Origin of the sequence: Mangrovibacillus sp. Mu-81 (genome assembly GCF_036867415.1) — a bacterium.
Lineage (GTDB): Bacteria > Bacillota > Bacilli > Bacillales > Bacillaceae_B > Rossellomorea.
The window spans coordinates 1-46656 of the sequence record NZ_JBAJHU010000020.1 but is presented as its reverse complement, the minus strand read 5'-3'; the positions used below and the strand labels follow the sequence as shown (position 1 = coordinate 46656).

Annotated in this window: 49 protein-coding genes and 1 riboswitch; of the genes, 35 read left to right on the top strand and 14 right to left on the bottom strand. The window is 42.4% G+C overall.

Going from position 1 to position 46656, the window contains the following annotated elements:
* The first annotated feature begins 672 nt into the window (after positions 1-672).
* Positions 673-1287 carry an NAD(P)H:quinone oxidoreductase gene (wrbA, locus tag V6B33_RS21600; protein ID WP_334219719.1) on the top strand — a complete coding sequence of 205 codons (615 nt, stop codon included), beginning with the start codon at positions 673-675 and terminating at the stop codon, positions 1285-1287.
* Positions 1288-1389: 102 nt separating this feature from the next.
* On the opposite strand, the gene V6B33_RS21595 is transcribed toward wrbA, so the two are convergent.
* On the bottom strand, positions 1390-2280 hold the full coding sequence (locus V6B33_RS21595) for an RluA family pseudouridine synthase (RefSeq protein ID WP_334219718.1): 891 nt from the start codon (positions 2278-2280) through the stop codon (positions 1390-1392).
* 177 nt (positions 2281-2457) lie between these two features.
* Here V6B33_RS21595 and V6B33_RS21590 point away from each other — a divergent pair, with 177 nt between their 5' ends.
* Entirely contained in the window at positions 2458-2853 is a 396-nt protein-coding gene (locus V6B33_RS21590) for a YhcU family protein (protein ID WP_334219717.1), read from the top strand.
* Between the two features lie 251 nt (positions 2854-3104).
* Here the strand turns inward: V6B33_RS21590 and V6B33_RS21585 are convergent, their stop codons facing one another.
* Together V6B33_RS21585 and V6B33_RS21580 are read right to left on the bottom strand one after the other, a co-directional pair.
* Complete coding sequence (locus tag V6B33_RS21585) at positions 3105-3572, bottom strand: thioredoxin family protein (RefSeq protein ID WP_334219716.1); 468 nt, start codon at positions 3570-3572, stop codon at positions 3105-3107.
* A gap of 1 nt (position 3573) precedes the next feature.
* Positions 3574-3999: a disulfide oxidoreductase gene (locus V6B33_RS21580; RefSeq protein ID WP_334219715.1), complete on the bottom strand. Its 426-nt coding sequence runs from the start codon at positions 3997-3999 to the stop codon at positions 3574-3576.
* Positions 4000-4312: 313 nt separating this feature from the next.
* Here V6B33_RS21580 and V6B33_RS21575 point away from each other — a divergent pair, with 313 nt between their 5' ends.
* The 6 genes from V6B33_RS21575 to V6B33_RS21550 all read left to right on the top strand — a co-directional run bounded on the left by V6B33_RS21575 (position 4313) and on the right by V6B33_RS21550 (position 11193).
* Positions 4313-5854 carry a GNAT family N-acetyltransferase gene (locus V6B33_RS21575; RefSeq protein WP_334219714.1) on the top strand — a complete coding sequence of 514 codons (1542 nt, stop codon included), beginning with the start codon at positions 4313-4315 and terminating at the stop codon, positions 5852-5854.
* A gap of 235 nt (positions 5855-6089) precedes the next feature.
* Positions 6090-7823 carry a phospho-sugar mutase gene (locus V6B33_RS21570; protein WP_334219713.1) on the top strand — a complete coding sequence of 578 codons (1734 nt, stop codon included), beginning with the start codon at positions 6090-6092 and terminating at the stop codon, positions 7821-7823.
* Between the two features lie 144 nt (positions 7824-7967).
* Positions 7968-8690, top strand: a complete 723-nt coding sequence (locus V6B33_RS21565) for an SDR family oxidoreductase (RefSeq protein WP_334219712.1) — start codon at positions 7968-7970, stop codon at positions 8688-8690.
* Between the two features lie 177 nt (positions 8691-8867).
* On the top strand, positions 8868-9983 hold the full coding sequence (locus V6B33_RS21560; RefSeq protein WP_442915576.1) for a GAF domain-containing sensor histidine kinase: 1116 nt from the start codon (positions 8868-8870) through the stop codon (positions 9981-9983).
* Positions 9984-9993: 10 nt separating this feature from the next.
* The gene (locus V6B33_RS21555; protein WP_334219710.1) at positions 9994-10629 is read left to right on the top strand and encodes a response regulator transcription factor; all 636 of its coding nucleotides are present in this window, start codon (positions 9994-9996) and stop codon (positions 10627-10629) included.
* 21 nt (positions 10630-10650) lie between these two features.
* On the top strand, positions 10651-11193 hold the full coding sequence (locus V6B33_RS21550) for an NADPH-dependent FMN reductase (RefSeq protein ID WP_334219709.1): 543 nt from the start codon (positions 10651-10653) through the stop codon (positions 11191-11193).
* 142 nt (positions 11194-11335) lie between these two features.
* On the opposite strand, the gene V6B33_RS21545 is transcribed toward V6B33_RS21550, so the two are convergent.
* On the bottom strand, positions 11336-11590 hold the full coding sequence (locus V6B33_RS21545; RefSeq protein ID WP_172253710.1) for a YhdB family protein: 255 nt from the start codon (positions 11588-11590) through the stop codon (positions 11336-11338).
* 169 nt (positions 11591-11759) lie between these two features.
* On the opposite strand from V6B33_RS21545, the gene V6B33_RS21540 reads away from it, so the two are divergent.
* From V6B33_RS21540 to V6B33_RS21530, 3 genes are all read left to right on the top strand, one after another.
* The gene (locus tag V6B33_RS21540; RefSeq protein WP_334219708.1) at positions 11760-12071 is read left to right on the top strand and encodes a DUF3889 domain-containing protein; all 312 of its coding nucleotides are present in this window, start codon (positions 11760-11762) and stop codon (positions 12069-12071) included.
* A 190-nt stretch (positions 12072-12261) separates the two neighbouring features.
* A complete protein-coding gene (locus tag V6B33_RS21535) occupies positions 12262-13443 on the top strand; it encodes an MFS transporter (RefSeq protein ID WP_334219707.1) in 1182 nt (393 codons plus the stop codon).
* Between the two features lie 140 nt (positions 13444-13583).
* Positions 13584-14996, top strand: coding sequence for a SpoVR family protein (locus tag V6B33_RS21530; protein WP_334219706.1), 1413 nt, complete (start codon positions 13584-13586; stop codon positions 14994-14996).
* On the opposite strand, the gene V6B33_RS21525 is transcribed toward V6B33_RS21530, so the two are convergent.
* On the bottom strand, positions 14991-15257 hold the full coding sequence (locus tag V6B33_RS21525; RefSeq protein ID WP_334219705.1) for a hypothetical protein: 267 nt from the start codon (positions 15255-15257) through the stop codon (positions 14991-14993). The genes V6B33_RS21530 and V6B33_RS21525 overlap by 6 nt on opposite strands.
* Positions 15258-15538: 281 nt before the next feature.
* On the opposite strand from V6B33_RS21525, the gene V6B33_RS21520 reads away from it, so the two are divergent.
* On the top strand, positions 15539-15883 hold the full coding sequence (locus tag V6B33_RS21520; protein ID WP_334219704.1) for a hypothetical protein: 345 nt from the start codon (positions 15539-15541) through the stop codon (positions 15881-15883).
* 44 nt (positions 15884-15927) lie between these two features.
* Here the strand turns inward: V6B33_RS21520 and V6B33_RS21515 are convergent, their stop codons facing one another.
* The gene (locus tag V6B33_RS21515; RefSeq protein WP_334219703.1) at positions 15928-16563 is read right to left on the bottom strand and encodes a YczE/YyaS/YitT family protein; all 636 of its coding nucleotides are present in this window, start codon (positions 16561-16563) and stop codon (positions 15928-15930) included.
* 260 nt (positions 16564-16823) lie between these two features.
* On the opposite strand from V6B33_RS21515, the gene V6B33_RS21510 reads away from it, so the two are divergent.
* The 3 genes from V6B33_RS21510 (at position 16824) to V6B33_RS21500 (ending at position 19444) form a co-directional block, all read left to right on the top strand.
* Positions 16824-18428: an SLC13 family permease gene (locus tag V6B33_RS21510; protein ID WP_442915577.1), complete on the top strand. Its 1605-nt coding sequence runs from the start codon at positions 16824-16826 to the stop codon at positions 18426-18428.
* Between the two features lie 316 nt (positions 18429-18744).
* Complete coding sequence (locus V6B33_RS21505; RefSeq protein WP_334219702.1) at positions 18745-19074, top strand: hypothetical protein; 330 nt, start codon at positions 18745-18747, stop codon at positions 19072-19074.
* A gap of 181 nt (positions 19075-19255) precedes the next feature.
* On the top strand, positions 19256-19444 hold the full coding sequence (locus tag V6B33_RS21500) for a Fur-regulated basic protein FbpA (protein ID WP_334219701.1): 189 nt from the start codon (positions 19256-19258) through the stop codon (positions 19442-19444).
* 59 nt (positions 19445-19503) lie between these two features.
* On the opposite strand, the gene V6B33_RS21495 is transcribed toward V6B33_RS21500, so the two are convergent.
* A complete protein-coding gene (locus V6B33_RS21495) occupies positions 19504-20406 on the bottom strand; it encodes an aldo/keto reductase (protein WP_334219700.1) in 903 nt (300 codons plus the stop codon).
* Between the two features lie 88 nt (positions 20407-20494).
* Between V6B33_RS21495 and V6B33_RS21490 the strand changes: the two genes are divergently transcribed.
* From V6B33_RS21490 to splB, 7 genes are all read left to right on the top strand, one after another.
* Positions 20495-21394: a phosphotransferase enzyme family protein gene (locus V6B33_RS21490; protein WP_334219699.1), complete on the top strand. Its 900-nt coding sequence runs from the start codon at positions 20495-20497 to the stop codon at positions 21392-21394.
* A gap of 81 nt (positions 21395-21475) precedes the next feature.
* Positions 21476-21586: riboswitch (TPP riboswitch) on the top strand.
* A 117-nt stretch (positions 21587-21703) separates the two neighbouring features.
* Positions 21704-22684 carry an ABC transporter substrate-binding protein gene (locus V6B33_RS21485; RefSeq protein ID WP_334219698.1) on the top strand — a complete coding sequence of 327 codons (981 nt, stop codon included), beginning with the start codon at positions 21704-21706 and terminating at the stop codon, positions 22682-22684.
* An 11-nt stretch (positions 22685-22695) separates the two neighbouring features.
* Complete coding sequence (locus tag V6B33_RS21480) at positions 22696-22986, top strand: thiamine-binding protein (protein WP_334219697.1); 291 nt, start codon at positions 22696-22698, stop codon at positions 22984-22986.
* Positions 22983-23744, top strand: a complete 762-nt coding sequence (locus V6B33_RS21475; RefSeq protein ID WP_334219696.1) for an ABC transporter permease — start codon at positions 22983-22985, stop codon at positions 23742-23744. The genes V6B33_RS21480 and V6B33_RS21475 overlap by 4 nt, the downstream gene beginning before the upstream one ends.
* A 2-nt stretch (positions 23745-23746) precedes the next feature.
* Positions 23747-24484, top strand: a complete 738-nt coding sequence (locus tag V6B33_RS21470; protein WP_334219721.1) for an ABC transporter ATP-binding protein — start codon at positions 23747-23749, stop codon at positions 24482-24484.
* Positions 24485-24595: 111 nt separating this feature from the next.
* Complete coding sequence (locus V6B33_RS21465; protein ID WP_334219695.1) at positions 24596-24841, top strand: transcriptional regulator SplA domain-containing protein; 246 nt, start codon at positions 24596-24598, stop codon at positions 24839-24841.
* A gap of 11 nt (positions 24842-24852) precedes the next feature.
* Complete coding sequence (gene splB / locus V6B33_RS21460; protein WP_334219694.1) at positions 24853-25881, top strand: spore photoproduct lyase; 1029 nt, start codon at positions 24853-24855, stop codon at positions 25879-25881.
* A 54-nt stretch (positions 25882-25935) separates the two neighbouring features.
* Here the strand turns inward: splB and V6B33_RS21455 are convergent, their stop codons facing one another.
* Entirely contained in the window at positions 25936-26364 is a 429-nt protein-coding gene (locus tag V6B33_RS21455; RefSeq protein ID WP_334219693.1) for a phosphatase, read from the bottom strand.
* Between the two features lie 364 nt (positions 26365-26728).
* Between V6B33_RS21455 and V6B33_RS21450 the strand changes: the two genes are divergently transcribed.
* Both V6B33_RS21450 and V6B33_RS21445 read left to right on the top strand, forming a co-directional pair.
* Positions 26729-27973, top strand: coding sequence for a dicarboxylate/amino acid:cation symporter (locus tag V6B33_RS21450; protein WP_334219692.1), 1245 nt, complete (start codon positions 26729-26731; stop codon positions 27971-27973).
* Positions 27974-28145: 172 nt separating this feature from the next.
* On the top strand, positions 28146-28616 hold the full coding sequence (locus V6B33_RS21445) for a helix-turn-helix transcriptional regulator (RefSeq protein WP_334219691.1): 471 nt from the start codon (positions 28146-28148) through the stop codon (positions 28614-28616).
* Positions 28617-28690: 74 nt separating this feature from the next.
* On the opposite strand, the gene V6B33_RS21440 is transcribed toward V6B33_RS21445, so the two are convergent.
* A complete protein-coding gene (locus tag V6B33_RS21440) occupies positions 28691-29221 on the bottom strand; it encodes a universal stress protein (protein ID WP_334219690.1) in 531 nt (176 codons plus the stop codon).
* A gap of 722 nt (positions 29222-29943) precedes the next feature.
* On the opposite strand from V6B33_RS21440, the gene V6B33_RS21435 reads away from it, so the two are divergent.
* The 3 genes from V6B33_RS21435 to V6B33_RS21425 all read left to right on the top strand — a co-directional run bounded on the left by V6B33_RS21435 (position 29944) and on the right by V6B33_RS21425 (position 35574).
* On the top strand, positions 29944-31212 hold the full coding sequence (locus V6B33_RS21435; RefSeq protein WP_334219689.1) for an MFS transporter: 1269 nt from the start codon (positions 29944-29946) through the stop codon (positions 31210-31212).
* A 592-nt stretch (positions 31213-31804) separates the two neighbouring features.
* Positions 31805-33562: an ABC transporter ATP-binding protein gene (locus V6B33_RS21430; RefSeq protein WP_334219688.1), complete on the top strand. Its 1758-nt coding sequence runs from the start codon at positions 31805-31807 to the stop codon at positions 33560-33562.
* Positions 33559-35574 carry an ABC transporter ATP-binding protein gene (locus V6B33_RS21425; RefSeq protein WP_334219687.1) on the top strand — a complete coding sequence of 672 codons (2016 nt, stop codon included), beginning with the start codon at positions 33559-33561 and terminating at the stop codon, positions 35572-35574. The genes V6B33_RS21430 and V6B33_RS21425 overlap by 4 nt, the downstream gene beginning before the upstream one ends.
* A 133-nt stretch (positions 35575-35707) precedes the next feature.
* Here V6B33_RS21425 and V6B33_RS21420 read toward each other — a convergent pair whose 3' ends face one another.
* Complete coding sequence (locus V6B33_RS21420) at positions 35708-36319, bottom strand: NAD(P)-dependent oxidoreductase (RefSeq protein ID WP_334219686.1); 612 nt, start codon at positions 36317-36319, stop codon at positions 35708-35710.
* A 212-nt stretch (positions 36320-36531) separates the two neighbouring features.
* Here V6B33_RS21420 and V6B33_RS21415 point away from each other — a divergent pair, with 212 nt between their 5' ends.
* The 6 genes from V6B33_RS21415 (at position 36532) to fumC (ending at position 42275) form a co-directional block, all read left to right on the top strand.
* Entirely contained in the window at positions 36532-37344 is an 813-nt protein-coding gene (locus V6B33_RS21415; protein ID WP_334219685.1) for an amino acid ABC transporter substrate-binding protein, read from the top strand.
* A complete protein-coding gene (locus tag V6B33_RS21410; protein ID WP_334219720.1) occupies positions 37328-38032 on the top strand; it encodes an amino acid ABC transporter permease in 705 nt (234 codons plus the stop codon). The genes V6B33_RS21415 and V6B33_RS21410 overlap by 17 nt, the downstream gene beginning before the upstream one ends.
* A gap of 23 nt (positions 38033-38055) precedes the next feature.
* Positions 38056-38790, top strand: coding sequence for an amino acid ABC transporter ATP-binding protein (locus V6B33_RS21405; protein WP_334219684.1), 735 nt, complete (start codon positions 38056-38058; stop codon positions 38788-38790).
* Positions 38791-38896: 106 nt separating this feature from the next.
* A complete protein-coding gene (locus V6B33_RS21400) occupies positions 38897-39790 on the top strand; it encodes a hypothetical protein (protein ID WP_334219683.1) in 894 nt (297 codons plus the stop codon).
* The gene (locus V6B33_RS21395; protein WP_334219682.1) at positions 39783-40799 is read left to right on the top strand and encodes an ABC transporter permease subunit; all 1017 of its coding nucleotides are present in this window, start codon (positions 39783-39785) and stop codon (positions 40797-40799) included. The genes V6B33_RS21400 and V6B33_RS21395 overlap by 8 nt, the downstream gene beginning before the upstream one ends.
* A gap of 90 nt (positions 40800-40889) precedes the next feature.
* Positions 40890-42275, top strand: coding sequence for a class II fumarate hydratase (gene fumC, locus V6B33_RS21390; RefSeq protein ID WP_334219681.1), 1386 nt, complete (start codon positions 40890-40892; stop codon positions 42273-42275).
* Between the two features lie 110 nt (positions 42276-42385).
* Here fumC and V6B33_RS21385 read toward each other — a convergent pair whose 3' ends face one another.
* A complete protein-coding gene (locus V6B33_RS21385; RefSeq protein WP_334219680.1) occupies positions 42386-42595 on the bottom strand; it encodes an alpha/beta-type small acid-soluble spore protein in 210 nt (69 codons plus the stop codon).
* A 251-nt stretch (positions 42596-42846) separates the two neighbouring features.
* Here V6B33_RS21385 and V6B33_RS21380 point away from each other — a divergent pair, with 251 nt between their 5' ends.
* Positions 42847-43125 (top strand): hypothetical protein, encoded by a 279-nt coding sequence (locus tag V6B33_RS21380; protein WP_334219679.1) that lies wholly within the window; start codon positions 42847-42849, stop codon positions 43123-43125.
* A gap of 58 nt (positions 43126-43183) precedes the next feature.
* Here V6B33_RS21380 and V6B33_RS21375 read toward each other — a convergent pair whose 3' ends face one another.
* Positions 43184-44281, bottom strand: a complete 1098-nt coding sequence (locus V6B33_RS21375) for an ABC transporter ATP-binding protein (RefSeq protein ID WP_334219678.1) — start codon at positions 44279-44281, stop codon at positions 43184-43186.
* Between the two features lie 100 nt (positions 44282-44381).
* Positions 44382-45296 (bottom strand): PucR family transcriptional regulator, encoded by a 915-nt coding sequence (locus V6B33_RS21370; protein WP_334219677.1) that lies wholly within the window; start codon positions 45294-45296, stop codon positions 44382-44384.
* A gap of 140 nt (positions 45297-45436) precedes the next feature.
* Here V6B33_RS21370 and V6B33_RS21365 point away from each other — a divergent pair, with 140 nt between their 5' ends.
* A complete protein-coding gene (locus V6B33_RS21365) occupies positions 45437-45697 on the top strand; it encodes a metal-sensitive transcriptional regulator (RefSeq protein WP_334219676.1) in 261 nt (86 codons plus the stop codon).
* A 91-nt stretch (positions 45698-45788) separates the two neighbouring features.
* On the opposite strand, the gene V6B33_RS21360 is transcribed toward V6B33_RS21365, so the two are convergent.
* Positions 45789-45983: a hypothetical protein gene (locus V6B33_RS21360; protein ID WP_334219675.1), complete on the bottom strand. Its 195-nt coding sequence runs from the start codon at positions 45981-45983 to the stop codon at positions 45789-45791.
* Positions 45984-46656 lie beyond the last annotated feature (673 nt).

Genomic DNA, 46656 nt, shown 5'->3' with positions numbered 1-46656 from the left:
CTTATGCTTGTCGCCTCTGAGCAAGCCGCCTCCGCTTTTCTAATTGTCCAGCTCCGGGGCTTAGAGGCACATGTCATAAGTCAACTCGTCCAAGAAGGCAAAGAACGCCTTCGTGGCCGATTCGCCTTATGCCACACGCCTCTGAGCAAACCCCTCCGCTTTTCTAACCCGCAGGAGCGAACGAGACGAGGAGGCTCACGGGTTACCCGCGGAAAGCGAAGTCTTGCACGGAATTCATTAGCGGTGTTTAGAGTCAACACTAAAATTCAGGTAGTTGTCTTTGGTTTTGTTCCAGCCTTATTTATCTGACTATTTTATCTTTACTGTTGACAGGTAAGAGGGATATGATATACAATTATCTCGAAATCAAAATAAATAGTTTCGAACCAAAATGTTTATTTTTTTAAGATAATATCTCAAATTCGAGATATTCAGTTAAAGAATAATCGGAATTGAAACGTTTTATTTGCGGTTTCATTGGGAAGACATAATAGAGGAAGTTTTTAGGTTATCAAGAACCAGACTACATGCCGAATTCTGTCAGCATCACGTCGTTATTCATCTTTACTTTCCTGTCAGGAAAGTAAAGGTTTATATTTGCTGTCATCCCGGCATAATGAATCATGTGCATTACCCATTACTATATGAGAATAAAAAAGGAGAGATTTAATCATGTCTAACGTAAAATTAGCAATTATGTATTACAGTTCAACAGGTACTAATTATCAAATGGCGAAGTGGGCAGAAGAAGCAGCGAAAGAAGCGGGAGCAGAAGTGAAATTGCTGCGTTTTGAAGAAACGGCTCCTGACGCAGCTATTGCTTCAAACCCAGCATGGGAAAAGCACTATAATGAAACAAAGGATATTGTTCCAGTCGCGACACTCGCCGATCTGGAATGGGCAGATGCTTACCTTTTCAATGTACCTACCCGTTTCGGTAATGTTCCATCACAGGTTAAATCCTTCCTGGATATCACAGGGGGACTTTGGTTCCAAGGTAAATTGGCAAACAAGGTCGTGAGTGCAACTTCATCCGCAAGCAACTCCCACGGAGGACAGGAACAAACGGTCCTTGCATTGTACACAACGATGATGCACTGGGGTGCAATCATCGCAGCACCGGGCTACACGGATCAATCTTCATTTGCTACAGGCGGAAATCCGTATGGCACAAGTGTTACCGTTGATCAGGAAGGCAATATGGTAGAAAGCGTAGAGCCTGCTGTAAAACATCAGACACGACGAACGATCCAAGTAGCGGAAGCGATCAAGAACGGATTGAAATAATAGATGAGGGAAAGAGGCAGCCGAATGGGCTGCTTCTTTTTGTGTGTGAAATGGACATCTTCAAAAAAAAAGCTGCCATAAAAGCAGCTTCTCAATTATGAATCAACTTTCCAGCACTATATCATCGAGACACTCAGCCTCACGCTCAATCATTTCCCCGGTCAATGGGTGAGGGAAGGAAATCCTCGCCGCATGCAGAGCCTGACGTTTAAATACTGGCTTGCCTCCGTATAACGTATCCCCGGCCAGCGGGTGGCCGATGTGACTCATATGGACGCGGATCTGGTGAGTTCTGCCAGTATCAAGAACCACTTCTGTAAGAGTCATATTTTCTCTGACTTCTAATACTCTATAATGAGTGACAGCTTCCTGACCGGACGTGGAAACCCGTCTTCTCGTATTGTGATGGCGGTCACGGCCGATTCGCTCAGAAATCGTCCCTTTCTTCTGTTTAAACTTTCCGTGAACCAATGCCAAGTATGTCCGTTTTACCTTACGTTCGATGAGCAGCCTGTCAAGAATGGCTTTGCTCAATGGGTGTTTGGCGAATACGACTGCTCCGGAAGTATCACGGTCTAGCCTGTGTATATGCATCACACGACAGTTTTCCCCCATTGTTTGAAAATGAAAAGCGATCAGGTTCGCAAGTGTACCCTCTTCACCAGGCTTATTGGGATGAGTATCTAATCCGGCAGGCTTATTGACGACAATCAGATGATCGTCTTCATACAATACATGTAGTTCGCCATATGAAGGAAGAACATCATAATCTGTTTCTTTAAATAGATCGATTTGCAGGAGATCGCCGGGGGATAATGGGTGATTCCACGGCAAGTAATCACCATTCACTTTGATTTCCTTGTTCACTCTCATCATATGGATGAGCTTTTTTGGGGCTTGCCAACGCAACTTAAGAATCTGTTCTATCGTTACATTTTTCCAATTTTCAGGTATCGACAGCTGAAAGAGTGAACCTTTTCTCATTGTTTTCATCAAAAAGCTCCTTTAAATGACAAATATCTTATATGTTGCCGGGTATTTACTACCATTTAAGCACCTGTTTTACCAAATTCATGGGTATAATTACCACACTTGAGGATACTTATCTATGTTATTCTAAGTGTATCTATTACAGAGAGATTACAACCATTACAAAGGTGGGTTATGAAGGTGAAGGTCTTACTAGCTGCAACACATGAGCAGGATAACAAAATCCAGGAATTAATCAGTCATATGTATTGTACTATTTTCCCTGATTATTTCACAGACGAAGAAATAGAGCAATTTGAAGATATGGAAATCTTACATACGTCGAACAGGAACTTTGAATATTGCGGTACTTTGAAGGAAGCATTCAAGGTGATATCGAGTCTGCAGACACTGATCTCGATTGTGGAATGCGGAGTGAGAGATGAGGTTTATGAGGATATGTTCTACCATAATGTACATATTCTTCAGGGGTTTGGGCTGTTTTTCCCCTTATCATTCGATCAATTCACAGATGAATCGGAATGCAAGCATTCGCTAAGTGTTTATTCAAAGGCTGCAAATCAGCTTTTAATTTAGTGATTGTTTAGAATAGTTGAAATTTACGTTTAATATTGATTCAGGGGGGAATATATCAAGTAATCAACTTTAATTTGAGGATACAGCGTATCTTCTCTTGAAATTCCTCCTCATTGATGGGACTGACTTTATCGTCGGTCCCAATTTTTTGGTTGGTTCCGCTATCACCTCTGCCTGATTCAGTACCATCCAAAGGTGAAAAAATGGCTCATCCTCGTTGTTATAAGCAGAGAGGATGGGCCATTTTAAAATTATTCCACGTTTTCTTCGAAAAAGCTTCTGAATTCTTCTTCTGGCTGGCTTCCGACGATCCGGTCGACTTCTTCACCGTTTTCAAAGTGAACGAGGGTAGGTGTTGCTTCGATTTGATAATCGGTCCATCCCTGTTCAAATTCCAGTACATTGTATTGAACCATATCCACTCCCATTTCGTCTGCAAGTGGGGCAAGCACAGGTGTTGTTTCTTTACAATGAGGACAAGTGGAACTGTAGAAATATACCGTTACATCCTCTTTGTCTTCAAGCTTTTTCTCCAGTTCATCAGGCAGGATGACATTCTGATAATTGGGGTCATCCAAAATATCCACTGTAGCAGGATGAAGTTCATCCTTTTTAAATTTATTTCCTTCTGCTTTTTGGCTGTTCTGCATGTTTGTCACTAAAGCAATGGCAGCAAACAGTCCAACGATAATGACTAAAAAGATAATGATTTTTTTCAAATTAATGGTCCCCCTTTAATTCTTTAAGTGTTAATAGACTTACGATAAAGATGATTGCAAATCCTGCAAGTGCCAAAAATGGAATCGTAATGAAACCCATCCAATTGATATATTCTCCTGTACACGGAACACGTCCGCATGACGGAGCACTTTCGGAAAGAAACGAGATCTTTTGAAGAGAATAATGATAGAGTGAGATTGCCAGTCCGATTCCAGAAAATATCAAAGAATAGAAGGAAATCTTAAAGTCTTTACGGGCGTAGGCAACTCCGAGCAAAATGACCAAAGGGTACATCAGAATCCTCTGATACCAGCATAATTCGCATGGCTCATATTTCATCACTTCCGAAAAAAACAAACTTCCTAGTGTGGCTGTAAGTGATGCTGCCCATGCAAGGAAGAGAAGGGAATCTGCTTTTTTATTCATTTGAAAGTCCTTTCTTTACATATTTTCTCTTACTATTATATAGGCAAATTGTTCAAATCCGCCAAGAATAGATGACCATTTTTCAACAATTTTATGTAGTCATCGTTAGCTTCTATTTCTATATATTAAGTATAATTATTGTTTTGGGCAAACGGTTTGCAGCAATTTGATTCAAAAATTCTTCTATAATGATATTTCCTTTTGGTAAAATGATAGGGACAGGCATTTCAAACTTCGCTTACATGCACTCATGAACTTCGTTTCGCACGAGCATGCTAAGGGTATTAACACCACTGTAAGGAGTGATACACGTATGGGAGAAAAACTGGATTTATCTCAATTTGAGAAAAAAATGATCATACGTCCAATGGAACATAGGGACATAAAAGATATAATCAATATGCAGGCTGTATGTTTTCCGGGAATGGACCCATGGAAGGTTCAGCATCTGGAAAGTCATTTGGAGGTTTTCCCTCAGGGTCAGCTTGTGGCGGAGCTTGATGGGGAAATCATCGCCTCTTGTTCAAGCCTGATCATTAATTTTGACGAGTACGATGATCGTCATACTTGGGATGATGTAACGGACAATGGATACATAACCAACCATAATCCCGATGGCTATAATCTGTATGGCATTGAGGTGATGGTCCACCCGGAATACCGCCGCATGAAGGTGGGACACAGATTGTATGAAGCAAGAAAAGATCTTGCACGGCAAATGAACCTGAAGAGTATCATTATCGGCGGCAGGATCCCGAATTATTATAAGCATTCCGAAGAAATGTCACCGCGTGAGTACGTCGATGCGGTTGGCCGCCACAAAATCTATGACCCTGTTTTGTCTTTTCAATTACTGAACGGATTTACATTGATGCGCATCAATCCGAATTATCTTCCGGATGACAAGCGGTCGCAAAAGTATGCAACATTGATGGAATGGAACAATGTTGACTACCGTCCGTCCAGCAAACGTCATTTCAAAACGAGTTATCCAGTGCGAATCTGCGTTGTTCAATATATGATGCGCAAAATCAACTCTTTTGAAGAATTTGCGAATCAGGTAGAATATTTTACCGATGTGGCATCAGATGCGAAATCTGACTTTGTTGTGTTCCCGGAAATTTTCACAACCCAGCTAATGTCATATCTGAACATCAAGTCACCGAGCCTTGCTGTGAGAAAGCTGACGGATTTCACAGAGGAATATATTGAACTCTTTACAGACTTGGCTGTTCGTTACAATGTCAATATTATTGGAGGATCCCACTTTGTAAAAGAAGAGGATGACGAAATTTATAATATTGCATACTTATTCCGCCGTGACGGCACCATCGAGAAGCAATACAAGATTCATATCACACCAAATGAACGCAAATGGTGGGGAATCAGTCCTGGAGATTCAGTCAGGGTATTTGATACCGACTGCGGGAAAATCGCCATTCAAATCTGTTATGATATAGAATTTCCTGAACTCGCCCGCATAGCAACGGACAAAGGAGCAAAGATCATCTTTACACCATTCTGTACGGAGGACCGCCAAGGCTATCTCCGCGTCCGCTACTGCGCGCAGGCCCGGGCAGTTGAAAATCAGATTTACACGGTCATTTCAGGCACCGTCGGGAATCTGCCGCAGACTGAAAACATGGATATCCAATATGCCCAATCAGGCATCTTTGCTCCATCCGACTTTGAATTCGCCCGCGATGGGATTGTCGGGGAAACCAATCCGAACATCGAAATGGTGATGATCGGAGATGTGGATTTAGAAGTGCTGCGGCGCCAGCGTCAGTCCGGCACGGTCCGACAGCTAAAAGACAGGCGTCATGACGTTTATGGAGTGAATTATAAAAAGTGAACCGTACAAAGACCCGGGTGAAGTGAATATTCCCCGGGTCTCTTTATTTACTTCACAACTTCTGAAGAGGATGTCAGCCGATGAAAATTGGAATATGATCATTGCACCTCCACACACAATATTATGCTAAAATAAGAACGGTTACATCCTGTCGGAATGTGGCGGAAGGTTTATAAAAGGAAAACCGCCATCTATGATAGAATTAATGATTATACAGCATTAGGAGGGGATCGTAATGAGTTGGAAAACAACTTGGAAAAAATGGAGTGACCATCTGCACATTGATGGAGAAATCAATGATTCTTTAGTATTGATGAAAGATGATGAAAAGTCACTCGAGGACGCTTTCTACAAAAATCTCGAATTCGGAACGGGCGGAATGAGAGGGGAAATCGGTCCTGGAACCAATCGCATGAACATTTACACGGTTCGCAAGGCATCCGAAGGACTTGCGCGATACATAGAAGATCAGGGAGATGAAGCCAAAAGGAGAGGCGTGGCGATTGCCTATGATTCCCGTCATAAATCTCCGGAATTTGCCATGGAAGCAGCAAAGACTCTTGCCACTCATGGCATTCAAACATACGTATTCGATGAACTGGCTCCTACGCCTGAACTGTCATTTGCACTGCGTTATTTAAACGCATTCTCTGGAATTGTAGTGACAGCAAGCCATAATCCTCCTGAGTATAACGGATACAAAGTATATGGTGAAGATGGGGCACAATTACCTCCTCAAATCGCAGATACCGTAATCAAAAAGGTAAATGAAGTGGAAAATGAGTTGGAAATCGAAGTGAAAACACGAGACGAGTTGAAATCCCAAGGGTTAATCAAAATGATCGGGGAAGAGATTCACCAATCCTATCTTGATCACTTGATTTCGATTTCCGAAACCCCTCAAATAAGCAATGAAGTGGATTTGAAGATCGTGTTCTCTCCACTGCATGGTACAGCTCTGAAGATGGCAGAAAGAGGATTGAACGCACTTGGTTACCGACATATTCATATAGTAAAAGAACAAGCACATCCAGACCCGGAGTTTTCAACTGTAAAATCTCCTAATCCAGAGGATAAAGAGGCTTTTGAACTTGCAATCAGGGATGGAAAAGAAATCAATGCAGATATCCTGATCGCGACCGATCCCGATGCCGACAGGCTGGGTGTGGCGGTGAAGGATGAAGATGGGGAATATACGCTTCTTACCGGAAACCAGACAGGTGCTGTCCTCATGAATTATATTCTTTCCCGCAAGCAGGAGAAAGACATGATTCCTGCAAACGGTCGTGTATTTAAAACGATTGTTACATCTGAACTAGGAAGAGAAGTGGCCGAGCATTATGGGGCGTCTGTGGAAGATGTCTTAACAGGGTTTAAATTCATAGGTGAAAAAATCAATAAGTATGAAGAGTCCGGGGAGTATACATTCCTGTTCGGATATGAAGAAAGTTACGGATATCTAATCGGGGACTTCGCACGTGACAAAGATGCCGTACAAGCTGTCTTAATGGCTGCGGAAGCGGCTGCATATTATAAGAAACAAGGCAAGACGCTGAAGGACGTACTCAATGAATTGTTCAACCGCCACGGCTACTATCAAGAAGGATTGAAGAGTCTTACACTTAAAGGAAAAGAAGGTGCCGAGCAGATTCAGGGAATCCTGAAAACGTTCCGTGAAGAACCTTTGAAGGAAGTGGCAGGGCTGAAAGTAGTATCGGCTGAAGATTATAAAACGAGTAAAAAAGTCGAACTGTCCTCAGGGGCAGAAACGCCGATTACCCTTCCTTCTTCAAATGTTCTAAAGTATTTCCTGGAAGACGGATCATGGGTTTGTCTCCGTCCATCAGGGACAGAGCCGAAAATCAAATTCTACTTCAGTGTCATCGGCAAGACACAAGAGGAAAGCAATAATAAATTAGCTTCTTTAACAGAAGATTTAATGAACAAAGTGCAAAGTACAATCCAATAATCTCAAGGTCTGTTCCCCCCTGCTTTAAAGCTGGGGTGTAACTGGCCGGATCCTCATTCCGGGTCAATGTTGAGTAAACAATGCTTAGGAATGAGATGATAAGAATAAATCATGGACATCCCAGAGAGAAAAGGAGATTGAAGTATGCTAAAAGATCAAGTTGCGATTATTACAGGTGCATCCAGGGGGATCGGCCGTGAAATTGCACAACAATTTTCAAAAGAAAGCACAAAGCTTTCATTGGTCGGAAGTTCCGAAGGTATACATAAAGCAGCCGAAGAGTTGAAGTCAAATGGGTTCGAACATGTGATTTCGATTCAAGCCGACGTGTCAAAAGAAGGGGACGTGCAAAATATTGTTGATGAAACGCTGTCTGCGTATGGCCAAATCGACATTCTCGTCAATAATGCAGGAGTCGGTTTCTTCAAACCGACGGAAGAAGTGACGGCCGATGAATGGAAGAAAATTTTCGATGTGAATGTGCAAGGTGTCTTCTTATGTTCTAAAGCTGTCCTTCCGCATATGAAAAAACAAAAATTCGGCACGATTATCACTATTTCTTCCGATGTGGCGAGGTATACGATACCAAACGGTTCGGCATATGTCGCGACTAAATATGCGGTCCAAGGCTTCTGCGGTTCACTTGCACAGGAAGTCAGGGAGTATGGAATAAGAGTCGGAACAATCAATCCAGGAATGGTGGATACTTACTTTGCAGAATCGGAGCAGGGACTTCCTGAGAAAGAGGACTGGCTGAAGGTAGGGGACATTGCCAAATCAGTCATTTACATGGCTTCTGCTCCAAAGCACATGATGATCGACGAAATCAAGATTCATCCATTTGCGCAGGACTATCCAATTGCTTAATTTCTACTGAGAGGGGGGGGGTGGGTCACGCCCCTCTCTTTTTTTTTATGAAATTGAAGAGCGGTTCCGAACGCATGTTTTCAATCGAAAGTTGTAGAAAAATTCCTTCTTTCTTAGAATATCGAAATCCATTCAAGGCTGTATAATAATAGTAAGAGTTAAGAAAGGGCGATGACAATGAGTGAGGAGGCACTTTCAAATATCGAGCTTTTGAAAGAGATTGCCGAATTCCTGAATAACGAAACGGAGCAATGTGATATGCTCCACGGTGCCCTGAAGAAATTGATCGATGGCACAAGCTTTTCGACAGGATGGATCTTTTTCATCGAAGAAAGCGGGAAGCATCAGCTTGCAGCTTATGAAGATCTGCCGGAATCCCTTCATTACAACGGCTGTGAATTAATGCATAACGGCGGCTGTTGGTGTGTTAATCGCTTCCGGAAAGGAAAGCTGACGAAAGCCTCGAATATCATCGAGTGTCAAAGAATTGAAAAGGCCATCGAGGAGAACAGGGGAAATACAAACCATATCACGCATCATGCAACGGTCCCATTGCAATCTGGTGAAGAAGCATATGGATTGTTGAATGTAGCGGCACCTCACAAAACCCATTTTACCAAAGACGAATTGGCTCTTCTTGAATCGGTTGCCTTTCAAATAGGCTCTGCGATAAAACGGATCACTCTGACAAAAAAAGAACAGGAAATCGCGCTGCTGGCAGAAAGAAACAGGCTAGCCAGAGATCTGCATGACTCGGTGAATCAGCTGTTATTCTCACTTACACTGACTGCAAGGGGCGGTGTAGAAATGACAAGTGATAAACAGGTGAAAGAGACATTTGCCACCGTTCAGACTCTTGCACAAGTAGCATTATCCGAGATGCGTGCCCTTATTTGGCAGCTGAGGCCGAATGGTCTTGAAAATGGCTTGGTGGAAGCGGTTAAAGGCTACTCTGATATGCTTGGGTTAAAGCTCGCAGCAACGGTCGAAGGCGTCATCTCTTTAAGTTCAAAAGTGGAAGAGGTTCTTTGGAGAATCAGTCAGGAAGCGTTAAATAATTGTAAAAAACATGCAGGGGTGCAAACGGTCAGCTATCTGTTAAAAGATGATGGCAGCAAGATCGCCCTTGTGATTGTAGATAAAGGATACGGTTTTCAATACGATGAAAGTCAGCCATTGCCATCCATCGGGATTGAAAGCATGAAGGAACGGGTGAAGAGCCTCGGAGGGACATTCCAGTTGGAAAGTGCATTGGAAAGAGGAACAACATTAACAGTAAAGATACCTTATTAGGAGGACCGGCATGAGTATTCGAATCTTGATTGCGGACGATCATCATGTAGTGAGACGGGGGCTTGTATTCTTTTTGAAAACACAAAAAGATATAGAAATCATTGGAGAAGCGAAAAATGGAGCAGAAGCAGTCCAGTTGACTGAAAAGTTACAGCCTGATCTGATTTTGATGGATCTCATGATGCCGATTATGGACGGAATTGAAGCAACGAGAGAAATCAAGAAGAAACACGGAGGCAGCGTCCAGATACTGATGCTGACGAGTTTTTCCGATCAAAGCCACGTCATTCCGGCAATCGAAGCAGGAGCGGCAGGCTATCAATTGAAGGATATCGAACCGGATGAATTGGTGAACAGCATCCGTAAACTCTTATCAGGAGAAAATTCACTTCATCCGAAAGCAACCAATCATCTACTGACAAGAATTACGAAACAAGACCCTCCACATAAAATCCATGCACTGACAAAAAGGGAAAAAGATGTTTTGGTCGAGCTGACAAAAGGTAAAAGTAATAAAGAAATTGCTTCAAGCCTGTATATAACGGAAAAAACGGTGAAAACCCATATCTCAAACATATTCTCAAAGCTTGAAGTATCCGATCGAACACAAGCGGCCCTGTATGCCGTGAAACATAATCTGGCTTAATAAGGAAGGACGTTATTTACAATGAACATCGTAATCATAAATGGCAGCCCGCGAAAACGGGGGCGCACCGGAATAGCAGCACGATTCATGTCAAGAACCTATGATGCCGATTTGATTGATCTGAGTGATGGGACCCTGCCTCTTTACACGGGGGAACAGGAACAGGCAGAGCTTCAATCCGTACAGTCCCTGAAACACAAAGTGAAAAATGCAGATGCGGTCATTTTAGCATCCCCTGAATATCACAGCGGTATGAGCGGAGCATTGAAGAATGCATTGGACTTTCTGAACAGCGAGCATTTTGCCCATAAACCAACAGCACTGCTTGCATGCGCAGGAGGAGGAAAAGGCGGCATCAACTGCCTGAACAATCTGCGTATCGTAGCAAGGGGAGTTTATGCAAATGTAATTCCTAAACAACTTGTTCTCGACCCCCATTGTTTTGATTACGACAATGACGGTTTGCTGGTAGAGCCTGCGAAGCTGGTTGACGATATGGTACAGGAATTGAACGTGTATGTGAAGGCAGCAGAGATCGTGAAAAAGGAAGCACCTGCCAAATAATTGATTGAAAACTGAAAATGGAAATCAGTGTTTTTTTGAGTCTTCATCCGTTTTTACATGAAAATCATACTGAGTGCAAATAATAAAAGCTGATTCACTAGTGTAAACTAGTGAATCAGCACGGTTAGGTGGAATTCTCTTCTTACATTTCTGCGAATGTTGCCTCCAGTGGCTGCTCAACACTAAAGGTATAATTTGCATGTTCTATATAGCGTAATAACGTGTAAAGGTTCCGTTCGATGACGGTGTAATCCTTCGAAAAGTGATAGGCGTGCAAGAATTGTTCAATTCTCTTTGAAAGAAGGTCATCTTTCGTCCTTACCATCAGAATGAGCAGGTTATCCCATTCCGATCGATGGGTGTAATACAAGGCCCGGTCATAATCGACTTTGTTCACTTTTTTATCCCTCCTTCTGAAGGGGGTAATCTTATTGTGTGAAGAACATCCTTATTATTTTCTCTCTAAAACTTGGCACTCCTGCTTGTATTGACTTTCCTTCTATTGGGTGAATATTTTTGTTGATTTACATCATCCTATCTAATGAGAAGATAGAAGAGGTGATAAGATGAGAAAGACGATTATGATGTTGGCAACTGTTTGTTTTCTTTTGTTCTCAAGCAATGCGCATGCACTGCAGCCATCTGATTATGAGAAATTCGGCCGCATAGCGGCGGCTGTCATGAAAGAAGATTATCCTGGTCAGCCATTAAAGGATTATCAGTATCAGGGACGTCAGAAACTGGATGAAAACAAGCTTGCGGATTCTTTTGAATTCACGGTTCAGGAAAACAATACAGAGAAAAAGGTGCTTGTAAAAGTGGTTCATGACCTTAACAATGAAAAGACATTGAATATTGCTGTGGAAGAGGTAAAATGAAGCAGCTGACGACTGGCCAGACATCGTATGATGAGAACTGAGCCGGTCGTTTTATTTTTCCCTTGCAGGTATTCAACGTCAGAATTGTTTGATAAAATAAGATCAATATGAAAAAGTGGAAGGGTGGCTCAGAACCAATGTGATGATGTCTTTTACCAGAATTAGAAACTGAATATTGGAGGTAAAAGACATGGCTTCAAAAGCATTTCGTCACCTTTGGATCGGGCAGGCACTGGCGAATATGGGGGATATTATGTATATTGTTGCATTGATCTCCCTGATTCATAAGGTATCTGGATCACCCGTGTATTTGACTGCCGTTCCTTTCGTGATAACATTTTCCAGGTTTATTAGCAGTGTCATCGCGCCGCTGCTGTTGAATCGTTCTCAAATGAAAAGCCTGATTGCTTATTCGCAGCTGGCGAAGACATTGTTGCTCATTCTTTTTTTGGTTATTGTTTTATTCTCAAGTGGGAATGTATGGATCTATTTAGGAATTGCAAGTATGATTTCCTTTTTGGATGGCTGGGCGCTGCCTGCCCGGAATGCATATGTCCCGTTCATCGTGAAACGGGAAGAATTAATGGGGGCAAACGGATTCTTATCAACCGTCGATCAAACCATTCAGTTCTCCAGCTGGGCTCTTGGGGGATTGCTGCTGGCAATATTAAATGAAAGCCTCTTATTCATTCTGGTCATTGTCCTGTTTCTCATCAGTACGCTTTATATGCTGAAGCTGCCGGTTATCCCAAGTACGACGCTTCATCAAAAGAGGCATTGGTGGAAACAATTTGGTGAAGGATGGTCGGAAGTGAGCAGGAATAAGCGCCTGAAAAGCATATTTTGCGTCTATGGTTTGGAGTCTGCGGCTGGAGCGGTCTGGATCGCTGCCGTCCTCTATCTATATGTGGATCTTGTCCTGAACCGCAGTGAGGCATGGTGGGGATTCATCAATAGCAGCTTTTTCATCGGTTTGGTGATTGCTTCATTCCTTGTATTCAAACGACATGGCCTTTTTTCGGGAAAAAGAAGCGGGTGGCTGCCGATATGCATGATTATGACATCGATTGTCACATTCCTGTTTGCATGGAATACAGCAGCGTTTACGGCATTGTTCCTTTCGGTGCTCTTCGGTGCATTTGATCAGATAAAAACCATTATGCTGCAAACCTATCTTCAGGAAAGTACGCCTCCAGATGAGATGGGGAAAGTATATGCGGCACAAGGAGCATTGACGACTCTGATCTTCGGGCTCTCTTCATTGGGAGTCGGGATTCTCCTCGAGTTCACCACTGTGCAGATTATTTTTTCCATTTCTGCTTTCTTGTTGTTGATGACACTCCTGCCTGTCCGATCGATAAAAAAAGCATAATATGAAATCGAATGCTGCATCCGCCTAGCAAACGGGTGCAGCATTTTTAGGAGCAGGACATTTTCAAACAGTCACCTTTTTTTCATGAATCAGTTGTTCACCTCATACATTGTGATAAGAGTATAAAGAGGGGGATGACCATGAACCAAGAGGAACAAAAACAATTGCAGAACGCGATTGGTGAAATTACTGAAATAGCTGCCGGATTCGGCCTCGACTTTTACCCGATGAGATATGAAATCTGTCCTGCTGACATTATTTATACATTTGGGGCATATGGGATGCCGACTCGTTTCTCACACTGGAGCTTCGGGAAACAGTTTCATAAAATGAAGCTTCAATATGATTTGGGGCTGAGTAAGATTTATGAACTTGTGATCAATTCGGATCCATGTTACGCGTTTTTATTGGATTCAAATGCACTGATACAAAATAAACTGATTGTGGCCCATGTATTGGCACATTGTGATTTCTTTAAAAATAATGTCCGATTCCAAAATACAAAGCGGGACATGGTGGAAAGCATGGCGGCGACAGCTGACCGTGTGAGAAAGTATGAAATTGAACATGGGAAGCAGGAAGTGGAAAACTTCCTTGATGCGGTACTTGCGATTGATGAACATATCGATCCTTCCTTAATGAGACCAAAACTGACATGGTCAATGAACGATGTTGAGTGGGTGGAGGAAGAAGTGAATCCGGTCACACCTTACGATGATCTATGGTCGCTTGATGAAAAAGCAAAAAAACGTACCACTAAGAAAGTGAAGAAGAAGTTCCCTCCTCAGCCTGAAAAAGATATCCTGCTTTTCATCGAACAATACAGCCGGGAACTTTCGGATTGGCAAAGGGACATCCTGACGATGATGAGGGAAGAAATGCTGTATTTCTGGCCGCAGCTTGAAACCAAGATTATGAATGAAGGATGGGCTTCTTATTGGCATCAGAGGATCATCCGCGAGATGGATTTGACCAGCGGGGAAGCGATTGAATTTGCAAAGCTGAATGCCGGGGTGGTACAGCCGTCACGAACGGGCATCAACCCGTATTATCTGGGTCTGAAGATCTTCGAAGATATAGAAGAAAGATACAACGCCCCGACTGAAGAGATGAAGAAGCGCGGGGTGAAACCAAATTCCGGCCGCGATAAAATGTTCGAGGTCCGCGAAATCGAATCAGACATCTCCTTTTTACGAAACTATTTGACGAAAGATCTTGTAATGAGAGAAGACATGTACCTGTTCCAAAAACAGGGAAAAGACTATAAGATCGTCGATAAAGAGTGGACCGCAGTACGTGACCAGCTCGTAAGCATGAGGGTCAACGGAGGGTTCCCGTATATCACTGTGAACGACGGTGACTATATGAAGAGCGGTGAACTTTATCTTAAGCACTGGTACGAAGATGTTGAACTCGATATTAAATACCTGGAGAAAGTGCTGCCATATGTACACAGGCTATGGGGCAGACCGGTTCATATTGAAACACATGTAGAGAATCGCGATATGCTCTTCACTTATGACGGCAGGAGTGTACAAAGAAAATATTTATAAGAAGGAAAGAGGCTGGGACCAAAGTGTTTTAGTCTGAATAAAACCTGAACTAATTTGAACTTTAAGTTCAAGTAAGTTCGGGTTTTTATTAGCTTTGTTCAAATGTCCATTTTGTATATAGCTTGTTCGAGCGGTTGATTGGAGTGCAAGACGAAGACTCCTATCAGAAAAGCGGTAGGGCTTTGCAAAGAGGCGTGTCCCATAAGGCGAATCAGCCACGAAGGCGTTCTTTGCCTTCTTGGCCGGTTTGACTTCTGTCATGTGCCTCTAAGCCCTGCAGCTGGACAATTACTCCTCGAATTTAAAGGAGGCTCACGGGCTACCCGCGGAAAGCGAAGTCTTGCACGGAAATCATTAGCGGTATTAAGTGGTCATCACTGAAATGTTCGCCTTTAGGCAGTTGTTTTTTTGTTTTGTCCCAGCCTCTTCTTTAAGGATGAAAAGACCGTAAGAAATGCCTATCGAGAAGAGTTCCGGTTCTAAATTTACCGGACAGGCTTATATATAGAAATAAACGTATACATTCATGAGGGGGAAGAGCAGTGGCAGATGTTGAAGTATTTATTGGGGACCTCACTGATGAGACATTTCATTATGAGGGAGGAGACTGGAATCATAATTATCCTAAAAGAATCAGTGGTTTTTTCCCTAAGGGTTATGATTTGTTCTTTTCGGTGCTGGACGATATTTATTATGACCGCATTGAAGGAAAGCAGACAGACTGGGGCTCGCATACGTGCCCGATGTACCCGCACGAAATCCTTGCCATGCTCGAGGATTATTATAAGCGGGATATGGAAGACCCCGAAGTTCAGGAACTGTTTCAGTTTGTGAAACAGTTGCGGCCATACCGGCAATACGGTCTTGTCGCATGTGAAATGAGTTAAAGCAATCACTCACCCTCCCGCAACGATTGGAAGAGGGTAAGTGATTAACCGACCTTCATCGGACGGTCTGGCTTTGAGAATCGTGTTTCCAGAGAAGATGTGAAGTAGAGAAATGACTTCTGGAAAATAGGACTCTGGATGAAGGTATAAATGAACGTGAAGATAAACACTGGACCACCGAGCAGGAGCCCGATCAACAGCACTATGCATTCACAGATAATTCTTACGTTACTGATGGAAATCCCCGTTCTGTCTGAAATGGTCAACATGAAACCGTCCCTTGGCCCGGTCCCAAGGTGGGCTGCAGAATATAATCCCCCTCCAATACCCATCAAGATGATCGCTGCAATCAGAAGGATTACGTCAACTGCTGCATTCGTTTGAGGAGGAAGCAGGTCAAAGTGGAGAAAGAAATCCACCAGTACACCGACCATGATCCCATTTACAATTGTTCCCAGGCGGACGTATTTCCCTTTCATCAGGAACGTGCATGCAATCATGGCAGTGCCGATGATGATATTCCATGTGCCGATCGTGAGCCCCCTTTTTTCAAAAAGGGCAATATTCAATACATCCCATGGGTGTATACCTAAATACTGCACTTTAATCGACAAGCTGATTCCATAGCTGAAAACGAGTAATCCAATAATAAAGTAGCCCAATTGCCAATATATTTTCATAGCTTCTCCTTTTCCTTGAAATCATGTTTCCTTTATAGAATATTTTATAATGAATTCAGTTATGAAGATACTATAAGATGATTTTGTCAGTGAAGTGAGCAAATAGTCATCAGGTAATGAAGAGGACTTGGGAGTTCTTGAGCAGGAAAAAAGAACGGATTTACCACTATTCAACTCGTTATATTCAAATGCGATTGACAGCGTTTTCAGTCGTGATAGAGTTTTAATAAGAATAAACGAGGGAGATGATCTGATTGGAGATTGTTAAACAGGCATGGGGCGCCATGTGGAAATGGCATCGTGATATAACAGATACTTTACAATTTTTCACCTCTGGCAGTGCTCCTGGTTCAACTGCTTTAAACAAGATTCAAAGAGATAAAACACCTGGAAAGAAAGGTTCGCCCGGTCGGAAGATTGGATTTTTCCTTGGACCACTCATATTCATCTTCATTCTGCTCTTCTTTTCACCGCAAGGGTTATCTCAAGAGGGGGTTGCTGTCCTGGCAGGAACTGTTTGGATAGCCATCTGGTGGATAACCGAAGCCATTCCGATCCCGGCGACGTCCTTATTGCCAGTCATCCTGTTTCCATTGTCAGGTGCCGTGGAATCTTCCGGTGTTACTTCTGCCTATGGAGACAGTACGATTTTTCTATTTATGGGAGGATTCATCATTGCGATTGCAATGGAAAAGTGGAATTTACATAAGCGCATAGCCATGAACATCATTTTGCTGATTGGAACAAGTACAGAACGAATTGTGCTCGGGTTTATGCTTGCGACCGGATTCTTGTCTATGTGGATCTCGAACACGGCAACAGCGATGATGATGCTTCCGATCGGCACGGCTGTCATTTATCAGGTGAATCAAAGTTTAGATCGAGAGGGGGCTGTGCGTACCGGGCATTTCAGTAAAGTCATTATGCTCGGGATTGCGTATAGTGCCTCGATCGGTGGTCTTGGGACACTGATCGGAACTCCGCCTAATACCATTTTTGCAGCTGTTGTGGAACAAATCTATGGAATTGATTTTTCATTTGCAAAATGGATGCTCTTTGGTGTGCCGATTGCCGTCATCCTTTTATTTACGACGTGGTGGTACTTAATAAAGGTTGCATTTCCATTAAAAATAAAGGAACTTCCTGGTGGAAGAGAAATCGTGGAGAAAGAGAGCCGCTCTCTCGGAAGGATTACATTTGAAGAGAAGCTTGTTCTTACTGTATTTATCACCACAGCATTCTGCTGGATTTCACGTTCATTCTTGCTTAATCAATGGCTTCCTTCTCTCGATGATACAATTATAGCCATTACAGGAGCTATTGTTTTATTTATCCTTCCCGGGAGAAGGGAAACCCGCCTTTTAAAGTGGGAAGATGCTGTCAAACTGCCTTGGGGGATACTGCTCTTGTTCGGAGGAGGGCTTGCAATTGCTAAAGGGTTCAAAGATACAGGGCTTGCAGAATGGATCGGTAAGCAGTTAACCGTTCTTGAAGGAGTGCCGTTCATCATTATTCTCGTCGCGGTAACGACCTTTGTGATCTTTTTGACGGAAATTACTTCGAATACGGCTACTGCTACCATGATGTTCCCGATAATGGCTGCTCTTGCAGCTGCATTGGGGGTACATCCTTACAGCCTGATGGTCGCTGCCGGGCTTGCCGCTTCATGTGCGTTCATGCTGCCAGTTGCCACTCCTCCAAATGCCGTCGTTTTCGGCTCAGGCTATATCAAAATGGGGGACATGATCAAGGCCGGCCTTTGGATTAATCTTATAAGTATCGTGCTCATCACCCTGCTGATCTATTTCTTCATGGGTCCCATCTGGGGAGTGGACGTCACATCATTTCCTGGTGACTTGAGATGATAGTTTATTAAGCACAGGGTCCAGATTTTCTGAACCCTGTGTTTTTTCACTTATTCCGCTGTAAATCCCCATCCAACGCACCTGGCTCACAAGTGACGACTTGATACTGAAATATGAAGTTCAAGCAAAAGAGAAAGATATTACTTGAAAATGAACCGTTTTGAGTATATCCTTTTAAAGTATCGACATTTCATATCCACTTCCAAATGATGTTAAAAAGGCGATACCATTTGAGTATATCGTTAATAATCAGCGTTCGCTCAATGATGACATCGATGGATGATAGAGCAAGTGATAGTCGGAAAGGAGAACGATTATGGCAGACGTTTTTAATCAGGAGTTTGTTGTAGCTATTATCATGGCCTTTTCTGCTTATATTATTTTAAGAGGAATAGCTATTTTCTTTGGCAAAGCAGGAAAGGGCTATCTGGAAAATATTGAAACACCAAAGAAACTGTATTTGCAATTGATCGGTGTTTATTATGTAGTTTCAGGTGTCTTGGGCTTGTTGATTCCAAGTCTTGAATGGAAAACGGAAGATATTTATTTTGCCATTGCTTACTTTGCAATCGGTTCAGTCGTTTTCTGGGTTGGTCTTGATTTCTTCATTAAGCGAGACAAGAAAAAGCAGCTTCAGCAGAATTAAAATGAATTGCCCAGGTGCGTCCACCTGGGCTTTTTTTGTATTGATAAGTGTTCCGAACCCATTTCTATCAGGAGAAAGGACCGAATTGACTATGTTGTATTTTCCGCATACTGGAAATGAAGCGGGAAATGGTTTAACATCATCCTGTTTTGGGGTATATCCCAAATTGGAGGGATAAAAAATGCTGCACCAAGAAAGTAAATCAACGATTGAGAATTCACCAGAAATGAAAAAAGACTTTTACATTCAACAGCTGTTGAGAATAGGTGTATATAAATATTTCGGCAAACAGCTTTATGAGTTGTCGATGACTGAACTTCAGGAAGTTTACATCGAATATTATGTGAGCAATACTGATTTAATAAGCTAAAAAAGACGAGCCTCTAAGCGGGATCGTCTTTTTTAGTGGATTCATCCTGACATTGATCTTTAAGGAACTTCATGTCCCATCGAACTGTGCAGTATTTCAAACCATTGATCATGATTCAATGTTAATGATTGAGAATCAATGGCCGTTTGAATTCGGTCTTTTTTACCAGAGCCTACAATCGGCATAATACTGGCGGGATGATTCAACAGCCATGCATAAAGTACGGAATCGATTCCTTCAGCGCCGATTTCTCCCTGGATTTTTTCAAGCGTTGTACGGAGGCGTACAGCTTTATCGTCCTGAGAAGTGAAAATATTACCGCCAGCAAGCGGTGACCAGGCCATGGGTGCAATCCTGTTTTCCTGACAGAGATTCAGGGTTCCGTCTTCAATATTTTCAAGATTATAAGCTGATAATTCAATCTGGTTCGTCACCAAGGGGTATGGCAGATGGGATTGAAGCATATTCCATTGATGGTCCTTGAAATTTGAAACCCCGAAATGAAGGACTTTTCCTTCCTCTTTTAACTGCGTAAATGCTTCTGCGACCTCTTCACCATTCATAAATGGATCGGGACGGTGAATGAGCAATACATCGATGTAGTCAGTACGTAAATTTTTTAACGATTGCTCCACTGAAGACAAAATGTGTTTTTTACTTGTATTGTAATGATGTGTTCGGTGCTGAGGGCGATTTGGTGATGGAAGAACGATGCCGCATTTCGTGACAATCTCCATCTTTTCTCTAAGGGAGGGGGCAAGCGAAAGAGCATCTCCGAAAATGTCTTCGCATGTGTAAGACCCATAGATATCGGCATGATCGAATGTGGTGATACCCTGAGCCAGATTATATTGAATCAGTGACAATGTCTCTTCCTTCGATTGGTTCCACTCGGAAAGCCTCCATAAACCATGAATGATGCGGGAGAAGGATAAATCTTTACTTATTGTGATTCGTTCCATATCTACAACCTCTTTTCTTAATTTGTATGGTGTCTGCTTAATCAGTCATACTAAAGTGTATCTTACTATGCGGGGGAAGGAATATAAAATGATAACCCTTTTATCGGACTGGGGTCTTGAAAATGCCCATATTCTCAGCCGTCATACAAACGCCTTGAAGGTGTCCGCCGGAAACTGCACCTATTATTTAAAGCGAAGGAAACAAACCTGCAATTTTGAACGCTGGGAAGAATTCCGGATTTCTCAATACATAGTGGAGAACGGCCTGCTTGCAGAAACTCCGTTGCTGACAAAAAATGGGGTTCCTTTCATCGTCAAGGATGATTCTTACTATTCGCTATATGCGTCTTTAAATGGTGTTTCATTTCAACATCTTAACACGATCACACTCGATCAATGCTTTTTACTTGGTCAATATCTGGGAAGCCTTCATCAAGGCTTGTTGACATACCCTGTAAAGGATCATATAGCTGTATGGGATGTTTTTGAACATATGAAAGACTGGCTCTCTATAGATCATTCAGAATTGAATGAATGGGCTGTGAAGGTGTACACGCAGCTCATCCCTGCAGAAGCGTTATATGCCCAATTGCCGCATCAGCTTATACATAGCGATGTTCATCTGGGCAATTTTGTATGGGGTGAAAATAAGATCATCGGGTTGGTGGATTTGGAACGGATCAGACGATCGCCCCGTATTGCAGACGTTGGTTATTTCATTACGGTCCTGTTAAGAAATATGTATACTGAAGGGAGAACAGGTGACCTTTTTAACAAAATAAATCGGTTTCTCAAAGGATATTCATGGAGGCAGATAGTTGATGAGAAAGAAATCCTTTCTTTATATCCGTTGTGCATGGTTTTCCTTCTCCAATATACACTTTTTTACTCCTCCCGAGGATTCGTTACGGAAGCTTCCAGTATAAAGAGAATGATCGGTAACTTATCAGGCAGGAAGGAATTTATGAAGTCATTGACGGATCTTTAGGAGATTTGTTCAATAACTGTTGAATTGTTACGCTTTCTATGGCAAAGTAAAAGTGTAAATAACGTTTATCTAATTACATATCTGGAAATGTAGGGGGACCGGTGCTGCCGGTTGAGAGTGTATCCATTCAGATACTGACCCTTGGAACCTGAACTGGCTGATACCAGCGTAGGAAACATATTCTTAAACATCGATGATGATTTAATAATGCGTCCTGGGCTAAGCCCGGGGCGTTTTTTTATTTCACATTTTTTCGGTCTAAATGTGAAAAATTAAACGTTAGCTTATACATCAGGAGGAGGAACGGGAATGAAGAAATTAATCGTCCTTATTTTCGCAGTAATGGTACTGACAGCATGCGGCGGTGGTGAATCGAAAGAAGAGCAAGATGAGTTGAAGAAGGTCTCGGTCGTCCTGGATTGGACACCGAACACGAATCATACCGGACTTTATGTGGCAAAAGCAAAAGGCTATTTTAAAGACAAAGGACTTGAGGTTGAAATCCTTAAGCCCGGAGAGGCCGGGGCTGATCAGCTGGTGGCATCAGGAAAAGCCGAATTTGGAGTTGGCTATCAGGAAGGCGTGACACAGGCACGCGTGAAGGATGTCCCGATTGTATCAATTGCTGCTGTCATCCAGCATAATACATCAGGATTTGCATCTCCGAAGGAAAAAGGTATTACCTCTCCAACAGATTTTGAAGGAAAAAAATATGGAGGATGGGGTTCCCCTGTTGAAAAAGCAGTCATGGGCTCCATAATGAATCAGCAGGACGCTGATGTTGAAAAAGTCAATTTTGTTAATATTGGCGATACAGATTTTTTTACAGCAGTGAAAAGAGATGTGGACTTTGCATGGATCTTCTATGGGTGGACTGGTATTGAAGCAGAGCTTCGCGGTGAAGAGCTGAATATGTTATATGTAAAAGATTACTCAGAAAAGCTTGATTATTATACTCCTGTCCTGACCACGAATGAAAAAATGATTGAAAATGATCCTGATACCGTCCAAGCTTTCCTTGCGGCTGCTTCGAAAGGGTACGAACTAGCCATTGATCAACCAGAGGAAGCAGCTCAAATCCTTCTTGATGCTGAGCCCGATTTGGATAAAGAGTTAGTGATGAAGAGTCAAAAGTGGCTTGCCCCAAGATATCAGGATGATGCAGATCGGTGGGGAGAGCAGAAGCTGGAGGTTTGGGAGAACTACGCAGACTGGATGTATGAAAATCAATTATTGGACAAAAAACTAGAAAGTAAAAAAGCGTTCACAAACGACTTTTTACCAAAATAGAGGTGAGAAAAATGGGCGAATCACTTGTAAGTATTCAAATCATTCCCAAGACCAAAAATGGGGAAGATGTCATCCCATATGTTGATGAAGCAATTTCAATCATTCAGGATTCAGGAATCAAATATGAGGTACATCCGCTGGAAACGACGATGGAGGGGAATTTGGAGCATCTCTTCGATATCATCCGGCGAATGAATGAGCGGATGATTGAAATGGGCAGTAAAAATGTCATTTCTCAAATAAAAGTCCTTTATCAGCCTGACGGGATCCATATGGACGATCTGACGGGGAAATATAAATGACAACGGTTATTCGCAAAGGATGGAGACCTGTCTTGGTCCTCATCCTTTTTTTCGTTTCATGGCAGGTTGCAACCGCATTTCTCTCCATCCCTTCATGGTTGATCCCGTCTCCCGTTGAAATCGTGAAAGAAGGAATACATTCGTGGAATGCGTTCAGCGGACACCTTACATCAACAATCCTCCTAAGTGTATGCGGATTTATTATTGGCTCCATGATAGGACTGGCAACTGCTCTGATCTTACATCTATTGCCAAAAGTGAAACAGGCCCTCTATCCACTCTTGATACTGTCTCAGAATATCCCGATCATCGTCCTTGCCCCGCTGCTCGTCGTATGGTTCGGATTCGGACTCTTGCCTAAGGTCATCGTGATTACTTTAGTCTGCTTCTTCCCGGTATCAGTTTCGGCAATGGATGGATTCAGACAGACAAATGAAGAGTACATTCACTATATGAAAATGGCTGGAGCAACTAAAATGCAGCTTTTCCGAAAGGTGGAGTGGCCGCACGCCCTGCCGTCGGTTTTCTCTGGACTCAAGATTTCGTCGACCTACAGTGTGATGGGTGCTGTTATTTCTGAATGGCTTGGTGCACAAAAAGGGATAGGGGTTTATATGACCCTTGCTTCTTCTTCGTTTCGGACAGATCGGGTTTTTGTGGCTATTTTCATGATTATGATACTCAGTTTACTCTTTTTTTGCATAATCGTCTTACTGGAAAGGACGGTGGTTAAGTGGAATCGGAAGGAGTGGAAATAAAGATGACATCACTATCGATTAATAATCTTTCGAAATCATTTGATGGGGAGATGATCTTGGATCATCTTTCCTTCAGTGTGGATGAAGGTGAATTTGTTACGATTCTGGGTCCATCGGGCAGCGGGAAGAGTACGTTGTTTCATCTGATAGGGGGACTGTTTGCCCCAGATAAAGGGGAGATCAAATTAAACGGACTATCGATTACCGGAAAGCAGGGCTCAATTGCCTATATGCCCCAAAGCCCCTCTCTATTACCGTGGCGTACGGTGATTGAAAATGTGCTGTTAGGTCAGGAACTGTCCGGAAAAACAGACAGGAAGAAGGCAATGCGAATGATTGAGCGTACCGGCTTGGAAGGATATGAGCAGGCATATCCCTCCCAATTGTCGGGGGGGATGAAGCAGCGTGCTGCATTCATTCGTGCATTGGTGAGTCCGCAATCATTCCTTTGTCTGGATGAACCATTTTCAGCACTGGATGAATTTACACGTCTTGATATGCAGAAATGGCTGTTGTCCATTTGGGAAGAAGATCGGAGTTCCGTCTTATTCGTTACACATAATATCGATGAAGCCCTGTTTCTATCGGATCGTATCATTGTATTATCCAACAAGCCTGCAAGAGTGCAGCGGGAATTTACGGTTCCGTTTCCACGTCCCAGACAACAGGATATCCTTTTGTCTGAAGAATTCTTATCGTGGAAAAAGGAAATCTTTGAAGAATTATCCTATTTTGCATAGTACTTCTCGTGCGGCATAAAACATCTTTTACCATCATAATTCATCACCTTCTGACAAAAAATGAAAGAAGCTGGATACCTTGAAAATAAAAGAAATGAGAAGGTGAAGAATATGGATGTGAGCAATCAGAACATCCCGTTTAACGCGGGAGATGTGGTTTATGTCATTTACCGTAATCCTCATACTCAAAGCGTCGCGAATGTTCAGGAAGCGGCTGTTGTGAAAAATCCTGAAAACCCCGAAGAATTGGCCCTGTTCCTCTATGAAACATATTATCCACTTTCAGATGATCTGGCAGTGTACCATTCGGAAGATGAAGCCGAGAAGGTATATAACCAATCATTCGGTGACCTTTAGGATGAAGAGTCATGGTTAAGCCATTCGTCCCGCAATTGGTTTACTTTGAACCGGGTGCACTGGAGTATCCATTGGGGAAAGAGCTGAAAGAAAAATTTGAAAAAAGGGATGTGGAAATAAGGTATACCACATCCCATAATCAAGTAAGGGACCTTCCCGGGGATAATCATTTTCAAAAATACAGGATTGCGAAGTCCACCTTGGTGGTAGGGGTCAGGAAGACGTTGAAATTTGATACGTCCAAACCATCAGCAGAATATGCGATTCCGTTTGCAACCGGCTGTATGGGTCATTGCCACTACTGCTATTTGCAGACGACAATGGGGAGCAAGCCGTATATCCGCACATATGTAAATGTAGATGAAATCCTTGAGTCTGCAGATAAATATATGGCAGAAAGGGCACCTGAAATAACAAGATTTGAGGCAGCGTGTACATCGGATATCGTTGGGGTCGATCACCTCACACATTCCTTGAAGCGTGCAATCGAGCATTTTGGTGAATCCGAACTTGGAAAACTGAGGTTTGTGACAAAATTCCACCACGTCGATCATTTGCTTGATGCAAGGCACAATGGCAAGACAAGATTCAGATTCAGCATAAATGCTGATTATGTAATCAAACATTTCGAGCCTGGAACATCCCCGCTTGAAAAACGATTGGAAGCCGCAGGTAAAGTGGCCGGTGCAGGTTATCCGCTCGGATTCATCGTGGCCCCTATCTACATTCACGAAGGGTGGGAAGAAGGGTACAGGAAAATGTTTCAACAACTTCATGAGCATCTGCCCCCTGAAGCGAAGGAAGATTTGACATTCGAATTCATTCAGCACAGATTCACAAAGCCGGCAAAACGGGTAATTGAAAAAAATTATCCGATGACAAAGCTCGAATTAAATGAAGAAGAGAGACGGTATAAGTGGGGGAAATATGGAATCGGCAAATATATTTATCAAAAAGATGAAGAACAGGAATTGAAAGATAAACTATTTGCTTACATGGAGGAGTTTTTCCCTCAATCCAAACTTGAATACTTTACCTAAAACAGGAGATAAAAAAAGGGACTGATACCATTTGTGAAAATGATCATCAGTCCTTTAATTAAAATCGGGAAGGATCGATTCAAGACTTTTTACCTTTATCGCTATTTCATCACATATTTCCTGGTAACTTGCCCATTCTTCAAGAGGATTACTGGAACGTTTCCTCGGATTAGGAAGATTCCAATGGATGACCTTTTTCTCCAAGTCTGATGGTAAGCTGATGTCTTCGTCATATTCTGTATCTTGAATCTTAATGATCACCGATGCATGATCTAAGTCTGGGATGTCAATACTGGAGCGCGGAATAGAACTAATATCAATACATAATTCCTTCATGGCAAGGACAGAAAGATCGTGAACGGTCTCATCAGCCCATCCTGCACTTTTGAAAGACCAATTTGGAACAGAAAGTTTTTCTGCCCAGCCCTCAGCCATTAAACTGCGCTGCTGGCTGCTTGAAAGAAAATACACAGTTTTATTCATAGCTATGTTCCTTTCTGTTTTCGTGCTGTTATTACTATTTACCCAATAACCTTCGATGTATTCAATAACCGTATTGAAAATTTATGGAAACCGCCATGATGGGTACAAGAGATTAATAAATCCCTTATATTATGAAATAAGTTGCATATTTCATAGTAGGAAAGATTTAAATTAAGGGCAAACTACTTAAAAAATTCAATAAATCAGTATAATGAGAAAAGGAATTGAATTTTTTGCGGCTGCACATTCAAATTCAAAAAAAGTAAAATATTTCGGTTTAGAAATTTGGAAAGAGGGTAAACATCAGTAAATTATTTTGTCCTTTTTTTACTTGCACGATTCATTTATTTAAGGAGGTACATCAATGAAATTCAACTTAACAACAAAGATTATCCTCGCCTTGATTCTCGGGGCTTTGGTAGGTCTGGTTCTAAATATATTTGCGAAAGATTTATTTGATATATTGGATCCATATGTATTTACCCCGCTAGGAAAGATATTCTTAAATCTGATCAGTATGCTTGTCGTACCGATTGTGTTCTTATCCATCGTACTTGGTTCTGCAGGTCTCGGAGATCCCAAGAAATTGGGCAGAATAGGTCTGAAAACGATCGTTTACTTTCTGGTAACGACATGCATCGCCATTATTATCGGGTTAACACTTGCCTATATCATTGATCCAGGTCTTGTGGAAGGCATAGACCGCAACCAGGCTGAAAGCTTTGAATCTGAGAAAGCGCCTCCAGTCGGCGAGACAATCATGAACATCATCCCTAAAAATCCATTAAATGCAATGACGGAAGGGAACATGCTCCAAATAATTGCTTTTGCTTTATTCATAGGTTTAGGTTTGACAGCTCTGGGAGAAAAGACAAAAGGAATTCTTAAATTAGTCGAACAGGGAAATGAATTAATGATGTACCTTGTGACACTGGTTATGAAGTTCGCTCCATACGGGACATTCGGACTCATTGCTTCTGCTATCGGAAGTCAGGGCACTAGTGCACTCAAAGCGATGTGGTTGTATTTCGTCGTCGTTTTAGCTGCTTTAATCATCCATGCGGTCATAACTTATGGAAGTACGGTGGCATTTCTTGCCAAGAAAAATCCGATATGGTTTTTCAAAAACTTCAGTCCGGCTATGAGTGTTGCCTTCAGCACATCAAGCAGTAACGCAACCTTACCAATATCAATGGAAGTTGCACAGGAAAGACTAAAGGTCTCCAAGTCGGTAAGTTCATTCGTTCAGCCTTTGGGAGCCACAATCAATATGGATGGAACAGCCATTATGCAAGGTGTTGCAACGGTGTTCATCGCTCAGGTTTATGGTATTGACCTAACACTGGAGCAATTAGTCACTGTCGTACTGACTGCCGTTCTTGCAAGTATAGGAACAGCTGGTGTTCCCGGAGTTGGATTGATCCTCCTTGCCATGGTGTTAAGTTCTGTTGGATTACCTGTAGAAGGGATTGGCTTAATACTTGGAATTGACCGTCTGCTCGATATGGCAAGAACATCCATAAATATTTCAGGGGACGCGGCATGTGCCCTGTTTGTTTCTGAAAGTGAGAAAAACCGTACAATAAAGGAACAAAGAGGAGAAGTTTAATTGAAAGAAGATAATCGCCTATTAAAGGGGATTATCTTCTTTTGTTGTTATATAACTAAATGTAGAGTCGGGCAATTTCAATAAAAAAATTGCGCTGGTTGACTTATTTTTCTTGAAAGGGCAATAAAGCTTAGTGTAATATTACACTGAGCTTTGAAAAGCAGGTGTTTACATGACAAAAGAAGAAATCATTCTAATCATTTCCGAAAAGCTGAGGTTAATCAGAACAGAGGCAGATTATACACAAGATAAAATGGCGAATGTGATTGGTCTCTCTAAAAAGACCCTTGTTCAGATTGAAAAAGGAAGAATAGAAGCAAACTGGACTGCAGTGATTGCAGTGTGCGCGTTATTCAGGGACAACGAAACGTTGACAACCAGCTTAGGCGGAGAACCTCTCGAAGTGATTGAGACGATAGCACGTGAAGGAATTGATTATCGAAAAGAAAAAACGCTGGGAGGTAAAGTTTGGTGGAAAGAGATAGATAGGAATGAAGGATTCATCCTTCAACAAAACCTTTTCAGCAAGCATTTCCGAATTTTGGATCATGATGATTACCGTATATACAGTAGTTTTGATGAAGAAAGTTCGAAATCCCGATTTAATGAAATTTCAACCAACACGAACATATCAAGCCGATAACGTGCAGGCACGATGATGGATGTACAAACGATGAGAGAGGGATCATGTTAATCCAAGATCCCTCTCTCATAAAGTTATTTAACCAGCAGGACACTCGTTTCACAGTTATGGGCGACTTTTTCACTTACACTGCCGAGTACCCATTTTTTTATATTTGATTTTCCGGTATTGCCGACAAGCACAAGGTCTGCATTGCTGTCTTTTGCATATTCGCAAATCCTCTTTGCTTCTGTTCCCGATAAGTGTACATAGTTTATATTAAGTTGGTAATGATCTAATTTTTCTTTTGCATTTCTTAATACGGCATGAGAAGAAGAAGGTGCCGTGATTCCCTGATTGTTTTCAACAGCTTTGTTTGAGTTTAGTTTTTCATCGCGGGATGCGGATAGGTTTCCCATGTATTGATTATCAAATCCTGGTGCGGTATCAGCCAGCGCATGGGTAGGAGTATAATGATCACGGGTTTCCATCGTTCCTTTTTCTTCTGAAACATAAAGGAGTGTAAGTTTAGTATCCGGAGATAATTTAGTTAGTTTTAATGCTTCATCTAACGCTTTTTTACTGCCGTCAGTTTCATCATAAGCTACAAGTAAGTGCTTATACATGTAATCACCTCATTCGTAAGATGTTGTTTATTTACCCCTTTTTTTGAATTCTTAATCATTTTTCGTTCATCTCCATAATTTGTCTTCGTCTTGCACTCCAATCAACGCTGGAATCACCAAAAAAACTAAATCTCTGATAATGTACATATCTATAAAGAAAGAGCAGGATGGGGGGAAGGTCCATCCTGCTCTTTCTTTGAGTTACTTATATAACGTATAATAGCTGATTCATTATTATTGATTTCTTATAGCATGCTGATTATCCAGCCAATTACTACGATTGCACCAATGACCATAAGTATTGTACGTAACATATGTTTCACCTCGACTTATAGATATCAATAGAGAATATATTCTTCTTTATAACCGGTTAATGTATTGTTACCCCGTTAAAAGTTAAATAAAACATCCCTCTCTATATACTTGCTCAGAATATTTTCTAACTATAGTTTGAACTAAACGTAAAAATAATATTAGAGGATTATTCATTATAATTGGAGTAAAGAACTCAGAGGATTATTGAATGAATAGTGATTATGTATTATTGCCGTGTGATATTGAACAGAATCGAAAATTAGAAAGGGCTGCTCAACCATAATGATGGTCTGAAGGAGGCGCTGTCAGACTTAAGACGGAGGTAAAAACCACCAAGAGACGCTCAAAGCAATTCGGGAACTCGAGTAAGATTAAAATATATTAGAAATGATAGGAGATGGGTTCCATTGAAAAAAATGATAGAAATCTTTAAGAATCCTATATTTTTAAAGCTTTTCTTTGCCAATTTGACATCTCATATGGGAAGTGTCATCGGACTCACGGCATTTATGTTCTACCTTCTGGACCGGTTTTCAGATCAGCCGATGTATGCGTCCATTACGGAAATGATGTACTCTCTTCCAACGCTGGCGGTATTCTTTCTAGTCGGGGTATTGGCGGACAGGATGGACCGGCAGAAGATTGCCTGCCATTGCGACACGGTCAGTGCCGTTTTGACTGTGGTCCTTGTCGGGGCGATCTACATCGGGTGGCTTCCGCTTATTTTTGCTGTCCTGTTTTTACGCAGCGGCGTACAGAAGTTTTTCTTTCCGGCAGAACAGGCGATTCTTCAGGGGGTCTTATCAAAGGATGATTATTCGACAGCTGCAGGGTTGAATCAGATGGTGATGAGCCTGTTCATGCTTCTTGGTAACGCCATTGCAATATTTGTTTATTGGAATGCGGGAATATATGGCGCGCTCCTCGTAGATTTCGTTACATTTATTTTAAGCGCGTTCTTGATCAAACGGTGTATCATACCCGAAGACGTTCGTTTGCCTAATGGAAAGCATACATGGAAAGATCTAAATGTTTCGTTTGTCTTGAAAGATTTTAAATCAGGGCTGGACTATATCCTGAATAACAAGCTCCTGCTTTCACTCATAAGTGGATTTATCGTATTTGGAGTTGTTAATGGAGGGTTCTCTGTCATCCCGATCTTTATTCTGAAATATAAGCTGGCTCCTGCAACGTACGAAGAGTATTCCATTATTCTGGGGATTGCTTTCGGATCGGGAGTCTTGATCGGAAGTATTGTTTCATCCATGCTTACCCAGAAATTCAGGTTTCACCAACTGATCGTGGCAGGTCTGGTCATTTCAGGAACGTTCATCATTGCAGCATCATTTGCACCAACCACATGGATATTCATGATGATCGTGTTTATCGCAGCATTGGGGCTGCCCCTTGTCAATATCGCCATCGGCGGGTGGCTGCCAAGTATCATCGATCCAAAAATGATGGGGCGGGTCCAGGGATGGATCAACCCGCTGATGATGCTGTCCCAATCGATTACCCTTGGAATCATCGCGGTCACATTCCCGGCAGTAGTTACTGTCGAAATGCTTTATTGGCTTGTAGGCGGCTGCTTGATCATAGTCGGTGCATTCTATACGGTCATCCTTCCTAAGTTCATGAAAGAGGAGGAAATCAAACCGGCTGCTGTTAATGGATGAAGAAACACACTTTAGGAACATTCATAGGGAATTTCAGGTATGGAATAATCTTTTCATCATCGTATATGATTTGCGTGCACAGAAATAGACATTGAACATATCGTATTAAGAAAATTAGTAATAAAAATAAAATTGACACAATTTGAAACCTATAGTATGTTAGTTATTGGAAGAAATAAACGATAAAGAAATGGAGGGTTTGTGATGATCAACTTATATACAGCTTGCGGAAGAGGAAAAGCGGTTTCTGTCAATTCAATATCATCACATAACCAGTAACTCCTATTCCGATTTGATTCATGGATAACAGGCACAGGTTATGTATTATAATCTGTGCCTTTTTTATGTCCGGAAACGGGCGTTATCAGGCACCGATGGCCAGGGGAGATCCCCGAGCCGTTTTTGGAAGCCTATTAACGCCCGTTTTTTGTTTGCTTACACCCATTCATGGTGACTTCAGGATTGGTCCTGTTCACAAATAAAAAAACTTGAAGTGGAGGAAGTACAGATGCTGAATGTACAAATGAAGAAAATGATGACTGCCGTGGAGACAGAAGGCGGATAGTGAAAGAATAATGAGGGGGTAAAGGGTATGTTTAGTATATTTAAAAAGTTGTCATGGTTTTTTAAAGAAAATTGGAAAAGGTACACAGTGGCGATTTTCCTTCTGACAGTTGTGGGGATACTCGATGTAATCCCTCCGAAGCTTGTAGGAGACGCCATAGATGATATACAGGTGGGAACGATGTCCTGGGGTGCAGTAAGTCACTATCTTTGGTTACTGGGCGGTATCACGATTGTATCTTATGGCCTGTCATATGTTTGGCTGTATCAGCTATTTGGCGGAGCCTTCCTCCTGGAACGCAAGATGCGTTCGAATTTCATGGGGCATTTATTGAAGATGACACCTTCTTTCTTTGAGAAAAATCGTACTGGAGACCTGATGGCAAGGGCTACCAATGATTTAAAAGCGATTTCGGTTACAGCGGGCTTTGGTGTACTCACACTCATCGATTCAAGTGTGTTCATGCTGACAATTCTTTTTACGATGGGCTTTATGATCAGTTGGAAACTGACGATCGCTGCCATTCTTCCGCTGCCTTTGATGGCACTTTTGATGAAAATTTATGGTGCAAGGATTCATAGAAGATTCACAGAAGCTCAGGACGCATTCGGCGATTTGAATGATAAAGTCCTCGAGTCCGTCGCAGGGGTAAGGGTGATAAGGGCTTACGTCCAAGAACGTGCAGACGAAAGCCGCTTTTCTCAAATGACGGAAGATGTATATAAGAAAAATATCGAGGTGGCGAAAATCGATTCACTGTTTGATCCTACGATTAAAGTACTGGTGGGATTAAGCTACTTGATCGGTCTTGGATATGGGGCGTATCTTGTCTTTCACCAGTCGATCACACTGGGGCAGCTTGTTTCCTTCAACGTATATCTCGGTATGCTGATATGGCCGATGTTTGCGATTGGTGAACTCATCAATATCATGCAGCGGGGAAATGCTTCACTCGACCGTGTGCAGGAAACATTGGATTATGTACAGGATGTCCGTGACCCAGAGCTTCCGAAGTCTGTCGGGCTGCCTGAACAAGTGGCCTTTAAAGAAGTGGAATTTCAATATCCATCTTCACCGGTGATGAACTTATCCAATATAGATGTGACGATCAAACAGGGGGAAACTCTGGGTGTTGTCGGTAAAACAGGAAGCGGCAAAACGACTTTCATCAAGCAGCTCCTGCGTGAATATCCGTCTGGAACAGGCACACTGACAATCGCTGGTGTCCCTATCGGGGATTTGTCCCTGGAGCAGGTAAGAAGCTGGATTGGGTATGTCCCTCAGGACCACGTCCTGTTCTCAAGAACAGTGAAAGAAAATATACTCTTTGGTCGGCATGATGCGGATGAAGAAGCCATGGAAAAAGCGATTGAGCTTGCTGACTTCAAAAAAGATCTTGATATGCTACCTGATGGATTGGCAACACTGGTTGGAGAAAAAGGTGTGGCATTATCCGGGGGGCAAAAACAGCGTATTTCCATTGCCCGTGCACTCATAAAGAATCCTGATATTCTTATTCTGGATGACTCGTTATCAGCGGTGGATGCAAAGACGGAAGCGAAAATAATAGATAATATTCGAAATGAACGTGAAGGAAAAACAACAATCATCACAACTCATCGATTATCGGCTGTTCAGCATGCCGATTGGATCATTGTGCTGGAAGACGGGAAAGTCGTGGAAGAAGGCGTCCACGAGACACTTCTTGAAAACGGCGGATGGTATAAAGAGCAATTTGACCGTCAGCAGGTTGAAAATTCCTCATTGGAGGAGGTGGGTGCATGAAAGTCGGAAGAAGATTAGTCGACTATGCGCTTTTATATAAAAAAATCATCATAGCAGCCCTCCTGATGCTGACCGTTTCAGTGGCTGCCGAACTTGCAGGTCCATTCATTGCCAAGAAAATGATCGATGATCATATACTTGGGATAGAAACTTCGTGGTTTGAAACCGATAAGGGAAAAGATGCTGTTTCATATAACGGTGAATGGTACAAACGTGAGCAATACTTTACTGAAAACGAAACAAAAGGGGAAGAAGTGAGAGTCCTGCAAATAGGAAGGGATTTTTACTTTGTTCCCGAAGCTGTAACATTCGATGGGGAGCGGTCTGTCAAGTCCGGTGAAATCATCATTACAAAAGGCGAACAGTCCGCAGCCTACCCTGCAGAGAAGTTGAGCGGGGATGAGTTGTTGGATTTCTATAATCCTGAAATACCAAGAATCGTCAAGCTGATCGCATTTTATTTCGGACTGCTGGTACTCGCGTCCTTTTTTCAGTACGGACAGAGGTTCTATTTGCAAAAAGCGGCAAATCGGGTTATTCAAAAAATGCGGAACGATATCTTTCAGCACATCCAAAAACTTCCGATCCGTTATTTTGACAATCTGCCGGCCGGAAAAGTGGTTGCCAGAATCACGAATGACACGGAAGCAATCAGAGATTTATATGTAACCGTACTCTCTACATTCTTTACAAGTACGATATACATCATTGGGATCTATATCGCCTTGTTTATCCTTGATGTGAAGCTTGCGGCATTGTGCTTGATCCTGATTCCGATACTCGTCGTCTGGACTTATCTGTACAGGATTTATGCTTCAAAATACAATCATGTCATTCGTTCAAAAGTCAGTGACATCAATGCGATGATCAATGAATCCATACAAGGCATGAATATCATACAGGCATTCAGCCGTGAAAAACAGACGAATGAAGAATTTGAAGAGCTGAACGGCACACATTTTAAATACCAAAACAAATTACTGAGTTTAAATTCTATTACTTCACATAACCTGGTAGGTGTTCTGAGAAATGTGACATTTGTGGCATTTATCTGGTATTTCGGAGGAGGCTCGATCGGGGTTGGGTCGGCTGTTACGTTAGGGGTTCTGTATGCATTTGTAGACTATATCAATCGTTTGTTCCAGCCGGTGACCGGCATCGTGAATCAGCTCGCGAACCTTGAGCAGGCCCTCGTGGCAGGAGAACGGGTCTTCCACCTGCTCGATGAAAGCGGCAAAGATGTAGCAGACGAGAAGATGAACAGATACAACGGAAATGTAAGCTTCGATCATGTCTTCTTTGGTTACAAAGAAAATGAATGCGTGTTAAAAGATATTACCTTCGAAGCAAACCAGGGTGAGACGGTTGCTCTTGTCGGTCATACAGGATCCGGCAAAAGTTCAATCATGAACCTGCTATTCCGCTTCTATGATGCGAATGAAGGCAAAATCATGATCGACGGCAAGGATATCAAAGATATCCCTTATCAGTCGATACGCGAGCATATGGGAATCGTTCTACAGGATCCATACTTGTTTACTGGTACAATTGCCTCTAATGTGAGTCTTGATGATCCTCGTATTTCACGGGAGACGGTGGAAGTTGCATTGAAAGCAGTAGGCGCAGAAAAAGTATTCAAGAATTTGGCGAAAGGCTATGACGAACCTGTAATCGAGAAAGGAAGCACACTTTCATCCGGGCAGCGTCAGTTGATCTCCTTTGCGAGGGCATTGGCATTCAATCCGGCGATCCTGATACTGGATGAGGCTACCTCAAGTATCGATACAGAGACAGAAGCCGTAATCCAGGAAGCGATGGAAGTCCTGAAGAAAGGAAGAACCACTTTCATCATTGCCCACCGTTTATCTACCATTAAGAATGCGGATCAGATCCTCGTATTGGATCGGGGAGAAATTGTAGAAAAGGGTACACATGACGAACTTATGAAATCAGGAGGACGTTATTATCAAATGTATCAGCTGCAGCAAGGCACTTCAGAACTTGCTGGGTGATGAATGTGAAAGCACCTGACGCTATGTTAGGTGCTTTCATTTTTATTGATTCATGAAATGATATTTTTTATAGGAAAAAAGGGACTTCCCGATAGGAATGTCATGGTCTATAACATCTTTATAGAGGAAGGTCCTAATAACTTATCCCGACTCTGCTGCCCGCAAAGTGAGGGTCGATCAGTTCAGTGTAAATGAAATCAGCTGTGTCATAGATTGATATGCTTTTTCCTCCATCAGGAAGAGCATCTTTCTGCAGGCGGTAATCTCCGAGGCGTCCGCCATCCGGGAGATAGGTCGGACAGACAACGGTCCAGTCGAGTCCGGAAGCCCTGAGCATGAGAAATGACCTGAGGTGATCTTCAGCAGCTGCTGTCCTTCTTCTCTTTGATTCTTTGGACTGAAATCGGTAGAGGTGGGGCTCTGTACTGGAATTCAGTATCCCTGCCGTTCCGCAAGTGATGATGCGGGGTACTCCATGTACTCTCATCGCTTTTAATATAAGCGGCATACTCCTCGTTAATACATCCTCGTTGTCTGTATTCAAACAGCTGATTACGGCATCACAGCCAGCGATTATGCTGTGGACATTCCTTTCATTCAATACGTCCCCTTTAATGATTGAATCATCAGAAGTGGTTTCCCGGGCTGGATTCCTGATCAAACGGTGTATAGAATGGTTATGCCTGGCATTTTCATATACGATGGAACCGACACGTCCAGTACTTCCAAGTAATGCGATTTTCATTGTTTTCACCCTTCCATATGTAAACTTTCTTCCAATTCATTTAGTAGTATTCATTTTGAATATAATGGTTAGATTAAAAGTATATCAAAGGTAAGATATTCTCTAACAAATAAGTTTTGAATGTAAGATGTTTTAGTTGACTTTTTTCGGGTATCGTTTTATGATGACATTCGGAAAGTTCAAATTCCGATAAGAATAGTGGGGGTTAAATAATGAAAAAATGGAAAATATCCATTGTCCTGCTGCTGGCTATTTCAATGGTGCTGACAGCATGCGGACAATCCAAAGATAAAGAAGGGTCAAGCGGGGATTCGGAACAATCACTTTACGATAAGGTGAAAGAAGAAGGAAAGCTGTTGGTGGGAACAGAAGGTACATACCCTCCTTTCACATTCCACGATAAATCGGGAAAACTGACTGGTTTCGATGTGGAAATTGCCCGTGAAGTGGCAAAGCGGCTTGGAGTCGAAGCTGAATTTAAGGAAACGCAGTGGGATGCGATGTTCGAAGGTTTGAACTCAAATCGATTCGACATGATCGCAAACCAGGTCGGAATCCGCGAAGATAGACAAAAGAAATACGATTTTTCAAATCCGTATATCGAATCAAGTGCAGTCGTCGTTACGACGAAAGATAATAATGAAGTCAAATCGTTCGAAGACATCAAAGGTCTCACATCCGCTCAGTCACTGACGAGTAACTATCGTGATATTGCTGAAGAAAACGGTGCAGTCATTCAAGGCGTCGATGGACTTGCGCAATCGATCCAGCTTCTTGAACAGGGCCGTGTCGATGTGACAGTGAATGATAAGATTTCCATCCTGGATTATTTAAACAAACAAAAAGATGCCAATATCAAGATTGCAGCAGAAGCTGAAGATGCCGGACAAAGCGGCCTCATGTTCCGAAAAGGGAACGAAAAATTGGTGGAAGAAGTAAATAAAGCGTTAGAGGAAATGATGAAAGACGGTACGTACGAAGAGATTTCGAAGAAATGGTTCGGTGAAAATGTATCTCCTGAGTAGTATCTTTCAAAATCCTGAAGAGATGATTGATATTCTGCAAAGCTCCCTGCTTCCAATGATAAAGGGAGCTTTGTATTATTCTATCCCTCTAACGCTCATATCGTTTACTTTAGGATTGGTGATTGCCGTATTCACTGCATTGGCAAGGCTATCAAGATTTTCGGTTCTTAGAGGAATTGCGAGATTCTATGTATCAGCAATCAGAGGCACGCCTCTGTTGGTGCAATTATTCATTATTTTCTTCGGTTTGGGTTCGTTGGGAATTGAATTCCTGAAATTAGAACCATTCCCGTCTGCTGTCATCGCCTTTTCCTTGAACATGGGGGCTTATTCTTCTGAAATTGTGAGAGCCGCCATCCAGTCGATTCCTAAGGGTCAGTGGGAAGCGGGCTATTCCATCGGGATGAATTATTCGCAGGCATTGAAGAGAATCATCCTGCCTCAGGCAACAAGGGTTTCTATTCCGCCTTTATCCAATTCATTCATCAGCCTGGTAAAAGATACATCGCTCGCTTCATTGATCTTTGTAACAGAGATGTTCCGCAGGGCGCAGGAAATAGCAGCGACAAACTATGAGTTCCTTCTCATGTATATGGAAGCTGCTTTCATCTATTGGATCATCTGCTTCATCCTCTCAGTCATACAGGGACGTATAGAAGCACGATTAGACCGGTATGTGGCTAAGTAGTACAACATTAAGGAGGGATACCGATGATATCGATAAAAGGTCTAAAGAAACGTTTTGATGACCTCGAAGTCCTGAAAGGAATGGACGTGGAAGTCAAAAAGGGGGAAGTGATCGTTCTGATCGGCCCGTCGGGATCCGGTAAAACAACATTTCTCAGATGCTTGAATGCCCTGGAAACACCGAATGATGGCAGTGTATCAATTGGAGAAAAGATAGTTGATTTTTCTAAAAAGGTTCCTGCTGCCGATATACTGAATATGAGAAGAAGGACGGGAATGGTCTTTCAAACTTATAATCTTTTCCCGCATATGACAGCTCTCGAGAACGTGATGGAAGGGCCGGTCATCGTAAAAGGCAAGAAAAAAGCGGAAACAAAAGAAAGAGCGATACGGCTTCTTGAAAAAGTCGGACTCGGAGATAAAGTCGACTATTATCCGTATCAGCTTTCCGGCGGTCAACAGCAAAGAGTCGGGATTGCAAGAGCACTTGCAATCGAACCGCAGGTCATGCTGTTCGATGAACCGACATCTGCACTTGACCCGGAATTGGTCGGTGAAGTGTTGAAGGTCATGAAGGATCTTGCTGAAGAAGGTATGACGATGGTCGTTGTGACGCATGAAATGAGATTTGCTAGAGAAGCAGCAGATAAAGTCATCTTCATGGACGGCGGATACATCGTAGAAGAAGGGACACCGCAGGAAGTATTCGAGAATCCGAAGCACGAGCGGACCCGTCAATTCTTGAATTTAATACAGTAAAATACCGAGAGATGAATGGGATTCCCATTCATCTTTTTTTTAGTTTAAAGAAGGGAAACCTCTGTGTTGGAAAGAATTGTATGATGTAGAGGAAAGGGGATTCCGGATGAAAATAATAAGAAAAGTACTGTTTATTTTTACAGGCTTAATCTTTATCAGTGCCTTGCCGAAGCTGTTTTATGCAACTGATCTTCAATATGTGAACTTGACGGGTGAAAGTAACTCATTTGGTTTTTACCCATTAAAATATGCAGCTGCCATCCTTGATGTGGTCAATAAACTGTTTCAGCCTGAATATTGGTCACTTATGAGAATGGGAAAGGAATATGCACTGGCGGACGTCATTGGTGAGCGTGCATCATATTCCATGAAGGTGTTTTTATTTTCCCTTGCTTTGGGTTTAGTCATCGCTTTTATAGTCAGTATAGCGATTACTTTGGCAAGTGGGATGATTCAGCGGCTGCTCATTTCTTTGGTGAATGTAATGGAATCACTGCCGGATATCTTCATCATCATCGGTGTGCAGCTGCTGGTGGTGATGTATTTCCGCCATACAGGGGTGTTGATCGGGGACATTGCAATGCTTGATGAAGAGATCTATTTACTCCCTGTCACTTGTTTGACTGCCATACCCGCAGTATTCCTTACCAAGACATTGATTTTGTTATTAAGGGAAGAAGAGCATAAGCCTTACGTAGAACTTGCAAGGGGGAAGGGCCTGAGCACGCTTAGGGTGTTGGTGCTTCATAGTTTTCGTAATGTCATTTACAGCATGTTCTATCGCTCCAAACTGATTTTTTCGTTCATGTTGTCGAACCTGTTCATCCTTGAGCGTTTATTTAACATGCGCGGGGTGATGGACCTGTTAATGTGGTCGACCGGTCACACCTTTGTCCTCATTAGTACAATTATTTTTCTGCCTTTCTTCCTCCTCTTTACATTTGTTGAACTGAGGATGAAGAAAAGTATCGGGATGAAGGAGGACGGCACCTATGCTTAAAGACCTGTGGAAACAGCCGAAATTCGTATCAGGCTTCCTTTTTATTATCGGGCTTCTAGTCATTAGTTTTTTGTACGAACCCTTGATAATGGACGGAATCGAAACAATCAGTTTTCTTCATATTAATGGTGAAACAGTAGGTCCCCCGTTTACACCGGCCGAGTTGCCGCCGCTGGGATCAGACCGGGTTGGGACCCCGCTCTGGACTTATGTAGCACAGGGAGCAAAATATACCATCATTCTTGGCTTGATCATCAGTCTCCTGCAAATAGTGTTGGCAATTGTATGCTCGGTTATAATGACAAGGTATTTAAAAAGGTTCTTAACTTTTTTTGAAGAAGTAGTGGAATCGATGATATACGTGCCGATGGCAGTCATTGCGTTTATGCTGTTATTTCCACTTCGGTTTGTAGTCGATGCAGAGATGGAGCCGGCCAAGTATATAATGATTCAAATATTTGTGCTCGCTTTCATCGGCATACCGCAGATCGTGGTTGTACTCTCAAAAGAAATTCAAAAAACCATGCAGGAAGAATTTGTACTAAGTGCAAAGACACTTGGTGCCAGAGGCTGGTCCTTATATAGCCGCCATATCCTGAGAACCTTGTTTCCGAGGGTTCTTCTTCTCTTTTTCCAAAGGAATGTAAGTGTGTTGATTTTATTTGCGCATTTGGGCTTTTTAGGGGTATTGCTTGGAGGCGGGGTCATGAAAGAAATAGTGATGTTTGAATCAAGATTATTTTCATTATCAAATGAATGGGCAGGGAACATAGGGAACGCCCGGGTTGAAATCATGACCGCCCCGTGGATCATATTTGCACCTTTAGTCGCTTTGTCCCTCACCGTCCTCGCTTATAACATAATGGCAGATGCTATTCAAAGCGTACTTCTGGGGGATACGAAGATAAATAAATCAAAGAATAAAGAAAAGATCGTACATCAGAAAAAACTGGAAGCAGTCGACGAAGATCAGTTTACTTTTAAAAGGGATCACACTTTGAACGGATGAGCGTTTTTGATAAAACATCCCAGAATACGATTACTTCATATCGATTAGTGGAAATATGGTAATGTGAATTTTTTTAAGGGAGGAAGAGAAATGGATTATCGGATTGAACAGGATACAATTGGTGAAATGAAAGTGCCGAAAGAGAAATATTGGGGCGCACAGACGCAGAGAAGCAAAGAGAATTTTCAAATCGGGACAGAAAGAATGCCGATAGAAGTGACCTATGCTTTTGCTCAGTTGAAGAAGGCAGCAGCCGTCGTCAATCATTCGCTTGGAAAGCTGACTGAAGAGAAAATGAAGGCAATAAGCAAGGCGTGTGATGAGATTCTGGAAGGTAAATGGGATGACCATTTCCCATTGGTCGTATGGCAGACAGGAAGCGGTACCCAGTCGAATATGAATGTCAATGAAGTCGTTGCTTACCGTGCAAATGAAATTCTGAAAGCGGGAGGGAGCGATGAGCTGGTCCACCCGAATGATGATGTGAATATGTCGCAAAGCTCCAACGATACATTCCCCACCGCGATGCATATTGCTGCGCACAAAGCGATCTATTCGGAGCTCCTGCCTGTCCTCGATCAATTTATTGAAACACTACATGGAAAAGAGGCGAAGTTTCGGGATATCATCAAGATCGGGCGGACACATCTTCAGGATGCCACTCCGCTGACACTCGGACAGGAAGTAAGCGGTTGGAGGGCAATGATGGAAAAGTCGCGTCATATGATTAAAGACAGCCTGGGACAGCTTGTTCATTTGGCGATCGGGGGGACGGCTGTCGGAACGGGCATCAATGCCCATCCTTCGTTCGGGGATAATGTTGCTCAGGAATTGGAGAAACAGACAGGTACCAAATTCGTATCTTCAGACAATAAGTTTCATGCATTGACTTCCCATGATGAGATAGTCTTTGTACACGGTGCGATAAAAGCGCTTGCCGGAGATTTAATGAAAGTGGCAAATGATGTACGCTGGCTGTCCAGTGGGCCCCGGAGCGGGATCGGTGAGCTCACGATCCCGGCCAATGAACCTGGAAGTTCGATCATGCCTGGGAAAGTCAATCCCACTCAAAGCGAAGCTGTGACGATGGTGGTGACCCAGGTTTTTGGCAATGATTCAGCCATCGGATTTGCAGCCAGTCAGGGGAATTTCGAACTGAATGTCTTCAAACCTGTGATCATTTATAATCTGCTCCAATCAGTAAGGCTGTTGACTGACGGCATCCGCTCATTCAATGATAAATGTGTGAAGGGGCTGGAAGCGAATGAAGATGTAATTGAAGATTTTGTTCAGCGCTCATTGATGCTCGTCACAGCACTTAATCCGCATATTGGGTATGAAAAGGCTGCCGAAATCGCGAAGAATGCCCACAAAAGCGGAGCAACACTTAAAGAAGCCGCCTTACAATCAGGATATCTGACCGAGGCACAATATGACAAATGGATCAATCCGGCCGACATGGTGAATAATAATTAACCTGCAGGACTGGCTCATATCGAGTCAGTCTTTTTAGTAGGATTATCAGCCAACGATTAAAAAACCCCTGGCAATCCGCCAGGGGTTTATTGAACTTATTATATTTCAAATTAGAATTGACCGCCGATTTGTTGTTCAGCCATTTGAACAAGGCGTTTTGTGATTTCTCCACCAACTGAACCGTTAGCGCGAGCTGTAGCATCTGCTCCTAATTGCACTCCAAATTCAGAAGCGATTTCGTATTTCATTTGGTCGATTGCTTGTTGAGCTCCAGGAGCTACTAATTGGTTAGATGAATTGCTGCGAGATTGTTGTGGCATAATCTGTCATCTCCTTAAAATATAGTATGTTTTTTGGTTGGGTCAGCTGGAGTTGCACCAGCACGCATTCCATTAGCGACCATCAGTGATGGTATAACCCAAGGTTAAGAGTTGTTGATCCCTTGTTACTAAGTATTATGGTTTGTTCGGAAAATAATATTCCAGACTGGTACAGGGAATTTATTCCTGATCAATTCCCTGTAATTTTCCTACATAAAACGGGTTCAAACTTAAAAGGATAACGTTATACAATGAATTTTGAAAGTATGGTGACACGCATGAAAGCTTGTGCATTATGTAATGGAATCGTGCAGTATAAAGGGTTATGCCCAAAGTGCGGAGATTCTACATCAGATCAGGGAAGATACTATGATTATTACGATGAATACAGTGCGTATATGGATATCCAGCATGTCCAATTGGCGGACGGTATCCCGAATAGCAGCTGTACAGATACATGCCTGCATTTATTTACATGTATCCGGTGCGGAGAAGAGGAAGGAAAGAGCATCAATTTAACGGAGTTTTAATATCTTAGAAAAAGACCACACTCCTGCCGGGTGCGGTCTTTCGTTTATAAAGGACACATTAACGGATCCTTAATTCTGATTCGGAATCGAAGAAATGCGCTTTGTTCATATCGAATGCAAGATCGATCGTCTGACCAGCTTTGATGTCTGCACGTGAATCGACGCGAGCAACGAATTCCTGACCTTCGATCTGCGAATAAAGCATCGTCTCAGCCCCAGTCAATTCAGATACCTCGATCTTTGCATTGATTTTTGCACCTTGCGCTGTATCGATGAAAAGTGGTTCATCGTGAATATCTTCAGGGCGAACGCCGAGTATGATTTCTTGTCCTGTATAGCCCTGCTCACGCAGTGCTTTCATCTTCCCTTCAGGAACAGCCACATGTGATTCACCAATTAAAAATGTACCTTCTTCAAGCCTACCGTGGAAGAAGTTCATTGCCGGTGAACCGATGAATCCTCCAACGAATACATTTTCAGGTTTATCGTACACTTCTTTTGGTGACCCTACCTGCTGGATGAGTCCATCCTTCATCACAACGATACGGCTGGCCATTGTCATCGCTTCAGTCTGATCATGAGTTACATAAATTGTCGTTGTTTGCAGGCGCTGATGAAGTTTTGCGATTTCAGCACGCATCTGTACACGCAGCTTCGCGTCAAGGTTGGATAAAGGCTCATCCATCAAGAATACTTTCGCATCACGGACGATAGCACGCCCCAGGGCAACACGCTGACGCTGACCTCCGGATAATGCTTTCGGTTTACGATCCAACAGTGCTTCAAGACCAAGGATTTTTGCAGCTTCCTGAACGCGTCGGTCGATTTCCTTTTTATCGAATTTACGGAGCTTAAGTCCGAATGCCATATTATCATACACGCTCATATGAGGGTAAAGTGCGTAGTTTTGGAATACCATTGCAATATCACGATCTTTAGGAGCCACATCGTTTACGCGTTTTCCATCAATTGAGAAATCACCTTTCGAAATTTCCTCCAACCCGGCGATCATCCGTAGTGTTGTCGACTTACCACATCCAGATGGACCGACGAATACGATAAACTCCTTATCATGAATATGCAGGTTGAAATCATTTACTGCCGTTACTTTATTATCATAGACCTTATAAATATTATCTAATTTTAATTCAGCCATTCTCGTTTCTCCTCCCAATTTGTAAGCGTTTTGTTCTATATGAACATTGTAAAGAAAGCGGATTCAAAACGGTATGGTCAACCTGCACAAAAATCACAGGTCACTTTTTAGGCAGGTTGTCAGATTCAAAGTTCAGGAGTGCAAGATAGGCAAGCAGTCCACCTTGAAATGATTTAATGTCGATGGCAGTCCTTTCAATGAATTTGTCGATTCGATACTGGACGCTATTCCGGTGCATGAATAATTTTTTTGCGGTCTGGCTGATGTTTGATTGATTTTCAAGAAATGCTTTCACGGTATGAATCAGCTCGGTGTCTTCTTCAAATACTTGTGAGATGGTACCAAAGATCTGTTTTTTCCATTCACTCGGAAAGTGCTTCAACAATAATGATGGCAGAACCGTGGCAACGGATTGAATATAGGGAGAAAAATGGCTTGACTCCGCATAAGAAAACATCTGTTTCTCATATTGAAAGGAGCGAATGAAATCCTTGTCAACGCGTCGGAATTGACCGATCAAGAAGGTCATGCTCATATAAAAGTCTGATTCAATGACATGGGAAATGGATTCCAGCTGTTCCTCATCCAGCATGATGCTGTTCTTTTCTTCGATGATCAACCCCTTTTGTTCATCCAGCTGGACGAGGATTGAGTCATGTGGAAGCAGGTGAAGAAGAGCTTCTTTCATTAATTGAGTGTCACTTCGTTCGTTAAGGATGAATTGAATAATGCGAAATTCTTTTTCCACATGGGAGGGGACCGGTCCCTTTTCATACAGGAAATCAAACCATTCCCTTGCCTGAGGTGACTCATTCAGGTGCCTTTTGCCGCTGCCCAATTGTATAAACAGACATTTCAACAATTCAACTTCATCCAGGCTGACATCACTTACATTTATCCCTATGAATTCATCTTGTCTACTATTTGTAAACCAGATTTTCTCAAAGGAAAGATCAGACGGGTAGTGTTTTTGGATAATTGCATTCGGGTATTTTAAAAGTAAAGAAGTTAACATTTCATCCCTCTTATATCAATTATTTATGTATTATAACCATTGTACTGAAAATATTTGGGGAATCAAAGGGTCCTGGATTGCAAATTCTTCCTGATTCAAATACTATGGGGGAAGGAATAAATCATTATGGGGTGTCCAATATGGAATACAATAAAGAAGTAACCAATCGTTTAAAACGTTTAGAAGGACAAGTCCGTGGCGTGTTAAAAATGATGGAAGAGGAAAAACATTGCAAAGATGTTGTCACTCAATTATCCGCAGTTCGTACAGCTGTTGATCGTACAATTGGTTTGATTGTCGCTAAAAATCTGGAGGCATGTATCCGTGAATCGGAACTTGAAGGCGGAAAAGCAGAAGATGCCATAAAGGAAGCTGTAAGTATGCTGGTTAAAAGCCGTTAAATGATGAAAGCTGCCGTACAGGCAGCTTTTTGTGTGCTGTTTTTCAAAAGCCGGGGGCCAGCTGAGAAGCATGCCCCCGATTTGAAGTTGATTAAGAATGTGCCGGAGGTTCCTCATGGTCAGTGATGAGAGTCGCTTCACCGATATTCGTTGTATCATCCCTCATATGAACGGATCCCCCAGATAATCCCTCATTGATAAATCTGTCAACGTCAAGAAAAAGACTGCCTTTCCCCTCATAATTGGTATCAGGAAGAAATTGATAGTCGTTTTTATCTTTCGCCATTCTTATCAGCCTCCTGAACCTATTTTTTGAAATCCGGTGAAGGTTCATTCATCATTTTGAATATTTTAGGGAGAGAGGTTTGAGAATATGGCTGGAAGGATATTGAAATATATAGGTTGTGCGTATTTTAAAGAGATGAAATTTAAAGCAAATCCATCTCTTAGGGCAGGCATGAGCAATATTGTTAATATAACATCTTGTTATTGGGGAATTACTTGCTAATATAGAGATTTTTCGTTTGATAAGTATTAATTCCAGCTTCATTCTTACAAAAACATCAAGATTCACTGTAATGAGGGCTATTATTATATGAGTGGAGAGCGTAATTGCGCCGGTTTTTGTATTATTGAGCTGGATAAAAATTAATTGCGCAGGTTTCCTGATAATTGCGCTGGTTTTTAAATAATTGCTTTGGTTTGACGATTATTGAGCTACTTAGAATCATTTTAAAATGTTCTTCGTATTTTCCAGTTCCGGCGGAGAGAAACGAGACATAATTCGCCTTCCCGCTAGACCTGTCTTATGCTTGTCGCCTCTGATCAAGCCGCCTCCGCTTTTCTATTGTCCAGCTCCGGCGGCTAGAGGCTCGAGACATAAGCCATGCCAGACAAAAAGGCAAAAAACGCCTTTATGGCTGCCCTGTCTTATGCTTGTCGCCTCTGATCAAGCCGCC

Bases quoted from the DNA above. Each gene is read 5' to 3' on its own strand.
- V6B33_RS21380 (WP_334219679.1), top strand. From the start codon at position 42,847: ATGAATTTTGAAAGTATGGTGACACGCATGAAAGCTTGTGCATTATGT.
- V6B33_RS21580 (WP_334219715.1), bottom strand. From the start codon at position 3,999: ATGAATAAAAAAGCAGATTCCCTTCTCTTCCTTGCATGGGCAGCATCA.
- V6B33_RS21425 (WP_334219687.1), top strand. From the start codon at position 33,559: ATGAAAGTCGGAAGAAGATTAGTCGACTATGCGCTTTTATATAAAAAA.
- V6B33_RS21475 (WP_334219696.1), top strand. From the start codon at position 22,983: ATGACAACGGTTATTCGCAAAGGATGGAGACCTGTCTTGGTCCTCATC.
- V6B33_RS21370 (WP_334219677.1), bottom strand. From the start codon at position 45,296: ATGTTAACTTCTTTACTTTTAAAATACCCGAATGCAATTATCCAAAAA.
- V6B33_RS21560 (WP_442915576.1), top strand. From the start codon at position 8,868: ATGAGTGAGGAGGCACTTTCAAATATCGAGCTTTTGAAAGAGATTGCC.
- V6B33_RS21575 (WP_334219714.1), top strand. From the start codon at position 4,313: ATGGGAGAAAAACTGGATTTATCTCAATTTGAGAAAAAAATGATCATA.
- V6B33_RS21465 (WP_334219695.1), top strand. From the start codon at position 24,596: ATGGATGTGAGCAATCAGAACATCCCGTTTAACGCGGGAGATGTGGTT.
- V6B33_RS21360 (WP_334219675.1), bottom strand. From the start codon at position 45,983: ATGGCGAAAGATAAAAACGACTATCAATTTCTTCCTGATACCAATTAT.
- V6B33_RS21365 (WP_334219676.1), top strand. From the start codon at position 45,437: ATGGAATACAATAAAGAAGTAACCAATCGTTTAAAACGTTTAGAAGGA.
- V6B33_RS21440 (WP_334219690.1), bottom strand. From the start codon at position 29,221: ATGTATAAGCACTTACTTGTAGCTTATGATGAAACTGACGGCAGTAAA.
- V6B33_RS21500 (WP_334219701.1), top strand. From the start codon at position 19,256: ATGCTGCACCAAGAAAGTAAATCAACGATTGAGAATTCACCAGAAATG.
- splB (WP_334219694.1), top strand. From the start codon at position 24,853: ATGGTTAAGCCATTCGTCCCGCAATTGGTTTACTTTGAACCGGGTGCA.
- V6B33_RS21540 (WP_334219708.1), top strand. From the start codon at position 11,760: ATGAGAAAGACGATTATGATGTTGGCAACTGTTTGTTTTCTTTTGTTC.
- V6B33_RS21430 (WP_334219688.1), top strand. From the start codon at position 31,805: ATGTTTAGTATATTTAAAAAGTTGTCATGGTTTTTTAAAGAAAATTGG.
- V6B33_RS21385 (WP_334219680.1), bottom strand. From the start codon at position 42,595: ATGCCACAACAATCTCGCAGCAATTCATCTAACCAATTAGTAGCTCCT.
- V6B33_RS21485 (WP_334219698.1), top strand. From the start codon at position 21,704: ATGAAGAAATTAATCGTCCTTATTTTCGCAGTAATGGTACTGACAGCA.
- V6B33_RS21480 (WP_334219697.1), top strand. From the start codon at position 22,696: ATGGGCGAATCACTTGTAAGTATTCAAATCATTCCCAAGACCAAAAAT.
- V6B33_RS21470 (WP_334219721.1), top strand. From the start codon at position 23,747: ATGACATCACTATCGATTAATAATCTTTCGAAATCATTTGATGGGGAG.
- V6B33_RS21495 (WP_334219700.1), bottom strand. From the start codon at position 20,406: ATGGAACGAATCACAATAAGTAAAGATTTATCCTTCTCCCGCATCATT.
- V6B33_RS21515 (WP_334219703.1), bottom strand. From the start codon at position 16,563: ATGAAAATATATTGGCAATTGGGCTACTTTATTATTGGATTACTCGTT.
- V6B33_RS21570 (WP_334219713.1), top strand. From the start codon at position 6,090: ATGAGTTGGAAAACAACTTGGAAAAAATGGAGTGACCATCTGCACATT.
- V6B33_RS21550 (WP_334219709.1), top strand. From the start codon at position 10,651: ATGAACATCGTAATCATAAATGGCAGCCCGCGAAAACGGGGGCGCACC.
- V6B33_RS21420 (WP_334219686.1), bottom strand. From the start codon at position 36,319: ATGAAAATCGCATTACTTGGAAGTACTGGACGTGTCGGTTCCATCGTA.
- V6B33_RS21450 (WP_334219692.1), top strand. From the start codon at position 26,729: ATGAAATTCAACTTAACAACAAAGATTATCCTCGCCTTGATTCTCGGG.
- V6B33_RS21490 (WP_334219699.1), top strand. From the start codon at position 20,495: ATGATAACCCTTTTATCGGACTGGGGTCTTGAAAATGCCCATATTCTC.
- V6B33_RS21400 (WP_334219683.1), top strand. From the start codon at position 38,897: ATGAAAATAATAAGAAAAGTACTGTTTATTTTTACAGGCTTAATCTTT.
- V6B33_RS21535 (WP_334219707.1), top strand. From the start codon at position 12,262: ATGGCTTCAAAAGCATTTCGTCACCTTTGGATCGGGCAGGCACTGGCG.
- fumC (WP_334219681.1), top strand. From the start codon at position 40,890: ATGGATTATCGGATTGAACAGGATACAATTGGTGAAATGAAAGTGCCG.
- V6B33_RS21595 (WP_334219718.1), bottom strand. From the start codon at position 2,280: ATGAAAACAATGAGAAAAGGTTCACTCTTTCAGCTGTCGATACCTGAA.
- V6B33_RS21405 (WP_334219684.1), top strand. From the start codon at position 38,056: ATGATATCGATAAAAGGTCTAAAGAAACGTTTTGATGACCTCGAAGTC.
- V6B33_RS21445 (WP_334219691.1), top strand. From the start codon at position 28,146: ATGACAAAAGAAGAAATCATTCTAATCATTTCCGAAAAGCTGAGGTTA.
- wrbA (WP_334219719.1), top strand. From the start codon at position 673: ATGTCTAACGTAAAATTAGCAATTATGTATTACAGTTCAACAGGTACT.
- V6B33_RS21395 (WP_334219682.1), top strand. From the start codon at position 39,783: ATGCTTAAAGACCTGTGGAAACAGCCGAAATTCGTATCAGGCTTCCTT.
- V6B33_RS21455 (WP_334219693.1), bottom strand. From the start codon at position 26,364: ATGAATAAAACTGTGTATTTTCTTTCAAGCAGCCAGCAGCGCAGTTTA.
- V6B33_RS21505 (WP_334219702.1), top strand. From the start codon at position 18,745: ATGGCAGACGTTTTTAATCAGGAGTTTGTTGTAGCTATTATCATGGCC.
- V6B33_RS21415 (WP_334219685.1), top strand. From the start codon at position 36,532: ATGAAAAAATGGAAAATATCCATTGTCCTGCTGCTGGCTATTTCAATG.
- V6B33_RS21410 (WP_334219720.1), top strand. From the start codon at position 37,328: ATGTATCTCCTGAGTAGTATCTTTCAAAATCCTGAAGAGATGATTGAT.
- V6B33_RS21555 (WP_334219710.1), top strand. From the start codon at position 9,994: ATGAGTATTCGAATCTTGATTGCGGACGATCATCATGTAGTGAGACGG.
- V6B33_RS21565 (WP_334219712.1), top strand. From the start codon at position 7,968: ATGCTAAAAGATCAAGTTGCGATTATTACAGGTGCATCCAGGGGGATC.
- V6B33_RS21375 (WP_334219678.1), bottom strand. From the start codon at position 44,281: ATGGCTGAATTAAAATTAGATAATATTTATAAGGTCTATGATAATAAA.
- V6B33_RS21530 (WP_334219706.1), top strand. From the start codon at position 13,584: ATGAACCAAGAGGAACAAAAACAATTGCAGAACGCGATTGGTGAAATT.
- V6B33_RS21525 (WP_334219705.1), bottom strand. From the start codon at position 15,257: ATGACAGAAGTCAAACCGGCCAAGAAGGCAAAGAACGCCTTCGTGGCT.